Below are 53464 nucleotides of genomic sequence, written 5' to 3'. Positions count from 1 at the left end.
TACTCACCCGTTCGCCACTCGCCACCAGAGCAAGCTCCGTGCTGCCGTTCGACTTGCATGTGTAAGGCATGCCGCCAGCGTTCAATCTGAGCCAGGATCAAACTCTTCAGTTTAATCTCTGTTACTTTGCCATTTTATTGGCACCGTCTTGCGACGGGTCGCTCACTCAAAAAACTGACAGGCTACTTCCGAAGAAGTATCCTATTTCATTATTTCTTGTGAACATTTGATATTTTAAGTATTACAGCAATCCGAAGATCACTGCTGCACTACATCAAATGCCCACACTTATCGACTGTTAATTGTTAAAGAACTGTATTCGGTGCTACTTTCGCGCTATCGACAAAGCGTTGTGTTTGTCAGCTGCGAAGAAGGAAGAGTATGAAGCATTTCACTACATCCGTCAACTCCTTCTTTTTTCTCGCTCTACGCTGCATTTGCATGCGTTGTTCAGCGAGGGGGCGAATTATAGCCCTGCCCCGCGCGGCCCGCAAGCGCTATTTTCCCGCCCTCGCCGCCCAGCAAGCATAGTCTTCACTTCAAGCGCCTTTTTGTGCAGCCTGTCGCAATCGGCTGGCGTAGTTCGTGGTCTTTAGGCACAGTGGCAACATCAGACTCTGACGCTACTCAACAAGGGGTTAAACTTGCCCGCTGCGTCGATTAACTCTTGTACTTGAAAGTGCCCCCATGCTTCCGATTTCCAGCCTGCCCCAATTGTTGAAAACCATCCTCGCTTGGTTGCAACGGGCATTCGACGCGACGACGACCTGGGTTACTCAGTTGTCTTGGTGGAAATTCTTCCTGTTCGCTGCACTGGCTCTGATCGCCGGTTCCATTTTGCAAGATGAGCTGTTCTCGTCCAGCCCGGACGAAGAAGTGGTCATCAAGTCGCATAAACGCAGCAACAAGGGTTCAGGGGAAACCAATATCCTGATCGACGATACGGGCATCCATTTCAATCCCCGCAACGGCAAGAACCGGCGCAGCAGCACGGCCGATGCGGCCAGCGATCCAGCCGATGCCGCCGAGGCGGATGCAAAAGCCAGTGCCGTGCCGCCGGAACCGCCGCAACCACCAGCCGCCCCTGCCAAGCCCAACTATCCGGTGACCACCAATGCTTCGGGGGAAGAAGTCCATATTGAATTACCGCCACAAATCGGCGAAGAGTTGTCGAATGCCATCGAAGAAGCCGTCGATGATGCGGCGGAGCAAAAGGTGTCGCGCTATCACCAGCAAGCCTCGACCTGGTTCAAGAGCTTTGTCTCCCTGCTGGTACTGGCCCTGTTCGCCATGAAAGCCCTGGTCGGCGGCAAGAAACGCGCCGAAGCGGAAACCGTCACGGCCAACGAAGCGGCCGAGCGCGAATCCATGCAGCGCCAACTCAGCGAAGCGAAGATGCAGATGATGCAGGCGCAAGTCGAGCCGCACTTCCTGTTCAATACGCTTGCCTCCGTCGAACACCTGATCCAGGTCGACCCGCCGCGCGCGGCCAAGATGCAGCGCAGCCTGATCCAGTATCTGCGCGCCGTGCTGCCGCAAATGCGCGACAACGCCCTGATTACCAACCTGGGCCGTGAAGCGGACATGGTGCAAGCGTACTTGAACCTGCTCAAAATGCGCATGGAAGAACGCCTGACCGTCGACTTCCAGATTCCCGACGGCCTGCGCAGCGCAGCCTTCCCGCCCATGATGCTGCAATCGATGGTGGAAAATGCCATCAAGCACGGCCTGGAAGTCAAACCGGAAGGCGGCACCCTGCGCATCGTGGCCGAAGTGGCGCACAGCAAGCTGCGCGTGACGGTCACCGACGACGGCCTCGGCTTTGGCGTGGTACCCAGCGATGGCACGGGACTGGGTTTGCCCACCATCCGCGAACGCCTGAAGCTGCTGCATGGCGACCAGGGCAGCCTGACCATTACGCCAAATCAACCGTCCGGCGTGTGTGCGGTGATCGAAGTGCCATATCAATTGTCCAAATAAGACAGTTGATAAAAACGCTAAATCATTGAATAATCAATCTTCGCCTGTTCACACTTGAGACCTATGCCTACCGCTATTATTGCCGACGACGAAAGACTGATGCGCGACCAGCTGCGCCTGCGCCTGGGCCAGGCCTGGCCTGAACTGGAAATCATCGGCGAAGCCAAGAATGGCGACGAAGCGATCGAACTGGTGGAACAACTCAAGCCCGATTTTGCCTTCCTCGATATCCGCATGCCGGGCAAGACGGGCATGGAAGCGGCGCAAGTAATAGGCAGCAAGACGCATATCGTCTTCGTCACGGCCTATGATAGCCATGCCGTCGAAGCCTTCGAGCGGGGCGCCGTCGACTACGTGCTCAAACCGCCCGAGCATGAGCGCTTGCTGGTGACGGTAGAGCGCCTGAAAACGCACTTGAACAAGCCGGCCCTGGACGTCAACAGCAGCGTCACGGCCATGCTGTCGCAACTGGCGGAAAAAATCACGGCCAAGCCCGCTTACTTGCAATGGATACAGGCCAGCATCGGCCAGGACTTGCGCATGATCCCCGTGGAAGAGATTTTGTTCTTCCGTTCTGACGAAAAATACACGTGCGTGCAGACGGCCAAGTATGAAGCGCTGATCCGCAAGCCCGTACGCGACCTTGCCGAAGAGCTCGATCCTTCGCTGTTCTGGCAAATCCACCGCGCCACCCTGGTCAACGTGAATGCCATCGAAGGCGTGACGCGCGACATCCGCGGCCGCCACCTGGTACTCATCAAAGGCAAATCCGACAAGCTCGAAGTCAGCCGCAGCTTCCTGCATCTGTTCAAGCAAATGTAAATCGCTCGCCGCCGCCCGGCCCAGGCCGGTGCGGCGCCTTGATCTCTTCCTTTCCCCTTCCTGCGCCACATCAAGCCGCGCCGCGCCAGCAGGCATAGGCTAGATAAAGTCCAACCTCCCAGCACCGTCTTGCCTGCCTTCGTACACGTTCGCAAGGAGAACCCCATGCCCGACCGAGGCAGTCCCGCACTGCTGCGCATCTTGCCGCTGGGTATGGCGGCGGCGCTTTTGCTGTGCTTGTTTCCCCCACTGAAAGCCCGCCGGCAACAGCAGGCACGCGGCCAGGCCATCATCGACAGCGCCAGCGACGCCATCATCAGCATCGACAGCCGGCAAATCATCCTGCATGCGAACGCGGCGGCGGCCAGATTGTTCGACGACACGCCGGCCGGCATGCGCGGCATGCGCCTGGGCCACTACATCCTGCGCGACTTGCGTACCCTGGGTGGCCTGGGCAAGCACGATGGCGAGCCGCCGTTTGGCGACATCAGCCAGGAACTGCGCCTGACGGGCCGGCGCGCCACCGACTACACCTTGACGGGACGGCGCAGCGATGGAGTCATGTTTCCCCTCGAAGGATCGCTCTCGGCCATGCAGGAAGATGGCCATAGCGTATTTACCATCATCGTGCGCGACATTACGGCGCGTCAGCAGATGCATGAACAGCTGGCCCGCTCCTTTTCGCAACTGCGTGAATTGTCGAGCGCGCTGCAAACCATCCGCGAAGAAGAACGCAAGCATATCGCGCGCGAACTGCATGATGACCTGGGGCAATTGCTTGCCACCTTGCGCGTCGACCTGACCCTGGTGCGCCAGCACACGGACACCACCGCGCCCCTGCAAGCCTTGCTGCACAGCATGGACGGTTTGCTGGTGACGGCCATCACCTCGCTGCGGCGCATCGCCAGCAACCTGCGCCCGCGCGCGCTCGATGAAGGGGGATTGTATTTTGCACTGCAAAAACTGCGCCACGACTTCCTGCTGCGCCGCGCCATCCATTTCGATTTGCTGGCTGACGAGGCCGACCTCGTGCTCGACGATGCGCGCAGCACGGCCATCTACCGCATCGTGCAGGAAGCGCTGACGAATATCGCGCGCCATGCCGAGGCCAGCCACATCACCATCGCCCTGCACCGCATCGATTCCTCGCTGGCGATCACCATCCAGGATGACGGCCGCGGCATTGCCGAACACGACATGGAAAAAGCCACGGCACTGGGCTTGCTGGGCATGCGCGAACGGGTGTGGGGCTTGAACGGCAGCATCCATATCGGTGCCGATAGCGAGCTGGGCGGCACACGCATCGACATCTCGCTGCCCATGCAGGCAGAAGCGGCAGCCGCGGCGATGCAATAAAAAAGGCGCCCGCAGGCGCCTTTGCTTCGTCACATCGAACGATGCTTAGAATTTGTGTGCCAGACCAATCTGGTACGAGGTCAGCGACTTGACGCGCTCGCGGCCAGCGTAAGCGTACACGTCGGTGCGCTTCGACAGGTGATAGTCATAGCCGACGCCGAATTCCTTGATGGTGTCCTGATCCTTGAACTTGTTGTTGCTCTGTTCTTGCTTGCCATACGACACTTTGGCATCGCCGCCGCCCACCGTGTAGTTCAGGCCGACCAGGTAGGACTTGAATTCGCCAGTCGTGGCAACCTTGGTGTCGCCTTTCGAGTAGGCGGCCGTGATCTTGGCTGGGCCGAATTTATAGCCGCCACCGATGGACCACAGGTCAGCCTTGGCTGCCGTAGCCGATGCCTGCACGGCTTTCTCGTAGCCGGCGTGCAGGCTGATCGGACCATTGTCGTAGGTTGCCAGGCCGATCACGCCGGCGTCAGCGCTGTTGACTTCGCTCAGCACATATTGCAGGCTGCCCACGAAACCGTCAAAGCTTGGGCTGTTGTAGGTCACGGCATTGTTGACGCGCGACGTGCCGACGCCCGAACGCAGCAGGGTTTCATTGTTCTTGCCGACCACGCCGTAGGTGTTGAATGGGTCGACGCGGGCGATGGTGCCATCGACCAGGTTCTTGGTGCGGCCCAGGATGGCGGTACCGAAAGCGCCTTTCAAGCCCACGTAGGCTTGACGGTCGAACAGCACGCCTTTTTGCGCGCCGGTGTCGGCCAGGAATTCACTTTCCAGGTTGAAAATTGCGGACAGGCCGCCACCCAGATCTTCCGTACCCTTGAAACCGAGGCGCGATGCATTGTTTTCGCGTTGTACCGTCGGCTGGCCAGTGGTCTTGGCGATACCGAGGTCAACCAGACCATAGACGGTGACGTTCGATTGTGCTTGCGCCGTAGCTGCTGCGAAGGTGCCGACGATCAATGCTGCCAGAGTAATTTTTTTCACTTGAGAATCTCTACATTAGGTTGGACAAGATGAGCTGCTGCTGAGCTGCTGAACCGAATCATGCCCACGAAATACTTCAACAATATGACATCGACAAGATGTTGTTTTTTGGAACAACATCTTGTCAGATAAAAACAACAGACGAAAAAAAACCGCCCGCAGGCGGTTTGTCTTGCCGTGCCAGCCTTATTTCAGACGGCAGCTCAGCAGCCAGTAGTATTCCAGGCGCTTCATGCGGATTTCGCGGGCCGAATGGGCAAACTTCTTGCGCAGATGGCTATCCGACGGGAAATTCTTCAGCACTTCATAGCGCTCGCCCCCATCCGTCGTACGGAACTGGTGGGTATTGCCCTCCAGGTCGGTGCGCGCGATGACCGTGCTGCTGCCATCGACATAGGAATTGTCGATCAGCACCAGCAGGATGTCCTTGCCCAGCTTGCTGCGCAATTGCTTCAGGTATTTGTCCTGGTCTTCGCGCTTGACGTGCGACCACCAGAAGCCCGCGAACACGGCCGTGAACTTGCCCAGCATGTCATCGGGCAAGTTGAAAGCGTCGAGCTTGGCAAAGGTGACGTTGTCGGGCAAGCCGCGCTTTTGGGCCAGCGCCAGCATTTCATCGTTGATATCGGTGGCCAGCACGGACTCGGCCGACTCGGCGACCACTTCCGTCCAGTAGCCGGTACCGCAGGCCAGTTCCAGCACGGTGTGGCCTTCCAGCACGTCGGCGACCTTGTCGCGCAACACTTCCAGGTCTTCCTGGCGTTCGGGCTTGTCATAGACGCGCTCGTACTGCTGCGCGATGGTGGCGTAATATTTGGCAAGCTGATCGGTAATCATTGTTTCTTCTCTTCTTAAATAATCTTGGCCAGGCACCTCGCCCGGCCGACTTCCTGCATTGTTATAGTTCGTAGTGCTCTTTATCACCGCTCATCGCCTGCTCGATGAGCTTGCGGTTCAAGGTCGGCGTCAGCAACTCGATAAAGGTATAGATATAGCTGCGCAAATACGCGCCCTGCTTGACGGCCACGCGCGACACATTCATGCCGAACAGGTGCCCGACAGGGATGGCGCGCAAGCCTTTGTCGCGCTCGGCATCGAAGGCCATACCCGCTATGATACCAATCCCCATGCCCAACTCGACATAAGTCTTGATCACGTCGGCGTCTATGGCTTCCAGCAAGATGTCCGGCTTCAGGCCGCGCAGCACGAAAGCATGGTCGATCTTGTTGCGCCCGGCGAACGCGCTGTCATAGGTAATCAGGGGGAAGGCGGCGATTTCTTCCAGGGTCACGGACTTCGATTTGAGCAGCGGATGATCGAGGGGCACCACCACCACATGCTCCCATTGATAGCATGGCAAGGTAATTAAACCATCGATGGCGGCGATCGATTCCGTGGCGATGGCGAGATCCGCCTGGTCGCGCTGCACCATCTCGGCGATCTGGCGCGGATTTCCTTGCAGTAAAGACAATCTGACCTTGGGGAACTTCAGCATGAACGCTTGCACCACCTTGGGCAAGGTGTAGCGCGCCTGCGTATGCGTGGTGGCAATGGTGAAGCTGCCGCTGTCCTGCGCCGCGAATTCCTTGCCGATGCGCTTCATGCTGTCGATTTCCTGCATGATCAGCTCGACCGACTCCAGCACCAGACGGCCGGGCTCCGTCAGGCCGCGGATGCGCTTGCCGTGGCGCGTAAAAATATCCACGCCCAGCTCTTCCTCCAGCTCGATGATGGCTTTCGATACGCCCGGTTGCGACGTAAACAAGGCCTTGGCGGCGTCCGTCAGGTTATAGTTCTGCCGGACCGCTTCGCGCACGAAGCGCAGTTGATGGAGATTCATTGCTGGTTTGCCCTAGATTGCCGTGATTTGCCGAGTTTCCGCCCTACCCATGATTTTGCATGCATGCATATACGCATATCGCATATAAGCAAATGCGTACTTAGTAGTTTGGATTAAACACTAAGTTTATTACTATTGCGGGTACTTTGGGGGTGCAAGCATGACTTTGTCTTATATAGTCTCAGGATTTGCCGTAGGATTACTGGTAGGAATGACCGGCGTGGGCGGCGGTTCGCTGATGACGCCGCTGTTAACCCTGCTGTTTGGCGTACCGCCTTCCGTGGCGGTGGGCACCGACCTGGCGTTCGCCTCGATCACCAAGAGCGCCGGCACGCTGACGCACCGCCTGCGCGGCACCATCCGCTGGGATATCGTCAAGCGCCTGTGCATCGGCGCCCTGCCCGCCGCCGTCGTCGCGACCCTGGCGCTGAAATCGTTCGGCACCCTGTCGCCGCAAATCGGCCAGATCATCCGTTACTCGATCGCCGGCTCCGTGCTGCTGACCGTCGTGGCGCTCATTTTCAAGGGCCGCATGCTGGCTTGGATTAATGCCCACCCTGAGAAACAATTGCAAGGCAACAAGCTTGCCGCTGCGACCATCATCGCCGGCGCCGTGCTGGGCGTGCTGGTGACGGTGTCGTCAATCGGCGCCGGCGCCATCGGCGCAACCTTGCTGGTGATGCTGTATCCACGCATGAGCTCGGCTGAAGTGGCGGGCACCGACATCGCCTACGCCGTGCCCCTGACGGCCATCGCCGCACTGGGCCACTGGTGGCTCGGCTCCATCCACTGGGAATTGCTGGCTTCCTTGCTGGTCGGCTCCCTGCCCGGCATCACGCTCGGTTCCTGGGTCGCCCGCTCCGTGCCGGAAAAGTTTTTACGCGTGCTGCTGGCGATGACCTTGACCGGCGTGGCAGTAAAGCTAATCTATTAATGACCGACCATGTGACAAGAGCAGTATCAAGAACATCATCCCAGGCAGTCTTCCAGCACCCCGGCTTTTTTAGGAATTGATATGTACCATTACGATCAGTACGACCACCTCATCATCAAAGAACGCATCGCCCAGTACCGAGACCAGGTTGCGCGCCGTATCGCCAATGAACTGACGGAAGAGGAATTCATTCCGCTGCGCCTGCAAAACGGCCTGTATATGCAACGCCATGCCTACATGCTGCGCATCGCCGTGCCGTACGGCTTGCTGTCGGCGAAGCAGATGCGCATGTTCGCGCACATCGCGCGCAAGTACGACCGCGGCTATGGCCACTTCACGACGCGCCAGAACATCCAGTTCAACTGGATTGAGCTGGAACAAACGCCCGACATCCTGACGGACCTCGCTTCCGTGGAAATGCACGCGATCCAGACTTCCGGCAACTGTATCCGTAATACAACATCGGACCCGTTCGCCGGCGTCGCCGCCGATGAAATCATCGATCCGCGCCCGTACGCGGAAGTGTTGCGCCAGTGGAGCACCTTCCACCCCGAGTTCATCGCCCTGCCCCGCAAATTCAAGGTCGCCATCAATGGCGCCGAGGAAGACCGCGCCGCCATCGCCGTGCACGACATCGGTCTGACGGCCGTGCGCAACGAAGCCGGCGAAGTGGGCTTCAAGGTGATGGCGGGCGGCGGCATGGGCCGCACGCCGATCCTGGGCAGCGTCGTGCGCGACTTCCTGCCATGGCAGCACTTGCTCACGTATATCCAGGCGATCATGCGCGTGTACAACTTGCACGGCCGCCGCGACAACAAATACAAGGCGCGCATCAAGATCCTGTTGAAGGCCATCGGCGTGGAAGAATTCACGCGCCAGGTGGAAGCCGAATGGGTCGACTTGAAGGATGGCCCGGAAACCTTGACGGCCGAGGAAATGCAGCGCGTGGCGGACTTCTTCAATCCGCCCGCCTACCTTGCCCTGCCAGAACTCGATTACCAGGCCGAACACGCGGACAACAAGGCCTATGTAAATTGGCTGGCGCGCAACGTCAAGCCGCACCAACGCCCCGGCTACGTGGCCGTGGTACTGTCCCTGAAGAAAACCGGCGTGCCGCCGGGCGACGCGACGGCCGAGCAGATCGACTTCGTGGCCGATCTGGCCGACCGCTACAGCTTTGGCGAACTGCGCGTGACGCACGAGCAAAACCTGGTGCTGGCCGACGTGGAACAGTCGAAACTGTTCGCACTGTGGCAGGAAGCCAAGGCGCACGGCCTGGCCACGCCGAACATCGGTTTGCTGACGGACATGATCTGCTGCCCGGGCGGCGATTTCTGCTCGCTGGCCAACGCCAAGTCGCTGCCGATCGCGGCCGCCATCGCGGAACGCTTCGACAGCATCGACTTCCAGCACGACATCGGCGAGATCGAACTGAATATTTCCGGCTGCATCAATGCCTGCGGCCACCATCACGTGGGCAGCATCGGCATCCTCGGCGTCGACAAGGATGGCAGCGAATGGTATCAAGTGTCGATTGGCGGCGCGCAAGGCAACAACGCGGCCATCGGCAAGATCATCGGACCATCGTTCTCGTCCCTGCAGATGCCTGAAGTCATCGGCCGCCTGCTGCACGTCTACGTGCGCGACCGCCACGAAGGCGAGCGCTTCGTCGATACGGCCCAGCGCCTGGGCCTGGCGCCGTTCAAGGAACACGTATATGCAACGCCGATCACGGTCGGCAACCTGGTGGGAGAAGACGAATATGTTTGAAGTACGCGAAGAAATCATCAAGAACGCCGCCGTGGTGCCGAATACCTGGGGCTTGCTGCGCCTCGATGAGACGGACACGCCGGAAACGGTGGTGGTGCCTGCAGGCAAGGTCATCGTGCCGCTGCCCGTGTGGCAAGCCCAGCGCGAAACCCTGGCGGCCCGCCTGCCCGACATCGGCGTCTGGCTGGCCAGCGACGAGCGGCCGGAAGAGCTGGCGGCCGATGTGGCGCAACTGCCCGTCATCGGCGTGGACTTCCCGAAATTCACGGATGGCCGCGGCTATTCCATCGCCTTCAACCTGCGCGCCCGCCTGGGTTTCCAGGGTGAATTGCGCGCCATCGGCGACGTGCTGCGCGACCAGCTGTTTTCCATGCACAGGGTCGGCTTCGATGCGTATGCGACACGTCCGGACCGCAGCATCCATGACGCGCTGAAAGGATTATCCGTGTTTTCGGAAACCTACCAGGCGTCGTGGGACCAGAAATCGCCGCTGTTCCGCCGCCACCACCGCGAAGGCCAGAATCCTGACCTCGACAACGCGGCCGGCATCTGAGGACCCATCATGAGCGATCTGACTTCTTTGATTGACGCCACCGAGCAAACGCTGACACGCATCGCCGCGGATTTTTCGCCGGCCGTGTTCGCGTCCAGCCTGGCAGCCGAAGACATGGTGCTGACCGACATGATTCTCAAGGCAAAGCTGCCCATCGGCATCTTTTCCCTGGAAACGGGCCGGCTGCACCAGGATACCCTGGCCGTGCTCGACAAGGTGAAAACCCGCTACGACCACGACATCACGCTGTACCGCCCGCGGCCGGAAGCGGTGGCCGCCTACGTGGAACAGAATGGCCTGAATGCCTTTTACAACAGCGTCGAGATGCGCCGCGAATGCTGCCGCATCCGCAAGGTCGAGCCGCTGGGCCGCGCCCTGGCGGGCAACAAGGCCTGGGTCACGGGCCAGCGCCGCGCCCAGTCCACCACGCGCGCCGAATTGCACGTGCAGGAAGACGACGCGGCGCACGCGATGACGAAATTCAACCCGCTGGCCGACTGGTCCGAGCAGGATGTGTGGGACTATATCCGTGCCAACGACGTGCCCTACAACGCGCTGCACGACCAGGGCTACCCGTCCATCGGCTGCGAACCGTGCACGCGGGCCGTGCAGCCGGGCGAAGACGTGCGCGCCGGACGCTGGTGGTGGGAAAATCCGGATTCCAAGGAATGCGGCCTGCACATGGTGGACGGCAAGTTGATCCGCATCAAATCCGTGGCAGCCTGAACAGACACAACAGACTCAGCAGAACAAGAAAGCATCCATATGAGCAATATTTTGAACCAGCGTCACCTCGACAGCCTTGAATCGGAAGCCATCCACATCATGCGCGAAGTGGCGGCCGAATCGGCCAATCCCGCCCTGTTGTTTTCCGGCGGCAAGGATTCCGTCGTCCTGCTGCGCCTGGCCGAGAAGGCCTTCCGCCCGGGCAAGTTCCCGTTTCCCCTCGTGCATATCGACACGGGCCACAACTTCCCTGAAGTCATCACTTTCCGCGACAAGAAGGTGGCGCAGCTGGGCGAGCGCCTGATCGTCGGCTCCGTGGAAGACTCGATCAAGCGCGGCACCGTGCGCCTGCGCAATCCGGCCACGGATTCGCGCAACGCGGCGCAAGCCGTGACCTTGCTGGAAACCATCGCCGAACACGGTTTTGACGCCTGCATCGGCGGCGCGCGCCGCGATGAAGAGAAGGCCCGCGCCAAGGAACGCATCTTTTCCTTCCGCGACGAATTCGGCGCCTGGGACCCGAAAGCCCAGCGCCCCGAGCTGTGGGACCTGTATAACACGCGCGTGCATCCCGGTGAAAACATGCGCGTCTTCCCCATCTCGAACTGGACGGAACTGGACGTGTGGCAATACATCGCCCGCGAGCAACTGGAATTGCCGCCGATTTACTTCGCGCACGAGCGCCAGGTGATCCCGCGCAACGGTTTGTTGGTGCCGCTGACGGATCTGACGCCGCCGCGCGACGGCGAAACGGTGGAAACGCAAGTCGTGCGCTTCCGCACCGTGGGCGATATCTCGTGCACCTGCCCCGTGTCGTCCGACGCGGCGACGGTGGACGCCATCATCGCCGAGACGGCAATCACGCAAATCACGGAGCGGGGCGCCACCCGCATGGATGACCAGACTTCCGAAGCCTCGATGGAAAAACGCAAGAAAGCAGGGTATTTCTAATGAACGCAGCAATCCAGAACACCAACCTCACCGACAGCCTGGAGCGCGGCATGTTGCGCTTCATCACGGCCGGTTCCGTCGATGACGGCAAGAGCACCCTGATCGGCCGTTTGCTGTTCGACAGCAAGGGCATCTTCGCCGACCAGCTCGACGCCATGTCGCGCTCCAAGCACAAGCGCACGGTGGGCGACACGGTCGACCTGTCGCTGCTGACGGACGGCCTGGAAGCGGAACGCGAGCAAGGCATCACCATCGACGTGGCCTACCGTTACTTTGCCACGCCGAAACGCAAATTCATCATCGCCGACACGCCGGGCCACGAGCAGTACACGCGCAACATGGTCACGGGCGCTTCCACGGCCGACGCCGTCATCATCCTGATCGACGTGTCGAAAGTCAAACTCGGTGACGACGGCAGCGTGGAATTGCTGATCCAGACCAAGCGCCATTCGACGATTGCCCATCTGCTGCAGATCGAGCACGTGGTCGTGGCCGTCAACAAGATGGACCTGGTCAACTACGATGAAACGGTCTATAACCGCATCGTCGCGGCCTACCGCACATTCGCCCAGTCGCTGGGGCTGAAGGACATCACGCCGATTCCGCTGTCGGCCTTGACGGGCGACAACGTCGTCGAACGCGGCGACAAGCTGGGCTGGTACACGGGCCCGACCCTGATCGAGCTGCTCGAATCCTTGTCCGTCTACGACGAGTCGCACGACACGCCGTTCCGCTTCCCGGTGCAGCTGGTGGCGCGCCACAACGGCCACGAAGCGAACGACTTCCGCGGCTACATGGGCCGCATCGAGGCGGGCAAGGTCAGCATCGGCGACACCCTGGTGGTGCAGCCGTCGGGCCAGACGGCGACAGTGAAAGATATCGTCACCCTGGACGGCTCGCTGCCGACGGCCGTGGTGGGCCAGTCCGTGACCCTGCTGCTGAACGAATACCTCGATATCTCGCGCGGCGACCTGCTGGCCAGCAGCGAGCGCCCTGCCACCCTGCTGAAACAGGTGGTGGCCGACGTGTGCTGGCTGTCGGAAGACGCGCTGGACCTGCGCCGCAAGTACTGGATCAAGCACGGCACCAAGCAGACGGCGGCCAAGGTGACGGCGATCGAATCGATCCTCGACATCAATACTCAGCAGCGCCATCCGGCCGAAGGCTTGAAGCTCAACGACATCGCCCGCATCAGTCTGAACGTGCAGCAGGCGCTGGCGGCCGATGCGTATGCCGATATCCGCGCCACCGGGGCATTCATCCTGATCGATGAAGTCACCCACCAGACCGTCGCGGCCGGCATGGTCCGACTCTAACCCGCTTCGTCCAGGAAAGGCAGCCATATGCACAGCTCCCCATCACTCCCCGGCAAGGTCTACCTGATCGGCGCCGGCCCCGGCGCGCAAGACCTGATGACCTTGCGCGGCGCCCGCCTGCTGGCGCAGGCCGACGTCGTGCTGCACGACGCGCTGGTGACAAGCGAGATGCTGGAGCTGTGCCCGCAGGCGCACAAGATCCTGGTCGGCAAGCGCTGCGGCCAGTTATCGACGGCGCAGGCGTTTATCAACAAGCAGCTGGTCGACAATGCCCGCAAGCACGCCGTCGTGGTGCGCCTGAAAGGGGGCGACCCCATGCTGTTCGGCCGTGCCGACGAGGAATTGCGGGCGCTGGAAGAGGCGGGCATCGCCGTCGAAGTGGTGCCCGGCATTACCACGGCGCTGGCGGCGGCGGCCGCCACACAGCAGCCGCTGACCAAGCGGGGCGTGTCGCGCAGCGTGGCCTTTTTCACGTCCAGCACGGCGCCGGGCGAACCGGAGCAGACGCGCATTCCCGACTGCGACACCCTGGTGCAATACATGGGCGGACGCGAAGCCATCGCCACGGCGCAGCGCCTGCTGGCTCTGGGCCGCCGGGCCGATACCCCCGTGGTGGTGATTGAAAACTGCAGCCGCCCGGACCAGCGCATCGTGCGCCTGACGCTGAGCGCCCTGGCGCATGGCCTGGGCGACACCCACGGCCCCGTGCTGGTGATGCTGGGCGACGCCATGGCCGCGCGCGCGCACCAGCCCATCGCAGAAACGGCGGCCATGCTGGCGCGCCATGCTTGAATAAACACAGCGTATTTTACCGACTTTAAAGTCAGTAACCGACGTCTTCAGAAGAAACATGATACGATGCTCACGCATCTTTTCTCGAGAAGTTGTTGCGTGATAGCAATAAAATCACGCTTCGCCCCGCCATAGCGCTTGCCGCGCGGTCTTCCGGCTGACGGAAACCGCCATGCAATCTCCCCGAAAAAAGCTGCGCCCGCAGGCTGCAATACCGCGCCGCGCAACTTTAGCCTTACGACCACACATGAATTTCACTTCCATGCGCGAAGCCCTGACTTCGCTCAGCCGCAGCAATGCCGGCGTCGCCAGCGCTGTGCTGCTAAGCATGCTCACCTCCATCGCCCTGTGGACGGTGTTTCCGAATATCGACGATGAAAACCATTTGCTGGAATGGCTGCAGGCGCTGTTCCTGGCCCTGGCCTGCACGGTGCACGGCGTGCGGGCATGGCAAGAGCCTGACCGCCAGTCCTTGCGCTTCCTCATGCATGCCGGCTTGTCGGCCCTGCTGTTCGGCTTTCTGCTGCGCGAACTCGATATCGACCAATTCGGCACGGCGCCCGCCTGGGCGCAGCTGGAAAAAGCCCTGCGCGTGGTGGAATTGCTGATCCTGATACGCGTGCTGATCTTTTTCGCGCCGCGCGCGCGCAAGGTGTTTGCCCATGCGGGCCTGATTTTCAGCATGCGCATCACCATCCTGACGGCCATCGGCGGCTTGCTGATGGTGGCCGGCTGGCCGTTCGACAAGAAGGTCTTCCATGGCATGCCGGACGCCTACGCGCTGCTGGGTGAGGAAGTCTTCGAACTGGGCGCCTATTTGCTGCTGTTCCTCGCTTCGCTGTCCGACAGCACGGCCGCCGCCCGCATCAGCCTGGCGCCCAAGGGCAAGCGCTAAGCCATTTCAAATGAAGACGGCAGCGGCAGCAGCCGCTGCAAGGTAGCGGCCACGCGCAGCAGGCGCGGGTCGTCGTCCTCGGCCTCGTCGCAGGTATCGTTGATGCAGAAAAACGGCAAGCGGCCAAAACGCGCCGCCAGCTCCTCAAGCTGCCGCGGCGCCTGGGCATCGCCGCTGGCGATATGCAGCGGGTCGAGCATGCGCGAGCGCGCAATCCCCTGATGCACCATCCAGCGCGGCACCAGGTCGGGCAGCAAGGCCGGCACCTGCCACGAGCGGAACACCGTCGCGCGCACGCTGGCAAACATGGCCGGCGCCAGCGCTTCCAATTCATGCAGCGCGCTTTTCAGCATGGGCCGCGGCGCATGCGCATACAGGCGCGGTTCATGCCGGTAAGCGGGATACTGCGCCGACAGCCATTGCCGCGACAACGTGGCGCAGTTGACGGGCGCCGCCACGTCGGCGCGCAAGCCCTGCACCGCATCGTGCAGCGCACTTTCCGTGAAAACGCTCAAACGCCGGTCCCCGTCCCCGCCAAACCAGAATGCAGGCTCGAACGGCGCGCCGAAAAATACGTCGTCGTTCAAATACAGGAAGCGTTCGGACAGGCCCGGAATATGGTGCAGGTACGATTCGATATGGCCGGAATCGAACACGGGCAGGGACGCACCGGGCATCAGGCTCGCGTGATCGATCACCGTCAGGCGCGGCGAGGCGCGCAGCCAGGCGGGCACTTGCCGGTCCGTCAGCAGGTAGACGTGGCCGTGGCCGGGGAAGAAGCGCTCGAGCGCGCGCAGGTTGTAGCGCAGTTCGCCGTTGTCCCGGTAGCGCCCCGCCACGTTGCCGTGCAAGGCCAGCTGGCCGGGATGCGCCTGCGCCCAGGCGGCATATGCGTGCCGCCGGCGCGCGCGCCATGCGGGATCGGCGCCGTCTACCCACAGATAGACGATGTCGATGGTGCTCAAGGCAGAGGGCTGGAACCTGGCGCCGCCACGCAGTAATCGGCGATGGCGGCGAGCACGCTGGCGTTCTCGCCCACCGCCTCGACCACCTTCAGGCGCAGTGCCGGATGCTGCTGGCGCAGTTCTTCCAGCAGCAGCGGCAAGTCGCGCAGCACATGCCCGCCCTGCCCCAGGAACACGGGCACCACGGTGACGTCGAGGATGGCGCCGGCGGGCAGCTCGGCCAGCAGGCTCGCCACCAGCTCGGGCAGGCGCGGCGTCATCAGTTCCAGGAAGGCCAGGTGCACGCTGGTGCCGGGCATGCGCGCCTGGGTCAGGTCGCGCAGGCGCTCGAATGGGGCGACCCACGATGCGGCGCGCGCGCCATGGGCAAACAAGATCAGCGCCTGTTTCACGTTCGTCTCCATCAGTGCCGCTCCACCCACCACAGGGCGCCCAGCGCCAGCAGCAGATACAGGGCGCTCGGCGCCACCGCCGTCAGGAAGGCCGGCCAGGTGCTGAGCAAGCCAAGATGCGAGAACAGCGTGTTGACCAGCATGAAGCTCACGCCGATCATGATGCCGATGAAAATCTTCAGACTGATGCCGCCGCTGCGCGTATGCATGTAGGCGAACGGCAGCGCCAGCGCCATGAGCACGAAAATGGCCAGCGGATCGATCAGTTTTTTCCAGAAAGCGATACGGAAACGCTCCGTTTCCTGCTTGTTCTCGGCCAGGTGGCGCGTGTACACGGCCAGTTCACTGGCCGACATGCGCTCGGGATCGGACGCCGACACCGTCAGGATCTTCGGCGTCACTTCCGACGTCATGTCCTTGCTGGCGCTTTGCACCGTACGCACCAGGCTCGTTTCCTGCGCATAGTAGTTTTCCAGCTTCGGCTCGAAGCCGGGCGAGGTCGCCGCGCTGTTCGAGAACGAGGTTTCCGTCACGTCGGTCAGGCGCCAGATATTATTGCCCTGATACGTCGCGCCCTTGGCGACGGTGAGGGTGCGCAAGCGCATATCGGTGTCGAATTCATACAGCTTGACGTTTTTCAGCTGGCCGTCGGGACGCGCTTCGCCCACGTTGAAGAAGCGCGAACCGGTGACGGTGCCCGTCAGGCCGTCGCTCTTGACCATGTCCTTGGTCCACAGGCCCGAGCGAAACTCGCTCGACACGGCCGCGCCGCGCGAAGTCAGCTTCAGGCGTTCGGCCAGCGGCTCCGTGCGCGGCGTGATCAACTCGCCGAAGATGAAGGTGATGACGACGAAGACGATACCGATGCGGAACAGGAAACCGGCGGCCATCGCCGTCGACATGCTCGATGCGCGCATGATGGTGAATTCGGAACTGGCCGCAAACTGCGCCATCGTGTAGATGGTGCCGATCAGCGCCGCGATCGGCATCACCTCGTACACGTGGCCCGGCACCAGCACCAGCACATACAGGAAGGCGTACTGGATGGTGTAGCCGTTGCGGCCCACCTTGGGCAGCTCGCCCGTCAGGTCGATGAAGGCTTGCAGTGCCAGGAAGGCCAGCAGCACGAACAGCACCGCCTGGAATATCGAGACCGCAAAATAGCGCTGTAAGATCTTCATTTCGATGCCGCTTTACTTGGTTTGCCGGCGCGGCGCGCGCGCTTGAAAGCCGCCAGCAGGACCAGCGGATGGTAGCGGTGGTTCACATTCAGGCGCCAGGCAAACAGCGCCACCACGGCCAGCGCCGCCAGCAGGTGCAGCGGCCACCAGGCCAGGCCGAAGGTCAGGCGGCCCTGCTTGACGCTCGCTTCGATGACCTTGATCAGGTTACTGTAGGTGAAGAAAATCAGCAGGGCGATGATCAGGTTGGCCGAACTGCCGGCGCGCGGATTGACAAAGCCCAGCGGAATGGCCAGCAGGATCAGCATCAGGCCGATCAGCGGCGCGCTGACGCGCCACAGCAACTCGGCCATGGTGTAGGGATTCGGATCGGCGACCAGCGCCATGGTGCTCATGGCGCGCACGCCCAGTTCCGCGCCCAGTTCCTGCTGCTTGCTCTCGATGCGCATGATGTACTGCTCGAATTCCATGGTCTGGAAGTCCGCCTGTGTCGGCACGCCCTGGTAGCGGCGGCCGCTCTTGAGCACCAGGAAGCGTTCGCCCTTGGCGTCGGTATTGATCACGCCTTCTCTGGCGACGACGACGACGGCGCTGCCTTTTTCATCGACGGTATTGACGAAGACGTTCTGCACCACGTTCTTCTCGCCGCTGACGCCCTCGACGAAAAAGATGCGGTTGCTGCCGGCCGATTCGCGGAACTGGCCTGGCGTGACTTTCTGCAGGTCTTCGCGCTTTTCAAAGCGCGCCACATATTCATCGCTTTTCTTTTGCGCCCATGGCGTGGCGTACAAACTCAGGATACCGGTAGCCAGCACCAGCGGCAGGCCGAAACTGAGCACGGGCCAGATCCAGCGCGACAGGCTCAGGCCCGAGGCGAACCACACCACCATCTCCGACTCCTTGTAGCTGCGCGTGACGACCATCAGCACCGAAATGAAACCGGTGAGGATGATGATGGTGGGCAGCTGCATCAGGGCGGAAAAGACCATCAGGGACATGACGTCGGACGATGCAATCTTGCCGCCCGCCGCCTTGCCGAGAATACCGATCAGCATCCAGGTGAGCAGGATGCTGAACAAAACAGTGAAGGTGGCCCCGGCGGCACTAGCCAATTCACGTCGAAGGGCGCGTTGAAAGATCATTCGGAGTTTATAATTCGGATCAGTTAGTTGAGTAACACGTTACTAGTAAATGAAAACGGAGAACCAAATGGACTTTAGCATAAAAGCATTCGATACCAAGAGCACCCTCGGCACGGCCAAAAGCGGATGCATCGCGGTTGCGGTATTCGAAAACAAAAAACTGTCGCCAGCGGCAAAATCGCTGGACAGCAAGGGTGCGATTTCGGCTGCGCTGAAGTCCGGCGACATCAGCGGCAAGCCTGGCAGCACCTTGCTGCTGCGCGCAGTCGATGGCGTCGCCGCCGAACGTGTTCTGCTGGTAGGCATGGGCAGCGATGACACTGTCAGCGAAAAAAGCTTCACGACCGGCGTACAAGCCGCACTGAAGGCCTTCGGCTCGCTGGGCGCTGCGGACGCCATTATCGCATTACCGCTGGCGGAAGTGAAAGAGCGCGACGTAAATTGGGCAATCCGTTGCGTGGTGCAAGCCGCCCACGACAGCGAATACCGCTGCGACTCGCAAAAAAGCAAAAAAGATCCGGCGCCGGCAGGCGTGCGCAAGATCGTCCTGGCCGCGCCAGCAACGGCGGCCACGCGCGGCGCGCTGGCGCAAGCCATCGCCATCGCCAATGGCTCCGACCTGACGCGCAACCTGGGCGACCTGCCGGCGAACATCGCCAATCCGACCTACCTGGCCAGCACGGCCAAGCAGCTGGCCAAGGATTACAAGTTCGAAGTCGAAGTACTGGACCGCAAACAGCTCGAAGCGCTGAAAATGGGCAGCTTCCTGTCCGTCACCAACGGCAGCGAACAGCCGCCGAAATTCATCGTCCTGAAGCACATGGGCGGTAAGGCCAAGGATGCGCCAGTGGTCCTGGTCGGCAAGGGCATCACCTTCGACACGGGCGGCATTTCGATCAAGGCCGGCCCCGGCATGGATGAAATGAAGTACGACATGTGCGGCGCCGCCTCGGTACTGGGCACCTTCCGCGCCATCGGCGAAATGAACCTGAAGCTGAACGTCATCGGCATCATCGCCGCGTGCGAAAACATGCCATCGGGCCGCGCCACCAAGCCGGGCGACATCGTCACCTCCATGAACGGCCTGACCATCGAAGTGCTGAATACGGACGCCGAAGGCCGTCTGGTGCTGTGCGACGCGCTGACCTACGCCGAACGCTTCAAGCCGGCAGCCGTGGTCGACATCGCCACGCTGACGGGCGCTTGCGTCGTCGCTCTGGGCCACCACAACAGCGGCCTGTTTACACGCAGCGATGCGGCGCATGACCAGCTGGCCAATGAATTGCTGGCAGCGGGCAAGCAGTCGAGCGACACGGCATGGCGCATGCCGATCGAAGAGGCGTACAACGAACAGCTGAAGTCGAACTTCGCCGACCTGGCCAACATCGGCACGCCAGGCGGCGGTTCGGTGACGGCAGCGGCATTCCTGGAAAACTTCACCAAGAAGTACACCTGGGCGCATCTGGACATCGCCGGCACGGCATGGAAATCGGGCGGATCGAAGGGCGCGACCGGCCGTCCAGTGCCACTGCTGACGACCTTCCTGATCAACCGCGTCTAAGAGAACGCCAGACCAAACCTGCTGCGCGGGGCTATTGGCGGCCGGCGATGCTCGCTGTACATAAAGTACAGCTGCGCTTCTCGGCCACCACTAGCTCCCGCTCGCTACGGTTTTGTCAGGCGTCGTTACGCAAGAAGACAGCCGCCACGGTCACTGACCCTGGCGGTTTTTTCATGCGTGGGATATTAATCAGTAGACGACGGGATTGGGCAAAGGCGACGGTGCCACCTTCGGCTGCACCACCGTTTCGGGCACGGCGGGTGCGGGCGGTGGCGCGGAAATCGGCGCGGGCGGCGGCGCCAGGCGGGCCGGGTCCTGCATGACGATGGTCAGGATCGACGGGTAGTCGAAGCCGGCGCCCGTGTTGCGGTCGACGAAATAGCCGACGCCCAGGGTCAGGATGACATTGCCCCAGACGCTGCCATTGAGCTTGGGGTCGATGTGGTCGTCCGTCGCGACGGCGGGCGAACCGTGCTTGCGGCAATCGACCTTCAACGGCTCCTGGCTCTTGCGGATGGTGATGCGTCCGGGCGTGGTGACGAACCACTTGCCCACGTCGTTGCTGAGGATGCAGCCGGCGCCCGTCAGCTCGCGGTTGTCCTGGATGGTTTGCACCAGCACCATCTGCTCCGTATTGCCCGTCAGGGTGGCGCAGCCGCCCAGGCCGAACAGCAGCAGCGTCCTGACGGCAAGGGGAGCAGACAGCGGCAGGCGCATGGGAAGCTCGCTTAACGGACGGGGATAGGCTGGTCGCCGGGCACGGCGACGGCGGTGACGCTGTTTTTCGGGCTGCCCTCGATCAGGCGGCCGGAATACACGAGGTAGACGAGCGCATTGCGCTTGCTGTCGACCATGCGCACGACGCGCACGTGCTTGAAGAAGATCGAGGCACGCTCGGTAAACACTTCTTCCTGGCGCGGCAGCTTGCCCTTGAATTGCAGCGGCCCCACCTGGCGGCAAGCCACGGCCGCATCGGCCTTGTCCTCGGCCAGGCCGACGGCGCCCTTGATGCCGCCCGTCTTGGCGCGCGACAGATAGCAGCTGACGCCAGCGACGCGGGGATCGTCATACGCTTCGACGACGATCTTATGGTCAGGACCGATCAGCTTGAAGACCGTGTCGACCGAACCGATGGTTTCGGCCTGCGCCGCGGCACAGGCAAAGGCCAGCACCAAGGCGGCAGGCAGCAATTTACGCATGAAAGAATCCCGGGCACGCACGCAGGCGGCCATCAGTTGATGGGAGCGAAACGCTGGACCATGACGCCTTCGACTTCGATCAGTTGAAAGAACACGTCCTTCGGCCGGGTCCAGATGGAACCATCCGCGGCGCGATACACGATCATTGGCGTCAGATCCGCTTCCAGCGTGGCTTCGCACACCAGCTCATAAATGCCGCCCTTGTAGTGCCGATAACGCATCGCCGTCCCCTCAAGCCGTTGAATCTTCGCTCTTGTCGTCGGCCAGTGCCTTCTGCTTCATCTTCAGGCCCTGGATCACTTTCAGTATGCCTTCCATGCCGGCCGCGCCATCGGCGCCGCTGAAGGCATCGAGCACCTCATTGAGCACCTTGTTGCGCACGGTCGCTTCATCGGAGGACATTTCCAGCGCGCGCTGGGCTTTCGCCGCCTTTTCGGCCGCGCTCACACGCGGCTTGGTCGCCGTCTTGCCATGCGTCAGAGCTGCCTGCCAGATAACCCAGCGGCGCTGGGTCTCGAAAATCAGGTACTCATCCGGTTTGTCTTCTCTTCGCCGCACAATGTGGCCGTCACGCTGCGCCCACGCTTCAAATGCAGTTCGCATTTTCTTCCTTTGCAAATGCTACGCGCAAGTCTCACTATTAAAACTGCAACATTTCAAAATAGTACCATCTATTGATGTCGCAAAACAGTCTCATAGATATAGTACTGCAATTTATATAACAAGTTTGGCGGCGCCAAGGGCGGAATTAACGTTCCGTCCCCGGCACAGTGGTCATGTAATCGGAATAGCAATTACAACGAATTACAACTGCTTCCTGTTCGGTTCTTAACTTGGCTGTAACAAAGCCGTATGACACAGTTGTTACATTGTGCCATTTTAGTAGTTTTTATCGCGTTTTAGCCAGAAACTTTACACCTTTGTCGCGTCAAGCGGCGAGACGCAGCCTGCCACGCCAGCCACTTATGCCAAATCAAGCAGAGTGGTTGATCAATGATACACAAAAACATAATATTCATGCGTCACGATTGGTTAAATGAAAATACTTTATTGCTACCGCTTTTGCGCTGTCAGGCGATACAGCCCGTGCCCGGCAGGCGGGGCAGGACGCCATCGGCACGCATGCGGTAAGATTCGCGCCTATCGCCACCCAATCGTCACCTACTCAAGCAAGGATTTTTCCCATGAAACTCGCCACCTGGAACGTCAACTCGCTCAAAGTGCGCCTGCCGCAAGTGCTGCAGTGGCTGACCGACAACCCGGTCGACATACTGTGCCTGCAAGAGACCAAGCTCACGGATGACAAGTTCCCTGTCGCCGACATCGAGGCGGCCGGCTACCAGGTGGTCTTCAGCGGCCAGAAGACCTACAACGGCGTGGCCATCCTGTCGAAGCTGCCGATCACCGACGTGGTGAAGAACAACCCGCGCTATGACGATGCGCAGCAGCGCATCCTGGCCGCCACCATCGCCGGCGTGCGCGTCGTCTGCGCCTATGTGCCGAACGGCCAGAGCGTCGACTCGGACAAATACGAATACAAGCTGGGCTGGCTGTCCGCCCTGCACGACTGGCTGGCCGAAGAAGCGCAGCAGCACCCGCAACTGGCCGTCGTCGGCGACTACAATATCGCCCCCGACGACCGCGACGTGCACGACCCCGTCGCCTGGGCAGGCCAGGTGCTGGTCTCGGACAAGGAACGCGCCGCCCTGCAACGCCTGTTCGACATCGGCCTGACGGATGCCTTCCGCCTGTTCGAGCAGGCGGAAAAATCGTTCAGCTGGTGGGATTACCGCCAGCTGGGCTTCCGCCTGAACAAGGGTCTGCGCATCGATCACATCCTCCTCTCGCCCGCCCTGGCAGGCCGCTGCACGGCCTGCGTGATCGACCGCGTGCCGCGCAAGTGGGAACAGCCGTCCGATCATGCGCCCGTCGTGGCGACGATTGATTAACTAGACGGCTATCCGCTCCAGCAGCGACTGCGCATTCGCTGCTGGCACGGGCGCGGAAAACAGATAGCCCTGCGCATAGCGGCAGCCGTGCGCCTGCAGCAGGGCGAACTGTTCCTCCGTTTCCACGCCCTCGGCCACGGCCGACAATTGCAGGCTGTCGGCCAGCGCGATGATGGCCGCCACGATGGCGCGGTCTTCCGCGCTGTGCTCGAGGTCCTTGATGAAGGCGCGGTCGATCTTGACCTTCTTCACGGGGAAGCGCTTCAGGTAGGCCAGGCTGGAATAGCCGGTGCCGAAATCGTCGATCGACAGGCGCAAGCCCATGCCATTGATCTGGCGCAAAATCTCCAAGGTATGCTCGCCGTGCTGCATCAGCGCCGTCTCGGTGATCTCGAATTCCAGCAGCGCCGGATCGATGCCCGTTTCCCGCACGACGGCGCCGATGGCCGCCACCAGGCCCTTGTGCATGAACTGCCGCGGCGACAGATTCACCGCCAGGGGCACCGGCTGCAAGCCCTGCCGCTGCCAGGCCATGCTTTGCTCGCACGCCTGGCGCATGACCCACTCGCCCACCGGCACGATCAGGCCGTTTTCCTCCATGATGGGAATGAAGCGGTCCGGCAGCACCAGGCCGTGGCCCGGACGGCGCCAGCGCAGCAGCACTTCCATGCCGTGCAGGCGGCGCGTGGCGATATCGATGACGGGCTGGTAAAACAGTTCGAACTGCTGCAGCGCCAGCGCCGTGCGCAAGCTGCTTTCCAGGTCGAAGTGCAGGGCCGCCGCCTGGTTCATCGTCTGCGTGAAGAACTGGTAGTTGTTGCGGCCGTTGCCCTTGGCGTGGTACATGGCGGCATCGGCATGGCGCATCAGGGCGTCGACATCGCCGCCATCGTCCGGATACAGGCAGATGCCGATCGACGGCGTCACGTGCAGCACGTGGCCATCGAGCGGAAAGGCGGGCGTCAGCGCCTCGATGATCTTCTCGGCCACGCGCGCCGCTTCATCGGCGCCACGGATGCCCGGCACCAGCACGACGAATTCATCGCCGCCCAGGCGCGCCACCGTGTCGCTGGCGCGCACGGCGCCGCACAGCCGGGCGGCCACTTCCTTGAGCAGCAGGTCGCCCGTCATGTGGCCCAGCGAATCGTTGATGGTCTTGAAACGATCGAGGTCGATGAACATCACGGCCAACTTGCGTTCCGAGCGCTGCGAAGCCAGCATGGCCCGCTCCAGCCGGTCCGACAGCAGCGCGCGGTTCGGCAAGCCCGTCAGGTTGTCGTGGTAGGCCATGTGGTGCACCCGCGCCTCGGCCTGGCGCCGCTCGACGATCTCGCCCTGCAGCAGCAGGTTGGCGCCGGCCAGTTCGGCCGTGCGTTCCTGCACCCGCAATTCCAGCTCGTCGCGCGCGCGGCGCACCGCCTCGGCCGCCTCGCGGCGCGCCGTCACGTCGTCGACCAGCCACACGGAACGGCCATGCGCATGCGCCAGGTCGAACGGCCGGCCGGACAGGCGCGCCCAGAAGCGGCTGCCATCCTTGCGCACCAGCTGGTACTCCGACATGTGCACCCTGCCCGCCTCGAAATCGCGCGCCGTCTCGCCGCGCGCCGCCTTCCACGCGGCCACGTCCGGGTACAGGGATTGCACCGACAGGCCGTTGATCTCGCCGGGTCCATAGCCGAACAGCTCTTCCATCTTGCTGTTGGCGCGCAAATTGTGGCCGCCCTCCACCACCGAGATGCCCAGCACGGCGCTGTCGAGGATGGCCTGGTTTTCCAGCAGCGCGTTGCGCAGGGATTCTTCGGCGCGCTTCGCTTCCGTGCGGTCCTCGATGATCCAGATGGTGCCGGCGGCGGGATCGTCCGGATTGACGACATAGGCGATCAGCTGCGCCCACAAGGTGCTGCCGTCGCGGCGCATCATCTCCACTTCCGTCTGGAAGGGCTTGGCCACCGACAGGAAGGGAAAGGCCGCCGCGCCCAGCAGGTCGTAGGACTGCTGCGACACGTACAGCGCGCGCCCGGGCAGGCCCAGCGCCTCGTCGCCGCTGTAGCCGAACATCGCCGCAAAGCCCAGGTTGTAGCGCGTGATCTGGCGGTTCTTGGTGTACAGGATGCTCACCGAGGCGTTCGTCATGATGGCCGCCACCTCCATCTGCGCCTGGCGGCTGGCCGTGATGTCTTCGAGGATCCAGATGGCGCCCTGCTCGCTGTGCGTCTGGTCGACGGCCTTGGCGCGGATGCGGCACCAGAACAGGCTGCCGTCGCGGCGGCGGAACAGCGACTCGTCCTGCTCGTACGGCAAGCCCTGCCCCAGCAGCGGCGTCGCTTGCACGCCAAACGCCTCGTAGGCGGCGGGCGAGGGAAACAGTTCGGCGGCGGGCAGCCCCTTCATCTCCTCCTGCGCGTAGCCGAACATTTCGGCGAAGCGGGGATTGCAGCGCAGGATCAGGCGCGAACGCGAAAACAGGATGCCGACGGAGGCGTTGTCGAGGATGGCCTGCTGCTCCAGCATCAGCTGGCGCGTGGCCTCCTCGGCCGCCTTCTGCGCGCTGCGGTCGTCGAACAGCCAGATCGTGTCGCGCAGCGCGCGGTCGGTCTGGCTCTCGGGATTCAGGACATAGCCATACGCCAGCGCCCAGAACGTCGAGCCGTCGCGGCGGCGCATCTCCATCTCGCCCTGGAACGGCAGGCCGCGCCTCAGCAGGGGCGCGGCCTGCCGCACCACGTTCTCGTAGGCCGCGCGCGACGGATACAGGTCGGCGACGGCCAGGCCCACGCCGCTGTCGCCATCGAAGCCGAAGCATTCCGCGAAGCGCCGGTTGTAGCGCAGCACGCCCTTGTCGCGCTGAAAACCGATGGCCAGCGGCGCGTTGTCCATTACGGCCTGCATTTCCAGCATGGCGCGGCGCAGCTGGTCTTCATCGCGCCGATGGTCGCTGATATCCTCGATGATCCACACCGTGCCGTCATGCGTATTGAGGGGATCGACGGCGCGCCCGTGCAGGCGGCTCCAGAACAAGGTGCCGTCCTGGCGCCGCAATTCCAGCTCCGTGCGGTATGGCTTGCCCTTCGAGAGCAGCGGCGCCGCTTCCAGCCCCAGCGCGCGGCAATGCTCGGCGGAGCGGTACAGCACCGCGCCCGGCATGCCCGTCAGCTGGTGGCGCGCATAGCCGAGCATCTCGGCGGCGCGGATATTGCACTCCTCGATGAAGCCGCCCTTGGAAAACACGATGCCGACGGCAGCGCTTTCCAGGATCGCCTGCTGTTCCAGCAAGGTCTTGCGCAAGGCTTGCTGGTCGCGCTGCTGCACGCGGATGTCGGCAAACACGAGGGTCGCGCCCGGCAAGCCATCGTCCACCAGCAGGGGCCTGGACCAGACCTGCACGGCGATGGCGCCCGCCTCCCCTTGCAGGCTGCTGTCCCAGTGCCGCTCGCGCCCGGCCGCACCGAGCGCGCCGCGCAGCATGCTCGTGCTCGACGCGCGGTAGGCGTCCGTAAAACAGTCGGCCAGCAGGCGGCCCGTCACATCCCTGCCCAGCAAGGCGTTCAAGGCGCCATTCGCCGCCACCACCATGCCGCAGGCATCGCAGGCGCACGCGGGCAAGGCGATCAGCTGCAAGGCATCGGCGATGAAATCGGGACTGGTCGGTACGCGCTTCATGGACACCATGGATGGTTAAAGACAAAGTGAACATGTGCCTGGGGAAACACATTCTTCCAAGCATCATGGTGCTGCTAGATCATAAACCAGTTTCCCGCCGTTTTTTCATATTCCTTATTGGCAATATCTGAAACGCCACAGAGCATGTGCAACACGCCCGTTGCAACGGCGTTGCATGGCAAAAAATTGAAACAAATCGTTTAGAATAAAGCATGCGCCGCCCTCCCCAACCTCCGCTCGACCACCGCGACAAACCCGTCATCTGGACCGTTTCCGTCTCGCGGCTGTTCGACCTGTTCCGCGACATCACGCTCGAATACGACGACCTGGCGACGATCGAACCGATCAACCTGGGCTTCGACGACGCCGTGCGCCACATCCGCGAACGCATGGCCACGGAGCGCTGCGACGCCGTCATCGCGGCCGGTTCCAACGGCGCCTACCTGAAAGGCCGGCTGTCGGTGCCCGTCATCATCGCCAAGGCCAGCGGCTACGACGTGATGCAGGCGCTGGCGCGCGCGCGGCGCATTTCGCCGCACATCGGCGTCGTCACCTACCAGGACCCGATGCCGGAACTGGCCGAATTTGCCGCCACTTTCGGCTTCCGGATCGCGCAGCGCACCTACGCCACCGAGGAAGACGCGCGCGCGCAGATCAATGAACTGAAGGCCGAGGGCGTCAAGGCCGTCGTTGGCGCGGGCCTCGTCACCGACCTGGCCGAGGAAGCGGGACTGGCCGCCGTCTTCGTGTATTCGGCCACGGCCATCCGGCGCGCCTTCGACGATGCGCTGGAACTGGCGCGCCTGACCCAGATCGAATCAAACCGGGGGCGGCGCGCGGTGGTGGCCGACACCCTGCGCGCGCGCCATGGCCTGCACGATTTGCGCGGCGAATCGGAGGCGATGGAAGCGCTGCGCCAGTCGGTGGTGCTGTATGCGCGCTCGCCGGCGACGGTGCTGATCCAGGGCGAGACGGGCAGCGGCAAGGAACTGGTGGCGCAGGCGATCCACCGCGAAAGCCCGCGCAACCTGGGCGCGAACCGGCCCTTCATCGCCATCAATTGCGGTGCCATCGCCGAATCTTTGCTGGAATCGGAACTGTTCGGCCACGAGGACGGGGCCTTCACGGGCGCGCGCCGGGGCGGCCATGCGGGCCTGTTCGAGGCGGCCAACCACGGCACCCTGTTCCTCGACGAAATCGGCGAAATGCCGCTGGCCCTGCAAACGCGGCTGCTGCGCGTGCTGGAAGAGCGTGAAGTGGTGCGCGTGGGCGGCACGCGGCCCATCGCCATCAATGTGCGCATCATCAGCGCCACGCATTGCGACCTGGAGCAACGCATCCGCGAAGGACGCTTCCGCGCCGACCTGTTCTACCGCCTGGCCGTGCTGCGCCTGCATTTACCCGCCTTGCGCGAACGCGCCGGCGACATTCCCGGCCTGGCCGAATGGTCGCTGAAAAACGCGCTGGCCGCGCTGGGCGCCCGTCCGCACCCCAACCTGCACGCGGAAATCCAGGCTTGCGCGCCGCTGCTGCGCCGCTACGGCTGGCCCGGCAACGTGCGCGAACTGCGCAACCTGGCCGAGCGCCTGGCCCTATTCCTGGCAGCCGAACCGCTGCAGGCGCTCACTCCCGCCTTCGTGCTCGGCGTGGCGCCGGAACTGGGCAACGCAGGCGGCACGGCGGCACCGGCGCCGGCGACCGCCGCGCCGCGCCTGGATGACGAAAGCGCCAGCGCCGTGCTGGCGCGCTTCGGCGGGCGCCGCGACGCCGCCGCCCATTACCTCGGCATCAGCCGCACCACCTTGTGGCGCCGCCTGCGCGCCGGCTGATTTTTTCACCCAGACGAACAACATCATGAAAGACTGGCCTCACCTGCACGATTTATGGCAGCGCTGCACGGGACACGCCGGCGCGACAGGCAAGCAGGGGCTGGCCCGCGACCAGCGGGACATCCAGGCCCTGTACGCGCGCGGCATTTCCATGGAAGACGCGCTGCACTTCCTGTATCAGCAACGCCCTACCGTGGAAGCCTTCCAGGCGTGGCTGGCTGGCCGCACGCGCGTCCGTCCCGCGCACGCCAACAGTCCCCATCAGGACGTGCTGTCCGCCGCCGAGCTGCGCGATTTCGACGAGCACGGCTATCTGGTGCTGCGCGGCGCCGTGCCGCGCGCGCAGTGCCTCGCCGCACAAACGGCCATCTGGGACTACCTGGGCGCCTCCCCCGACGAGCCGGCATCGTGGTACCGGCCGCACCCGGGAAAACGGGGCCTGATGCTGCAGTTTTCCGACCATCCGACCCTCGAGGAAAACCGCCACGGCGCGCACATACGCCACGCCTACCAGCAGCTATATAGCGCCGGCGCCGGTGCCGGCACCGGCATCTACGCCAGCATCGACAAGGTGAGCTTCAATCCGCCGGAAACGCCGCAGCACCGCTTCCTTGGCAGCGCCCTGCACTGGGACGTCAGCCTGCAACAGCCGATTCCGTTCAAGCTGCAAGGCATGCTGTACCTGAGCGACTGTCCGGCGCAGCACGGCGCCTTTCACTGCGTGCCCGGCTTCCAGCGGCACGTGGCCGACTGGCTGCGGCAAGTGCCGCCCGGGCGCCAGCCGCGCGAATGGGCCGTCGAAGACCTGCGGCCCGTGCCCGTCGAAGGCATGGCCGGCGATTTCATCATCTGGCACCAGGCCCTGCCCCATTGCGCCACGCCCAACCGCGGCCCGGCGCCGCGCATGGTGCAATACCTGACCTACCATCCCGAACACTGCCAGGACCAGGATGCGTGGATCTGAGCCACGCATCCCGCCCTGCCGCCGCTCATCCCGCGCCGCTGGCATGGTCGTCAAGGAGGAGTACCCCATGAAACGCACACTGCAAACATTGATCTTGCTCAGTACCCTGCTGGCGGCTGGCGCCAGCCTGGCCGCCACGCCCACAGTATTCACGGTCGACGTCACGGGCCAGGGCCGCCCGCTGATCCTGATTCCCGGCCTGGCCTCGTCGGGCGACGTCTGGCAAGGCACGGTGGCGCGCCTGTGCGGGCCGCACACCGCGCGTCAATGCCACGTGCTGACCCTGGCCGGCTTTGCCGGCGTGGCGCCCATCGAAGGCGACTTGCTGGCGCAGGCGGAGCAGCAGCTGGCCGCCTACATCGTGGCGGAAAAACTGGGCCAGCCAGCCATCCTCTGGCATAGCCTGGGCGGCTTTCTGGCCCTGAAAATGGCCATCGACCACCCGGCCCGGACGGGCAAGCTGCTGATCGTCGACTCGCTGCCGGCACTGGGCGCGGCGCAAATGCCAGACGCCACGCCGCAGCAGCTGCAAGCCATGGCAACGCAGATGCAAGCAGCCATGCGCGCACAGGATGACGCCACCTACGCCGCCAGCCAGCGCCGCACCATCGCCGGCATGGCGACGGCGCCGGCCGACGTGGAACGCATCATCGGCTGGGGCGCGCTCGCCCTGTTCAACAGCGTGTATGGCGGCTCCTCGCAGCTGCGCATCTCGTGACGATTGCCTGCTGGGGATCGCTGGGCGGGCTGCTGCTGTCGCACCTGTGGCACGGCGTCCTGCGCCGGCGCGGCCGGGCGGCGAACGGTTTGCGCTGGAAACGCATCGTGCCGGCGCTGGCCCTGCTGGCCCTCATCCAGACGGCCAGCGTGACGGCCGCCTTCCACGTCATGTATCCGCCCGATGTCTTGCGCGGCCTGGCCTGGCTGCCCGGCGCGCTGCTGTTCTGGTTCGGGGTCTTCCTGACCTGGACGGTGTTTTACTTCACCGCGCTGTCGCAAGGTCTTCATCAAGGATGGGGAACGCTGCTGGTTTGTCGCGTTTGACGATATCCGCCTGCTGGAATCGGAAGGCACACATACGCGTGCATTTCGGCGCGCAGCAGCCGCTGATGCTGCGCACCAACCGGCGCCAGATCGTCAACCTGGCGCAGGTGGCGCAAGTGGCGCCGAACGCCGCCGACGGCCTCGACCTGCGCCTGCTGGACGGCAGCGTGATCGAGGTGCCGCGCCGCCGCGCGCAGCAGTTCAAGGCCGTCTGCGGCCTGTATCCGGACTACTTGAGCGCGGGGATCGGCTGCGCCTGGAACGCGGGGCGCGGCTGCTCCTTGAGCTTTTTCGCCAGCATGTCGAGCGCCACTTCCAACTGGCGGTCGGCGCCATTGAAGGTGGCGTGCGGCGGATTTTCCACCTCGACGTCCGGCACCACACCCACGCCTTCGATCAGCCACTGGCCGTCGATGCCGAACTGGCCGTTTTCCGCCACGCGCGCCATGCCATTGTCGGCCAGGCGCGTATTGTCGCTCAGCCAGACGCCGGCGCCGGCCGTACGCTTGCCCACCAGCGGCGCCAGTTTCAATGCCTTGATGCCGGCGGCGAAGGTCTCGCCGTCGGAATACGTGAGTTCATCGACCAGCACCACCAAATGGCCGCGGAAGGTGTTCTGCATGTTCGACGACGGCTGCACGCCCGGCGGCGCCCAGTAGGCCCAGGCCTTGCGCAGCAGTTTTTCGATGATCCAGCTGTCGATATTGCCGCCGTTATTGCGCCGCACGTCGATGATCAGGCCTTCGCGGTTGATGTTGGCGTAAAAATCACGCGCGAACGAGGCGATGTCATTGGCCCCCATGGCGCGCAGGTGCAAGTAGCCGATGCGTCCCTGCGAGACGGTGGCCACCTGCTCGGCGCGGCTCAATTCCCAGTCGCCATAGCGCAGCGCCGTCTGTTTAGCCATGTTGACGGGCGTGACGATGACGGCGCGCGGCGCGCCCTTGCCATTACCCCGCTTGACCTGCAACAAGACCTGCTTGTCGGCCTGGTTCAGCAGCAGGTCGCTGATGTCGCGCACGCCCAAGACGTCCTTGCCGTTGACGGCCGTGATCACGTCGCCTTCGCGCACGTCGACTTCGGGCCGCGACAGCGGTGCGCGCGCCGATGGCAGTTCCGCCTCGCTGCGGTAGACATGCTCGACCCGGTAGCCCTCGTTTGTCCGCGCCAGCACGGCGCCCAAGCCCGCCGGCGCGCCTTCCTGCTCCGTGCGGCGCAATTCGCCGGGACGTATCTGCGAATGCAGGGCGCCCACTTCGGCCACCATCATGCCCAGCACGTCATTGAGCTCGGCGCGGTCCGTGACGCGCTCGACCAGCGGCGCATATTTGTCGCGCGCCGCCTTCCAGTCCACGCCGCGCATCTTCGCGTCGTACAGGAAGTCGCGGTGCAAGCGCCACGCGTCGTTGAACATCTGCTTCCATTCCAGGCGCGGGTTCGACACAAACGTCCAGTCGTCGACTTTTACCTTCGCCTTCGACAGGTCGGACGGCAGCTTGGCGCCCGCCTCGATCACCAGCATCTCGCCCGGGCCCGTAGCTGCCGCCGTGCGGTAGTACAAATGCTTTTTATCCTGCGCCAGATCGAATTCGCGCACGTTGGCCACCAGCAGTTCCGGCTTGGAGCCGGTATTGCCAATCGCCAAAGTCTTCAAGCTGGACTTGTTCTCGCCGCTTTCCCGTTCGAGGAAATACAGGCGCTTGTCATCCATGGCCAGCGCGCTGTAATTGCCCGCCGCCAGCGGTACTTCATACAGGCGCCCGGCCAGTCCCTTGAAGACGACGTCCGGCAGGGCGGCCGACGCTTTTTTCACGGCCGTCTTGCCGCCCGCCTTTTCCAATGCCTTTTCCGCCGCCGATTCGGCCGCCTTTTCATCATCCGTCTCGGCCGGTTTTACACCCGGACGGCTCAGCTCATCGTCGGGCTGGAAGGGGAAACGGTTGCCCGGCTGCAGCGCCAGCGCATACACGCCGATGCGCTTGTCGAACACGGGGCCCATGTTGCGGTCGCCCCACGGTGAACCGTTGGCCAGCTGGAAATTGCGCGCCGACATGAAATACAGCCAGCGCCCGTCCGGCGAAAACACGGGCGAAGCGGAGGTATAGCGGTCGCTGGTGACGAACTGCAACTGCTTCGATGCGAGGTTATACAGGCCGATCTGCTCGCGCTGCTCGTTGCTGGCCACGCGTACGATGGCCAGGTGACGGCTGTCGGGCGACCATTGCACTTCGTCGTGCTTGTCCACGCCCGCCTTGCCCGCATCATCGATCAACTGGTTGCCCCTGGTGGCCAGGTCCAGCAGCCAGAAACGGCCCTTCTTGTCCGTGTGCGCCAGCCAGCGCCCGTCCGGCGACGGGTACAGCTTCCAGCGGTGATTGTCTCCCTGCGTCGTCAGCTGCTCGCCCTTGCCCGAGCCATCGGCGGCGTACTTCCAGATTTCGTTCTCTCCGCTCGTGTCGACGATGGCGAACACGGATTTCTCGTCGCTGGAAAAGACGGCGTCGCGCGCCCGCGCCCCTTCGGGAATGGCGATGTCGACGCGGCGCTGACTGCCCGTGCCGGCGATGCTGACGCGCCCGCGAGCGGTGAGGATGATGCGCTCATCCTTGCCGGACAGCTGGACATTGCTCAGGGTATCGAGCGGCGAGCGGATCTGGCGCGCGCGCTGCTGGTCGAAATCGGACACGAGGCTGATCGGCAATGGCGATGAGTCCATCCCTGCGGCCAGGTCCAGTATCCGCAGGTCTGCGCCCAATTGATACACAATCTTGCCGTCGCCCAGCTGCGCGTTGCGCACGTCCCACTGCGTGTGGCCGGTCAAGGCGCGGCGGTCGGAGCCGTCGGGCAGCATGCTCCACAGATTGTCGCTGCCGCCCGCGTCGCTGATGTAATAGACGCGGCCCTGCCACCACATGGGGCGCTTGTTGTTGCCCGCCAACACGGCAGGCTCCGTATGCATGGGCACAGCCTCGCCCTTGCCGTCGAGCTCATAGCGCCACAGCGTGGCATGCGCGCCGCCCCGGTAGTTGCGTACATTGTCGTTGGTCATGGCCAGGCCGAAACGCGTGAAGAAAAGCGTCTTGCCGGCATCGTCGAGCACGGCGTCGTTGGCGTCGGCCACGGGAAACACGCGCCGCGTCTGTTTCACGGGATCGATGGCGGCGACGATGCGGCGCGAGGCGGGACCGTCCGTATTTTGCGTGCTGACCAGCACTTCGCCCTGCGCCGTCCAGCCCAGCACCAGCACGCCGCCATTGTCAAAGGAAATACGGCGCGGCAAGCCGCCGGCCAGCGGCATCACATACGCTTCCTGCGCCCCTTCATAGGCGGCGGAAAACGCCAGCCACTGGCCGTCGCGCGAAATCGCCGCGTTCGTTTCATAGCCGGGATGCGTGGTCAAACGCTGCGCCGCGCCGCCGCGTAGATTGCTTTTCCACAAGTCGCCTTCGGCCGTGAAGACGACTGTATCGCCGCGCACGGCGGGAAAACGGAAATAACTGCCGGCGGACGCGGCAGCGGAGGCGTTGCCCAGCAAGCCGGCGGAAAACAAGAGGAAGGCAAGAGTACGGGAAATTTTCATGTGAGCATCCAGATAGCGGTCAGGTGGCATGGACATCATGTCGATACCGGACAGCAATTCTGGCATAACTACGGCCAAAGAAAACCTTCTTAAAACCTTCTTTATTGCCCATAAAAACGTAAAAAAACCCGCATCACTTGCGTGCGCGGGTTTTTTGTTGACAGCAGGAAGTTTATTCCACTTCCACCGTTTCCGGTGCCGCCGTCGGCGCCGCGTCTGGCGGTTCCGGGAATTCCAGCAAGACCTGCTCCTTGTCGTCGAGGTCGACGGTGACCCGTCCGCCCGTGACCAGGCGGCCGAACAGCAGTTCGTCGGCCAGCGCCTTGCGGATCATGTCCTGGATCAAACGCGCCATCGGCCGCGCGCCCATCAGCGGATCGAAGCCCTTCTTGCCGAGGAAAGCACGCAGCTTCTCGGTAAACACGGCTTCGACCTTTTTCTCGTGCAACTGCTCTTCCAGCTGCATGAGGAACTTGTCGACCACGCGCAGGATGATTTCCTGGTCCAGCGCGCGGAAGCTGATGGTCGCGTCGATGCGGTTGCGGAATTCCGGCGTGAACATACGCTTGATGTCGGCCATCTCGTCGCCGGCCTGCTTCGAATTGGTGAAGCCGATCGACGTCTTTTGCAGGCTTTCCGCGCCCGCATTGGTCGTCATGATGATGATCACGTTGCGGAAATCGGCTTTGCGGCCATTGTTGTCCGTCAAGGTGCCATGGTCCATGACTTGCAGCAGGATATTGAAAATGTCCGGATGGGCTTTTTCAATTTCATCGAGCAGCAAGACCGCATGCGGCTTCTTGGTGATCGCTTCCGTCAGCAAGCCGCCCTGGTCGAAACCGACGTAGCCCGGCGGCGCGCCGATCAGGCGGCTGACGGCGTGGCGCTCCATGTATTCGGACATGTCGAAACGGATCAGCTCGATACCGAGGATGAAGGCCAATTGCTTGGCCACTTCGGTCTTGCCGACGCCGGTCGGACCGGAGAACAGGAAGGAGCCGATCGGCTTGTCCGTCTTGCCCAGGCCGGCACGGGCCATCTTGATGGCCGAGGCCAGCGCGTCGATGGCTGGATCTTGCCCGAACACGACATTGCGCAAGTCGCGGTCGATCGTCTGCAGCTTGCTGCGGTCGTCCTGGTTGACCGTTTGCGGCGGAATGCGCGCGATCTTGGCGATGATGTCCTCGATCTCGGCCTTGCCGATGGTTTTCTTTTGCTTCGACTTCGGCAGGATGCGCTGCGCCGCGCCCGCTTCATCGATGACGTCAATCGCCTTGTCCGGCAGATGGCGGTCGTTGATGAAGCGCGCCGCCAGTTCGGCCGCCGTCGACAGGGCCGAGGCCGAGTATTTGACGCCATGGTGCTCTTCGAAGCGCGATTTGAGGCCGCGCAGGATTTGCACGGTTTGCTCGACGGTCGGCTCGTTGACGTCCACTTTCTGGAAGCGGCGGGAGAGCGCATGGTCTTTCTCGAACACGCCGCGGAATTCCGTGTACGTGGTCGCGCCGATGCACTTCAATTGACCGTTGGCCAGCGCCGGTTTCAGCAGGTTGGATGCGTCCAGCGTGCCGCCCGACGCCGAGCCCGCACCGATGATGGTGTGGATCTCGTCGATGAACAGGATGCCGTTCGGATTATCCTTCAACTGTTTCAGCACGGCTTTCAGGCGCTGCTCGAAGTCGCCGCGGTACTTGGTACCGGCCAGCAAGGCGCCCATGTCCAGCGAATACACGACGGCATTCTGCAGGATTTCCGGCACATCGCTTTGCGTGATGCGGTAAGCCAGGCCTTCAGCGATGGCCGTCTTGCCCACGCCCGCCTCGCCCACCAGCAGCGGATTGTTCTTGCGGCGGCGGCACAGGATCTGGATCACGCGGTCGACTTCTTCCTCGCGGCCGATCAGCGGGTCGATCTTGCCTTCGGCGGCGGCCTTGTTCAGGTTTTGCGTGAACTGATCGAGCGGACTTTCCTTCGGCTGGCCGTCGACGGGCGCTTCTTCCACGCCTTCGGAGGCTTTCGCGCTTTCCGTCGACTGGTCCTTGCGCACGCCGTGCGAAATGAAATTGACCACGTCCAGGCGCGTCACGCCCTGCTGGTGCAGGTAGTAGACCGCATGCGAATCCTTTTCGCCGAAGATGGCCACCAGCACATTGGCGCCCGTGACTTCCTTCTTGCCGTTCGAGGCGGACTGGACGTGCATGATGGCGCGCTGGATCACGCGCTGGAAACCAAGCGTCGGCTGGGTGTCGACTTCGCCCGTGCCAGGCACGGTCGGCGTGTTATCGCCGATGAAATTGGTGAGGGTCTTGCGCAGGTCCTCTATATTGACCGCGCAGGCACGCAATACCTCGGCAGCGGAGGGATTGTCCAGCAGTGCCAGCAGTAAATGCTCAACCGTGATGAATTCGTGCCGTGCCTGCCGAGCTTCGACAAACGCCATGTGCAAACTTACTTCTAATTCCTGCGCAATCATACTTCCTCCATCACGCACTGCAGGGGGTGCCCCGCCTTGCGCGCATGCGTTAAAACGAACTCCACTTTGGTACACGCTATATCTTTAGAGAACACGCCGCACACTCCTTTGCCGTAGCGATGAACACTGAGCATGATTTGCGTCGCCGTTTCACGGTCCTTGTTGAAATACTCCTGAATGATGGCCACCACAAATTCCATCGGGGTGTAGTCGTCATTGAGCAAGGCCACCTGGTAGAGCGGTGGCGGCTTCAGCACTTGCCGCTCCAGCAGGGTTTCTGTGTCGTGCTTGGTTGCCATACGCTTATTCTAATGCTTTCACAGTGGTTGTCATGCGCAATATCTACGCCTTTCCAATTGTTTTCAATCTTACGCGTTTTCTTAATATTGCGCAGATGGCGACCTTGCTGTCAAAATCAAGAGTTGCTTTTTTGGTTCTCGTGAAGAATTTGGCAATATCGATGGAAAAGCGCTTGACTTCATTATTTATTCCGCCAACAATGCTGTATCGACTGTTGCAGTAATGTACAGCTTGATAAGAAGTGAGACGTCGAGGAGGGGGCAAGAAGCTTCTTGCTTTTATGGCTCGTGTGATTTGTTTTAATTTTGAAAGTTCTTTTTATGGCAACAGGTACAGTTAAGTGGTTCAATGATTCCAAAGGTTTTGGCTTCATCACTCCAGATGATGGCGGCGAAGATTTGTTTGCTCATTTCTCCGCGATCAACATGAACGGTTTCAAGACCCTCAAAGAAGGTCAAAAAGTTCAATTCGAAGTCACGCAAGGCCCTAAAGGCAAGCAAGCTTCCAACATCCAGGCAGCCTAAGCATCGCCGGCCCTCAGATGTGAAAAACCCCGTTTCCTTGAAGCGGGGTTTTTTTTCGTCCGCAGGGTGCGCTGCACCCTGCCCGCGCCCCTCTTGTTACATGTGCTCGATCATCACCTCGCCGAAACCGGAGCACGACACTTGTGTCGCGCCTTCCATCAGGCGGGCGAAATCGTAGGTGACGCGCTTCGAGGCGATCGACTTTTGCATCGAAGAAATGACCAGGTCGGCCGCTTCCAGCCAGCCCATGTGGCGCAGCATCATTTCCGCCGACAGGATCAGGGAACCGGGATTCACGTAATCCTTGCCCGCGTACTTCGGCGCCGTGCCGTGCGTCGCCTCGAACATGGCGACGGAATCGGACAGGTTGGCGCCCGGCGCGATGCCGATGCCGCCCACTTGCGCCGCCAGCGCGTCGGAAATGTAATCGCCGTTCAGATTCAGGGTGGCGATGACGCTGTATTCGGCCGGACGCAGCAAGATCTGTTGCAGGAACGCGTCAGCGATCGAGTCCTTGACGATGATGTCGCGGCCCGTCTTCGGATTCTTGAACTTGCACCATGGACCGCCATCGATCAGCTCGGCACCGAATTCCTTTTGCGCCAGCGCATACGCCCAGTCGCGGAAGCCGCCTTCCGTGTACTTCATGATGTTGCCTTTGTGCACGATCGTCACGGAGGGCTTGTCATTGTCGATCGCGTACTGGATGGCCTTGCGCACCAGGCGCTGCGTGCCTTCGATGGACACGGGCTTGATGCCCAGGCCCGACGTGGCCGGGAAGCGGATTTTCGTCACGCCCATTTCATTGACCAGGAAATCCATCAATTTCTTCGCTTCGGGCGAGCCTTGCTGGTATTCGATGCCGGCGTAGATATCTTCCGAGTTTTCGCGGAAAATCACCATGTCCGTCTTTTCCGGCTCTTTCACGGGCGACGGCACGCCCGTGAAGTAGCGCACGGGACGCAGGCAGACATACAGATCGAGCTGCTGGCGCAGGGCCACGTTCAGCGAGCGGATGCCGCCGCCGACGGGCGTGGTCAGCGGGCCCTTGATGGAAACCACGTAATCCTTCAGCACCTGCAAGGTTTCTTCCGGCAGCCACACATCGGGGCCGTACACATTCGTCGATTTCTCGCCCGCGTAGATTTCCATCCAGCTGATCTTGCGCGCGCCGCCGTAGGCCTTGGCCACGGCCGCGTCGATCACCTTGATCATGACCGGGCTGATATCGATGCCCGTGCCATCGCCTTCAATGAAGGGAACGATGGGATTATCTGGTACATTCAGCGAAAAATCGGCGTTGACGGTGATTTTTTGGCCGTCAGCAGGTACAGTGATATGTTGATACATCGTGATCTCCGAAGTGGGACACGCCGCAGGCGGATAACACTGGCCGGCGACGCGCTCTGCGGTTGCAGAGTTTACAAAAACAAGTCCGAACAGGGCGGCAACAACGCACTTTAGCAGGAAAGAACAGCCGGGCCATCCGCGGCGCCAAAGAACCTCGCTGCCATACGGCCCATGTCTTCTATAAGACATAAGACTTATATTTCACATTATGCACCACTATCTTACAGGGCGCCACGCTTTTGCGGCGCCAACCAGCAGCCACCCTCGCCTACATCAATTCCTCTACCAGCATGCCACTCATCCTCTTCAATAAACCATTCCAGGTCCTGTGCCAGTTTTCGCCGCAGGACGGCCGCGCCACCCTGGCCGACCACCTCACCATTCCCGGCATCTACCCGGCCGGCCGGCTCGACGCCGACAGCGAAGGCTTGTTACTGCTGACGGACGACGGCCGCCTGCAGCACGAGATCAGCCACCCGGACCGCAAGGAAGCGAAAACCTATCTGGTGCAGGTCGACGGCGTGCCCGATGCGGCCAGCCTGGCGCGCCTGCAGGCGCCGCTGGACCTGGGCGACTTCATCACCAAGCCATGCAAGGCCGTGCGCATCGCCGAGCCGGACTGGCTGTGGCCCCGCAATCCGCCCATCCGCGCGCGCGCCGACAAGCCCACTTCATGGCTGGCGATCACCTTAAAAGAAGGAAAGAACCGGCAAGTGCGGCGCATGACGGCCGCCGTCGGCCTGCCCACCCTGCGCCTGGTGCGCAGCGCCATCGGCCCGTTCTCGCTGGCCAGCCATCCGCTGTTGCCCGGCGAATGGTGCGAGGTGCCGGCCGAGAACATTGGCAAGGCGTGAACAGGCCAAGAAAAACGGTTTCCGTACCGAAATTTTTCCAATAAGCATTATTTATTTTTAGATAATGCATTAAAATCATCCGACCTTAACATGACGGAAAAGGAAAGATGATGACAAAAGTAATATTCACCCTGGCCGCTTCCCTGCTTGCCGGCGCCGCACTGGCCCAGTCGGGCGCCCAGGTGCACGCTTCCGCCGCGACCGATGCCGTCAAGCCGCCACCCGCATCGGCAGCCAGCCACGCATCGGCCGCCACCGATGCCAGCAAGCCCGTGCCGCCGGCGTCGGCCTCCGTCAACGCATCGGCCGCGACGGACGCGGCCCGCTCCGGCGCATCCGCCAAGGCCTCGGCCGCAACCGACGCGCCGCGCCTGATTCCCCAGGCGCGCAAGACGAAGCAGCCGGCCGCTGAAGCGGGCAAACCAGTGAAATAAACGCCGTTCCCGGGGTGACGGCAGCGACCATGTTGCTGTAACCCCACGTTTTCGATGCGGCCAAGCAACACGCTTGACCAGGCGGCCGCCAGCATGGCTTAATCGCCGCTTCGCAGCCACCCATCCCGCCCCATGAAAAATCCCCTTCGCCGCCTCAGCCTGTCCATCGCCCTGCTGTCTTGCGCCGGCATGGCCCAGGCGCAAACAAAGAGCTTGCAGCTGTCGGCCGGCATGCATCTGATCCAGGCGGAAGTGGCGGCGACAGAAGAGCAACGCGAACAGGGGTTGATGTACCGTGAAAAGATGCCGGCGAATGCGGGCATGCTGTTTGTCTTTGGCAACCCATCGACGCAATGCATGTGGATGAAGAACACGCCGCTGCCCCTGTCGGTGGCCTTTATCGATGCCGGCGGCAAGATCGTCAACATCGAAGACATGCAGCCGCACACGCTCGACAGCCATTGCTCCACGAAGACCGTGCCCGTGCGCTATGCGCTGGAAATGCACCTGGGCTGGTTCAAGCAAAAGAACATCAAGCCGGGCATGAGCATCGGCAACCTGCCGGCGGCACGCTAGGTCGCGCCCCGTCCGATAGCGGACGGGAGCACAAAAAACCCGCAAGAAAACGGTGAAAAACGCGAAAAAACCCGCCAGAACGAATCTGCGGGTTTTTGCTTTTCAACCAGTGCCAGTGTACCGGCACAGGCAAGGCCGCCGTGGCGGCTTGCCTGCTGGCGAATATTAAGCGGACAGTGCTTTCAAAGCGGCTGCCAGACGGCTCTTATGGCGAGCTGCCTTGTTTTTGTGGATGATCTTCTTGTCAGCGATACGGTCGATGGTCGACACGGATGCCTGGAAGATTGCAGCAGCAGCTGCCTTGTCGCCGCCCTGGATCGCTTTGCGAGCAGCTTTGATAGCCGTGCGCAAGGTCGAACGTTGGGACGAATTGTGTGCGTTTTGCTTAACTGCTTGACGAGCGCGTTTGCGCGCTTGTGCGGTATTTGCCATGGAATTTCCTAAAACAGGGTCAAAGTGCGTTTGCAAACATTAGTGTTTGCCAACCGGTGCGTTCTGTGCGTCTGCCGAACCATGTGTGCCAAACCAGTGCCTGTCAAACATTAGTGTCTGCGTAACAGAATTCTGTACAGCCTTCGATTATAGCGATATTTTCAAGCGGGGGCAAATCAAAAAACCGGGTATCGCGTCAAAAACACGTGGAAATGGGCCTGGCAAGGGCGAATCGGCGGCAATTGTTACCATATTTTAACCGTTTGCCAGTACCGCGCCCGGCTATAATCTGGCCCCATGAACTTGCTTAAAACCCTCGCCGCCATTTCCAGCATGACCATGCTGTCCCGTGTAACCGGATTATTGCGCGAAAGCCTGTTCGCGCGCGCCTTTGGCGCCGGCGCCTACACGGATGCCTTCATTGTTGCCTTCCGCATTCCCAACCTGTTGCGCCGCTTGTTTGCCGAGGGCGCGTTCTCGCAAGCCTTCGTGCCGATCTTGTCAGAATACAAGAACCAGCATGGACAGGAAGCGAGCAAGCAATTGGCCGACCATGTCGCCACCACGCTCGTCTGGGCCACCCTGCTGGTGTCCGCCATCGGCATCGCCGGCGCGCCGTGGTTCGTGTATGCGATCGCCACGGGCCTGTCCAAGGACCCGGGCGCCTTCGACGCGGCCGTGTGGATGACGCGGCTGATGTTCCCTTATATTACCTGCATGTCCTTCGTGGCCCTAGCCGGCGGCATCTTGAATACCTGGCGCGAATTCAAGATACCCGCGTTTACGCCGGTGCTGCTGAACCTGTCCTTCATCGCCGCCTCGCTGTTCCTCGCGCCCTATTTAAAACAGCCGATCTACGCCATGGCCATTGCCGTGTTCGCCGGCGGCTTGCTGCAGGTGGCCATCCAGATTCCCGCGCTGATCAAGATCGGCATGCTGCCGCGCCTGTCGATCAACCCCGCCATCGGCCTGTCCGACGGCGGCGTGCGCCGCGTGCTGAAAAAGATGGGGCCGGCCGTGTTCGCCGTCTCGGCAGCGCAGATCAGCCTGATGATCAACACGAGCATCGCCTCGCGTCTGGCCGAAGGCAGCATTTCCTGGCTGTCGTATGCGGACCGCCTGATGGAGTTCCCCACCGCCATGCTGGGCGTGGCCCTGGGCACCATCTTGCTGCCCAGCCTGTCGAAAGCGAACGTGGATGGCGACAAGACGGAATACTCGGCCCTGCTGGACTGGGGCTTGCGCCTGACCTTTTTGCTGGCCCTGCCCGCCGCAGTCGGCATGGCGACCCTGGCCACGCCGCTGATCGCCACCCTCTTCCATTATGGCAAATTTACGGCGGAATCCGTGACCATGTCGACGCAGCCGCTGGTGGCCTACAGCCTGGGTTTGATCGGCATCATCCTGGTGAAAACCCTTGCGCCCGCCTTCTATGCACGCCAGGACATCCGCACGCCCGTGAAAATCGCCATCGGCGTGCTGATCGCCACGCAGCTGATGAATCTGCTATTCGTGCCCTACATCGCCGTGGCCGGTCTGGCCCTGTCGATCGGACTGGGCGCCTGCCTGAACGCCAGCTTCCTGTACTGGGGCTTGCGCAAGCGCGGCATCTACCAGCCGAAACCGGGCTGGGCCAAGTTTTTCCTGCGCCTGCTGCCGGCGCTCTGCGTCATGGGCGGCGTGGCAGTCCTGGGCGCCACGCGCATCGACTGGATCGCCATGCAAGCCCATCCGCTGCTGCGGGCCGGCACGCTGGCCCTGGTAGTGGCCCTGTGCGGCGTGGCGTACTTTGCCACCTTGTTCCTCGTTGGCTTCCGCTTCCGCGACTTCAAGCGCCACGCGTGACAAGCTGCGCAGGACGTTGTTGCCTGCGTCACGCCGTACTAGCGTACTGTCTTCGACTTGGCGCCTGGTCCTGCACAGCTTGTCCAGATTGCGCAGGATGTTGTTGCCGGCGTCTCGCCTTGCGCAAATGATCCAGACCAAAAAAAACCCGCCGAAGCGGGTTTTTTTCATTGCAGTGTAAGCTTAAGCAGCTTTTTTGGCGCGGCGGCGTGCCACGGCGCCAACCAGCGCCAGGCCGCCGAGCAGCATGCCATAGGTTTCTGGTTCCGGTACTGGCAGGGCCGAAACCGTGCCTACGTACTGAACATTTTTCACCAGGGTCAGGCCCGTGACTTGCACCGTGTAAGTGCCTGCGGCCAATTGACCTGCCCAGCTCAGATTCTGGATACCGCTAGCTGTGCTCTTGGCCAGGTCGCCATAGCCGACCAGGGTAGCGGCGAAATCCTTGATCGCACCGTTAGCAACAGAGAACGTTTGCAGTGCACCGAACGAGGTCGACGATGGGGCCAGCAACTGGAAGGTCCACGAGTCATTGATCTCCGAATTGATCGCGAACTTGGTCGTGAAAGCCGACAGGGTGTCCGAACCGGTTGGGTCCAGGATGCCCAGGTCGTAGGTTGCCGCCGACGCGCTGAACGATGCTGCTGCCATGATGCCTGCAGCGATAAATTTCAATTTCATAGCTTATCCCTTAAAAAGTAATTTATGGCTGCAATGCGCAGGCCACCAATAGTTTTAGTACCGGAAGTACTGAACAGGATGGTAGCATAATTGCATCAAATTACTTATAAATATTTTATCGAAGTTTCGTTTGAGATAACTATTTTCATAATGAACTATTTGCCACTATCCATGAATTTCTGGAGAAAAATAGTTGCCAGTGCATACATCTATTTTTCCCCATGTTTTACGGTGAAAGTGCCTGCTCGGCCGTGTTTTCATCGACATTTTGCGCGTCAGGCTGCTCAACTGGCTCTGGCGGTGCCTGTTCTTGCGGTGGGGTAACAGGGCGGGAAAACAACGGTGCTGCCGGCAAAGCGGGAGCGATGCCAGGCGCCTCGGCCGCCGGCATGCCCGACACCGCCGCAGCCGGGGTGGTTTGCCCTCGGGCCTCGAGCATAAAGTGCCACTCCGAAAAATGGGCCTTGCCTTCGAAGCCGGCAAACCTGGCCTCGAAATTGCCGACCTTTAATGGCGCTGCCTTCGACAGGCTGTGCACGCCAATGATGCCGTTGCTGCCGGGTTGGTACAGCAAGCCCCACTCGGCACGCCCCGTGATGGGGTCGACGAACAACTTGCGCAGATGCCGGCGCAATTGCGGCGTACGGGGATCGCGCAGCAAGGCGGCCAAGGTCGGCGGCTGTTGCGGCTGGCCCGGCGGCGTGGCGGCCGCATAGCTGTAGAGGGCATCCGCAAACTGCGCGCCGATGTCGAGCAATTCCTGCTCGGCCGCCTGGCGCTGCAGCAAGGAACCCATCTTCAGGCCAGCCGCCCCTGCCAGGCCCAGAATGGCCACCAGGATGATCAGCCCCAGGTAGGTAAAACCGCGCTGGCGGCGCGCAGAACGGTACATGGCCGCTACCAGTCGGCGAACGGCGTGCCGCTGCGGTCCTTGCCGGGTGCGCCGCTTTTCACGTCATACACCTGGCCCGGCGTGTCGTCGGGCGGCGGCACGATCAGCCAGCTGCTGTCGCTGTCCGTGATGGGATCGATGGGCATGGCGCGCAGGTATTTCTTTTCCACCAGTTGCTCCAGCGAATCGGGGTAGCGCCCCGTATCGCCGTGGAACTGGTCGATGGTCGTGCGCAGGTTGCGCAAGTTGTCGGCCAATACGGTTTCCTTCGCCTTGTCGAGGCTGGGAAAGTAGCGCGGCACGGCCAGGGTCAGCAGCAGCGCCACGATACCGAGCACGACCAGCAATTCGATCAGGGTAAAGCCGCGCGCGCGGCGCGGGGCGTTTTCAGCGGGCATGGTTCACCATAGACGGTAAGGCACGTCGTTCAAGCCGGTCTTGCCGGAGGTGGAATACACATCGTACACATCGTCGCCCTCGCGCGGCTCGGTCGCTTCGCTGGCGTAGCTGCGCTTGCCCCAGGTTTGCGCATCGCTCAAGCCCGCGTCCCCATTGAACGGGTCGCGCGGCACGCGGCGCAGGAAAAACAGCTTGCTGCGCTTCGGATTGCGCTGGTCCGGCACGCCCTCGACCAGCAGTTCCAGGCTTTTCGGGTAGCCGCTGGCGTCGGTCGCGCGCAGGATGCGGCCCTCGTCGCCGGCCCGCTTATAGGCGTCGAGCCCCTGGCGGATCTCGCGCAGCGCGCGCCGCAATTCCTGCTCCTGGCGCCGCTGCACCGTCACTTGCGTGACGGGGATCACCAGGGTGGCCAGCACGCCCAGGATGGCCAGGGTCACCAGCAGTTCGATCAGGGTGAAGCCGCCCTGCGCGCGCGCCACGCTCATTTGGCGGGCGGCGGCACCACGGGCACCGGCTGGCTCGACGACAGGGGCAAGGGCGCCGCCTGCAGCGGCACGGGCTGGCCGGACGATATCGGCAAGGGCGATGCGGCCGGCTCGGGCGACGGCGCCACTTCCGGCGCGGGCACCGTCTGCGGCTGCGCCGGCAGCTGTCCGGGCGTCATCAGCGGCTGCGGCGGCGCCGGCTGCATGCCGACGGCGGACGGGCCGGAACGCACGATGACCGTACCCGGCATCTGCGTGGGCACCTTGGCCGCCATGTCGGGACGGCGGCGGAAGCTGCCTTCCGTGCCGGCCGAGAATTCCGATTCCTTCGCTTCCGGACGCTGCACCGTGCGCACCAGGTGCGGCGTGATCGACAGCACGATTTCCGTCTTCTGGCTGTCGTCCTTGCTGCTGCCGAACAAACGCCCCAGCACGGGGATGTCGCCCAGGCCCGGCACCTTGTTGCCCGAGCTGCGCTCCTCATTGTTGATCAGGCCCGCCAGCACCTGGTTTTCGCCATCCTTCAATTGCAGCATGGTCGAGGCCTGGCGCGTGCCGATCTGGTACAGGGTCGAGCCGCTGCGGGTGGTGGTGGCCGCGCCCAGGTTGCTCACTTCGAGCGAAATGCGGATGCCCACTTCATTGTTCAAATAGATGGTCGGCTCGGCATTCACCGTCAAGCCCACGTCCAGGTAGCTGATCGACTCGGAAGCGAAGCCGCCCGTGCCCGGCGAAATGGTGGTGGTCACCACGGGCACCCTGTCGCCGATGACGAACTTCGCCTTTTCCCGGTTGCGCACGCGGATGCGCGGATTGGCCAGGATATTCGCGTCGCCATCCGTCTTCTTGGCATTCGCCGTCACGGACAGGTCGCTCACGCCGATGGTGCGCTGGTTCAGGTTATTCAAATCGTTGATGGTCAGCCCCGCGCCCCCCGAAGTGGAAAGTGGCGTCAGGGTCAGGCTCGTCGGCCAGGCCACGCCCAGTTCCAGCAGGCGGCTGCGCTTGACTTCGAGGATTTCCAGCTCCAGCACCACTTCCGCTTCGGGCACGTCCTGCAGCGCGATCAGGCGCTCGGCCAGGCGGATCGCCTCGGGCGTGTCGCGCACGATGACGAGGTTGAGCTTTTCATCGGCCACCACGTCGCGCGTCTTCAAGATGGTCTTGAGCGTGTTGGCCACCTGCTTGGCGTCCGCATTCGCCAGGAAGAAGGTTTTCACCAGCACTTCCTGGTATTCCTTCAATTTCGCCGCCACGTTCGGGTAGATCAAGATCGTGTTCGCATCCATCACCTGCTGCTCCAGCTGGTTCGTCACCAGCAGGAAGTAGACGGCCGATTCCACCGTGCTGTTTTTCAGGAAGATCGAGGTCTTCGCATCCGCCTTGACGTCCTTGTCGAAGACAAAATTGAGCCCCGAGCGGCGCGCGATCAGCTCGAACACCTGTTTTAACGGCGCGTCGCGGAACTCGATCGTGATCGGCTGCTTGTACGATTTGGCCAGACCCGATTCGACGATGGGCGGCGCCGTTTTTTCATCGACCTCGCGCAGCAGCGCGCGCGCGCCGGCGTGGCTCGGCTGCTCGGTGAGGATGGCGTTCAGGCGCTGGCGCGCCGGATCGTATTGTTTTGCCTCAAACGCCGTGCGCGCCTCAGACAGCAATTTCCCCTGGCGCTGCTCGCGTTCGAGCGCGCGCAAGCCGCTGTTGGCGCGCTCGTTCTGCGCATCGATTTCCAGCACGCTCAGGAAAGAGGCGCGCGCCAGCTCGCCCTGGCCCGCCTGCGCCTGGCGCTCGGCCTGTTGCAAGCGGCTGCTGGTCGCCCGTTCGCGCGCCTGCAGCCAGGCGCTGCGGTACTGCGCGTTGCCGGGGTCCTGCTGCAGCGCTTCCTGCAGCTTTTGCAGGCCGGCCGGGATTTGATCTTGCGCAATCAGCTCACGCCCGTCGCGGTAGGCTTGCTGCCCGGCGCAGCCGGACAGCAGCACCAGCAGCGCCAGCAACGGCGCCGATGAAAAGGAACGAGGCATCACTCGAGTACTCCAATGTTGAGCTGCTGAACCTGGTTCAACGGCAAATAGGTGAGCGTCATGACGGGCGGCGCGATCGTCACGACCTTGTAGGCGCCATCGATGACGGTATTGGCGCGCACGATATACGTCTTGTCGGCGCGCGACAAAAACACTTCCCAGGCGCCATCGGCGGCCGCCTTGCCCAGGTAGACGAAGGGCAGCGGCGGCGCCATCGGCGGCGGTGGCGGCGGCGGGGCGACGGCCACCACCTTCGGCGGCGGCGGATTCCAGTTCTGGCTCTGGAAGACAGCGCCGGCGCCGCCGAAGGTGTCGCCATCCTCGCCCGCCACTTCGCTGCGCGGCAGCAGGGCCAGGATGGCCGGTTGCGCGGCTGGCGGCCTGGCGGCCGCATGGCGCGCGGGCGCAGGCGCGACGGCCCGCTCCACGGCTTCCGCCACGCTGGACACGGGCTGACGCTCGCCGAACAGCAGCAAGGCGCCCGCGCCCAGCAAGCCGGCCAGCATCAGCCAATGGCGCGGGGTCATGGTGTTTCTCCCGCAACGCCAGGCGTATCGGTCAGATAAAAGGTCAGGCGCAGGCGCGCTTCGAGTTGCGTATCGGCGATCTGCTCGCGGCGAAAACTCAGTTCGTCGAGCGAGGCGAAGGGGACGGCGCGCAGCGCCTGCAGCGCGAACTGCGATACGGCCGCGTAACTGCCCTTCAGCGGCAAGGTCACCTGCCAGGTGGCGACCCTGCTGGCCTTGTCGTAGCCGCTCTTGTATTCGCCTTGCGCCAGCAACAAGCCGTTTTTCGCGGCCAGGTCGAACAGCTGCTTGACCTGCTGCTCCGCGTGGCGCTGCTGTCCCAGGGCGGCATAAAAGCGCGCCAGGTTCTCGCTGGCCGTCGCCGGCGGCGCCAAGACCGCCACGGCCAGCGATGGCTGCGGCAAGGGCCGCGCTTCCAGCCGCGCCGCCACGGCGCGCTGCTGCCAGGCCCACGCCCAGGCGGCGATCCCCAGCGCGAGCAGAAGCACGGCCAGGCAGGCGGGCACGCCCAGGCGGCGCAGCAGCAATTGCGCGCGCAGGCGCAAGATGTTGATGTCGATGGCCGTCATGGCGTACCCCAGCGCGCTTCGAGCTGGAAGCGCAAGGGCTTGTTCGGATCGAGCGCGTTGATTTCATGGCGCAGCAGCTGCACGCGGGAGCCGAACAGCTCCTGCTGCTTCAATTGCGCGATGTAGGCCACCATGGCGTCGCTGCCGGTCGTTTCCGCCGTGATCTTCAGCACGCGCTTGCGCGCGTCCGGCTCCAGCGCCAGCAGCGCGATGGCGGGCGGCGTGGCGCTGGCCAGCGCATCCTGCAGGTCGCGCCACGGCAGGTTCAATTGCAGGATGGCCGCATTCACGGCCGCCGCCTGCGCGGGCGCGATCGGCACTTGCGGCGCAGGCGCAGGCCCCTGCATGGCGGCCGTCACGCGCTGCTGCGCCAGCAGCCAGCGTGCCTCGCTTGCCTGCTGGTGCTGCAGCGCGGCGCTGCCGGCCCACGCTGCCGTGGCGATCAAAGCCAGGCCCAGCGCCGCCGTGCCCCATGCCCAGGCGGGCACGCGGTGCAGGCTGCGGCGCCAGCCGGGCGGCGCGAAATCGATATCGAGGCGCGTCATGCTACGCCTCCGCTGCGCGCCAGCCGGGCGGCCGGCGACAAGGCGCCATCCCCGTCCGGCGTGGAAAAAACCTGGCAGCGTAGCGCTTTCGCCGGCGCCAGCCATGCGGGCGGCGGCGCGCCGCACAGCTGCAGCAGCGCCGGCGCGGGCACGCCTTGCAGCAGCGCTTCGCGCGCCAGCGTCTGCGCCAGCCAGTCGCCGCCCGCGTCCTGCGGCACGGCCAGCGCGCGCACGGCAAGCAGGCTGCCATCGTGCCGCACGCCCAGGGTCAAGGCGTTTTCCTGCAACTGGCCAAACCAGGCGCCCGGTTTCAGCGCGCCGTGCCAGCGGTTCCAGTGGCGCGCAAATTGCGGTGTAATAATGATCAGGGCCAGCTTGTGCGCGGCCGCCACGCGCGTCAGCTGCGCCAGCAGCGCACGCGGCACGGCGCAGAAAAACGGCGCGCGCGCATCCCAGGCAAGGCTGCTGTGCCACAAGCCGGGCACATCGCCATACAGCGACTGGAAGCGCAGCGCGGCGGCGGCCTCGATGTCTGCCAGGCGCGCGGCGCCCTGCGGCAGGTCCACCCGCCACAGGCGCGCCAGCCCATCGTCAAGCACCACGGACAGGGGCCAGCCCGCGTATTGACCCGCCGGCAGCAATCGCTCCAGCAACTGCACCAGCGCCTGGCCCAGGGCGGCAAAGTCGCCATGCAGCGACTCGTCCGGCGCATACGCGGCTTCGCCCAGCGGCGTCCAGGCGGGCGCGCGCCAGCGGCTGCTGCGCCACAGGCTCACCTTGCCCGCCGCCACGCCCAGGCGCAGCGCTTGTCCAAGTCCTCTACGCATGCAGGGTGACCCTCTTGATTTCCGTGATGGTGGTGGCGCCCCGCCTGACCAGCTCCAGCGCCGCCAGGCGCAGGCTGCGCGTGCCGTTCGCATACGCGGCCGCCTTGATCTGGCGGATCGGCTTCTTGTCGACGATCAGTTCGCGGATTTCATCGGTCAGCACGAGGATTTCGGCGATCGAGCGGCGCCCCTTGTAGCCGGTGCCGCGGCAGTCGCCGCAGCCCTTGCCCTGCTTGAATTCATAGCCCGCCACGTCGGCGCGCGCCAGGCCCACGCTGGCCAGCTCCGCGTCGTCGGGCGTGTACTCCACCGCGCAATGGGGGCAGTTGGTGCGGATCAGCCGCTGCGCCCAGATGCCGTTCAGGGCCGAGACGAAGGCATACGGGTCGATGCCCATGTGCGTAAAACGGCCGAACACGTCGAACACATTATTCGCATGCACGGTCGTGAGCACCAAATGGCCCGTGAGGGCCGATTGCACGGCGATTTCCGCCGTCTCGCGGTCGCGGATCTCGCCCACCATGATTTTATCGGGGTCGTGGCGCAGGATAGAGCGCAGGCCCTTGGCAAAGGTCAGTCCCTTCTTTTCATTCACGGGTATCTGCAAGATGCCTGGCAGCTGGTACTCGACGGGGTCTTCGATGGTGATGATCTTTTCGCGCCCGTTGTGGATTTCCGTCAGCGCCGCATACAGGGTCGTCGTCTTGCCCGAGCCCGTGGGGCCGGTGACGAGCAGCATGCCGTAGGCTTCCTGCGCCAGCGCGCGCAGGGCTTCGAGCGACGGCGCGTCAAAGCCCAGCGCTTCCAGGGTCAGGGCGCCGTACGCCTCAATCATGGCGCGCTTGTCGAGGATACGGATGACGGCGTCCTCGCCGTGGATGCTGGGCATGATGGAGACGCGCAAATCGATTTCGCGCCCGCCCGATTCGACGCGGAAGCTGCCGTCCTGCGGCACGCGGCGCTCGGCGATATCGAGTTCGGCCAGCACTTTCAGGCGCGAGATGATGTGCTCGGCCACCTCGATGCCGTTGACGGCCGTGGCGTGATCGAGCACGCCGTCGACGCGGTACTTGACGGCCAGGCCGCCGGCCGTGCTTTCCAGGTGGATGTCGGAAGCGCCCGCCTTCAGCGCGTCATATAAAGTCGAGTTGACCAGCTTGACGGCGGGGCTGGCCGCTTCCGAGACGCTGGCGAACGACAGCACGGCCGCCGTCTTGCCGTCGCGCCGCGCGTCGTTCGCCGCGCCGGGCAGCAGGTTGTCGACGGCGCGCGCCGATTCTTCCTGCTTCGACAGGTAGGCGCCGATGTCGGCCTGCAGCGCCAGGCGCACGTTCAACACGCCCTGCCCGGCGCGCGCGCTCAGCCAGGTTTGCAGGTCGAGATCGAAGGGGTCGGCGATCACGCCCACCAGCTGGCCGTCGGCACCGCGCAGCAGCACACTGTGGCGCGCCAGCGCCTGCGACAGGGGCAGCACATCGAAGGCGGGAGACAACGCCAGCATGTCGGCCGTTTCCAGCACGTCCAGGCCGAACGGGCGCGCCAGTGCGCGCACCACGGCGCGCGCCTCGATGCCGCTCAGTTCCTGCAATTCCTCGACCAGGCTGCGCTTCGATTGCCGGCTCAGGATGCGCGCGCGCTGCAGCAGCGCAGGGTCGATGGCCGCGATGGCCACGGTGGATTCGGCTGCGGAGGGCATCATGAGATATCGCCGGCAAGGTCAAAGATGGGCATGTACAGCAGGATCACGATGGCGCCCACCACCAGGCCGATGGCGGCCATCAGCAAGGGTTCGAAGGTGCGCGTAAACCGGTCGATCCAGCGGCTGATTTCGCCGTCGTAAAAGGCCGCCGACTGCGTCAGCATGGGGCCCATGTCACCCGTGCGCTCACCCACGCGCAGCATGCGCAGCGAAATCGGCGTCGTCAGTTGATGCTGCTCGAAGGCGGACGACAGGGGCTGGCCCGCCTCGATGGCCGCGCGCGCGCCCTGCAAGGATGCCTGCATGCCCGGCGAGACCATAGCTTGCACGGTGGCAATCGCCTGCACGATGGTGATGCCCCCTTCGGACAACATGCCCAGGGTCAGGTACAGGCGCGACAGTTCATAGATGCGCACGCGCTCGCCGATGCCGGGCAGTTTCGCCAGCAGGCGCGCCACGCCGCCATGGCGCAGCACGCGCCGCACGGCCGACCATGCGACGCCGCCCGTGATCAGCAGCCCGAGCAACAACAGCACGCCATGCTGCGTGACGAACTGCCCCCAGCTGAGCATGACTTGCGACATCCACGGCAGGTTGCGCCCGGCGCCCTGGTACACCTCGGCGAAACGGGGTACCACGTAGCTGATCAGGAAAGCGCTGACGCCGCCGCCCACGGCCAGCAAAATGGCGGGATAGATGGCGGCGCTGACGATTTTACTACGCACCGTATCGATGCGCTGCTGGTAGTCGATGTAGCGCGACAGCGCGCGCGGCAAGTCGCTCGTGCCTTCCGCCGCCTTGACGATGCCGATATACAAGGGGGGGAACAGCTCGGCCTGCTCTGCCAGCACGGCGGAAAAGCGCTTACCTTCGCGCAAGCCTTCCAGCAGACGCGTGAGCACGCTGCGCGTGGCCGGCGACGCTTCCTTTTCCAGCAAGGCTTCCAGCGCTTCGACAATGCCCAGGCCCGCCTGCAGCAGCGCCAGCAATTCCTGGCTGAACAGCAGCAGGGGCAAGGCCCGCGCGCGCTGGCGCCCGGCGGCGCTGAACGGCGTGGCGCGCAGCGGGCGGATGGCGCTGACGAACAGGCCGCGCGCCTCGGCCTGGCGGCGCGCGTCCGCCTCGTCGCGGCCATCGATCACGCACGTCGTCAAGGTAGCAACGGCCTGGTCCGTGGAAAGCGCGCGTACTTCAAACTGCATGATGGCTTGTCCGTAGGAAAAAGAATGGCGCTGGCGCTATTGCGAGCTGATGTCGGCGTTTTCGCCGCTGCCGCCGGGCTGGCCATCCTTGCCCATCGAGACGATGTCGTACTCGCCCTTGCTGCCGGGCGCGCGGTATTGATAGGCATGGCCCCACGGATCGAGCGGCACGGCCTTTTTCAGGTAGGGACCATTCCAGCGCGTGCCGGCGGTGGGCGGCGCGGCCAGCAGCGCGGCCAGGCCCTCTTCCGTGGTCGGGTAGCGCCCCACGTCGAGGCGATAGGTGTCGAGCGATTTTTCAAACGCCTCGATCTGCGCCTTGGCCACCGTCACTTCGGATTTGCCCAACTGGGCGAAATATTTGGGGCCGACATACGCCGCCAGCAAGCCGATGATGACGATGACGACCAACAGTTCGAGCAAGGTAAAGCC

Annotated in this window: 51 protein-coding genes and 1 rRNA gene; 22 read left to right on the top strand and 30 right to left on the bottom strand. The window is 63.0% G+C overall.

The window, feature by feature from the left end; translation table 11 throughout:
- A 16S ribosomal RNA gene (locus AC0V2Y_RS15325) occupies positions 1–113 on the bottom strand; the annotation flags it as partial.
- A gap of 574 nt (positions 114–687) precedes the next feature.
- Between AC0V2Y_RS15325 and AC0V2Y_RS15320 the strand changes: the two genes are divergently transcribed.
- The 3 genes from AC0V2Y_RS15320 to AC0V2Y_RS15310 all read left to right on the top strand — a co-directional run bounded on the left by AC0V2Y_RS15320 (position 688) and on the right by AC0V2Y_RS15310 (position 4158).
- Positions 688–1980, top strand: a complete 1293-nt coding sequence (locus tag AC0V2Y_RS15320) for a sensor histidine kinase (RefSeq protein WP_475415215.1) — start codon at positions 688–690, stop codon at positions 1978–1980.
- A 63-nt stretch (positions 1981–2043) separates the two neighbouring features.
- Positions 2044–2802: a LytR/AlgR family response regulator transcription factor gene (locus AC0V2Y_RS15315; RefSeq protein ID WP_475415214.1), complete on the top strand. Its 759-nt coding sequence runs from the start codon at positions 2044–2046 to the stop codon at positions 2800–2802.
- Positions 2803–2967: 165 nt separating this feature from the next.
- Positions 2968–4158, top strand: a complete 1191-nt coding sequence (locus AC0V2Y_RS15310; RefSeq protein WP_475415213.1) for a PAS domain-containing sensor histidine kinase — start codon at positions 2968–2970, stop codon at positions 4156–4158.
- Between the two features lie 45 nt (positions 4159–4203).
- Here AC0V2Y_RS15310 and AC0V2Y_RS15305 read toward each other — a convergent pair whose 3' ends face one another.
- The 3 genes from AC0V2Y_RS15305 to AC0V2Y_RS15295 all read right to left on the bottom strand — a co-directional run bounded on the left by AC0V2Y_RS15305 (position 4204) and on the right by AC0V2Y_RS15295 (position 6991).
- A complete protein-coding gene (locus AC0V2Y_RS15305; RefSeq protein WP_475415212.1) occupies positions 4204–5151 on the bottom strand; it encodes a porin in 948 nt (315 codons plus the stop codon).
- 186 nt (positions 5152–5337) lie between these two features.
- The gene (locus AC0V2Y_RS15300; protein ID WP_436499149.1) at positions 5338–5988 is read right to left on the bottom strand and encodes a class I SAM-dependent methyltransferase; all 651 of its coding nucleotides are present in this window, start codon (positions 5986–5988) and stop codon (positions 5338–5340) included.
- A gap of 61 nt (positions 5989–6049) precedes the next feature.
- Complete coding sequence (locus tag AC0V2Y_RS15295) at positions 6050–6991, bottom strand: CysB family HTH-type transcriptional regulator (protein ID WP_086138738.1); 942 nt, start codon at positions 6989–6991, stop codon at positions 6050–6052.
- Between the two features lie 160 nt (positions 6992–7151).
- On the opposite strand from AC0V2Y_RS15295, the gene AC0V2Y_RS15290 reads away from it, so the two are divergent.
- From AC0V2Y_RS15290 to AC0V2Y_RS15255, 8 genes are all read left to right on the top strand, one after another.
- The gene (locus AC0V2Y_RS15290) at positions 7152–7925 is read left to right on the top strand and encodes a sulfite exporter TauE/SafE family protein (RefSeq protein WP_475415211.1); all 774 of its coding nucleotides are present in this window, start codon (positions 7152–7154) and stop codon (positions 7923–7925) included.
- An 81-nt stretch (positions 7926–8006) separates the two neighbouring features.
- Positions 8007–9695, top strand: a complete 1689-nt coding sequence (locus AC0V2Y_RS15285) for a nitrite/sulfite reductase (protein WP_475415210.1) — start codon at positions 8007–8009, stop codon at positions 9693–9695.
- Entirely contained in the window at positions 9688–10248 is a 561-nt protein-coding gene (locus AC0V2Y_RS15280; RefSeq protein WP_475415209.1) for a DUF934 domain-containing protein, read from the top strand. The genes AC0V2Y_RS15285 and AC0V2Y_RS15280 overlap by 8 nt, the downstream gene beginning before the upstream one ends.
- A gap of 9 nt (positions 10249–10257) precedes the next feature.
- On the top strand, positions 10258–10974 hold the full coding sequence (locus AC0V2Y_RS15275; protein ID WP_475415208.1) for a phosphoadenylyl-sulfate reductase: 717 nt from the start codon (positions 10258–10260) through the stop codon (positions 10972–10974).
- A gap of 33 nt (positions 10975–11007) precedes the next feature.
- Positions 11008–11925, top strand: coding sequence for a sulfate adenylyltransferase subunit CysD (gene cysD, locus AC0V2Y_RS15270; RefSeq protein WP_475415217.1), 918 nt, complete (start codon positions 11008–11010; stop codon positions 11923–11925).
- Positions 11925–13241: a sulfate adenylyltransferase subunit 1 gene (locus AC0V2Y_RS15265; protein WP_475415207.1), complete on the top strand. Its 1317-nt coding sequence runs from the start codon at positions 11925–11927 to the stop codon at positions 13239–13241. Before cysD ends, AC0V2Y_RS15265 begins: the two co-directional genes overlap by 1 nt.
- A 27-nt stretch (positions 13242–13268) precedes the next feature.
- Positions 13269–14033, top strand: a complete 765-nt coding sequence (cobA, locus tag AC0V2Y_RS15260; protein WP_475415206.1) for a uroporphyrinogen-III C-methyltransferase — start codon at positions 13269–13271, stop codon at positions 14031–14033.
- A gap of 247 nt (positions 14034–14280) precedes the next feature.
- On the top strand, positions 14281–14928 hold the full coding sequence (locus tag AC0V2Y_RS15255; RefSeq protein ID WP_475415205.1) for a hypothetical protein: 648 nt from the start codon (positions 14281–14283) through the stop codon (positions 14926–14928).
- Here AC0V2Y_RS15255 and AC0V2Y_RS15250 read toward each other — a convergent pair.
- Genes AC0V2Y_RS15250 through lptF form a run of 4 tightly spaced genes read right to left on the bottom strand, consistent with a single transcriptional unit; the run spans position 14925 to position 18608 of the window.
- A complete protein-coding gene (locus tag AC0V2Y_RS15250) occupies positions 14925–15893 on the bottom strand; it encodes a Stealth CR1 domain-containing protein (RefSeq protein ID WP_475415204.1) in 969 nt (322 codons plus the stop codon). The two genes, AC0V2Y_RS15255 and AC0V2Y_RS15250, sit on opposite strands and share 4 nt — an antisense overlap.
- Positions 15890–16297, bottom strand: coding sequence for a sirohydrochlorin chelatase (locus AC0V2Y_RS15245; protein WP_475415203.1), 408 nt, complete (start codon positions 16295–16297; stop codon positions 15890–15892). Before AC0V2Y_RS15245 ends, AC0V2Y_RS15250 begins: the two co-directional genes overlap by 4 nt.
- Positions 16297–17466: an LPS export ABC transporter permease LptG gene (gene lptG / locus AC0V2Y_RS15240; protein WP_475415202.1), complete on the bottom strand. Its 1170-nt coding sequence runs from the start codon at positions 17464–17466 to the stop codon at positions 16297–16299. Before lptG ends, AC0V2Y_RS15245 begins: the two co-directional genes overlap by 1 nt.
- Positions 17463–18608, bottom strand: a complete 1146-nt coding sequence (lptF, locus tag AC0V2Y_RS15235; RefSeq protein ID WP_475415201.1) for an LPS export ABC transporter permease LptF — start codon at positions 18606–18608, stop codon at positions 17463–17465. Before lptF ends, lptG begins: the two co-directional genes overlap by 4 nt.
- A 67-nt stretch (positions 18609–18675) precedes the next feature.
- Here lptF and AC0V2Y_RS15230 point away from each other — a divergent pair, with 67 nt between their 5' ends.
- The gene (locus AC0V2Y_RS15230; protein WP_475415200.1) at positions 18676–20169 is read left to right on the top strand and encodes a leucyl aminopeptidase; all 1494 of its coding nucleotides are present in this window, start codon (positions 18676–18678) and stop codon (positions 20167–20169) included.
- Between the two features lie 189 nt (positions 20170–20358).
- On the opposite strand, the gene AC0V2Y_RS15225 is transcribed toward AC0V2Y_RS15230, so the two are convergent.
- Genes AC0V2Y_RS15225 through AC0V2Y_RS15210 form a run of 4 tightly spaced genes read right to left on the bottom strand, consistent with a single transcriptional unit; the run spans position 20359 to position 21971 of the window.
- A complete protein-coding gene (locus AC0V2Y_RS15225; protein ID WP_475415199.1) occupies positions 20359–20886 on the bottom strand; it encodes a hypothetical protein in 528 nt (175 codons plus the stop codon).
- 11 nt (positions 20887–20897) lie between these two features.
- Positions 20898–21368, bottom strand: coding sequence for a CreA family protein (locus tag AC0V2Y_RS15220; RefSeq protein WP_475415198.1), 471 nt, complete (start codon positions 21366–21368; stop codon positions 20898–20900).
- Between the two features lie 32 nt (positions 21369–21400).
- Entirely contained in the window at positions 21401–21589 is a 189-nt protein-coding gene (locus AC0V2Y_RS15215; protein ID WP_034782199.1) for a DUF1653 domain-containing protein, read from the bottom strand.
- A 10-nt stretch (positions 21590–21599) separates the two neighbouring features.
- Positions 21600–21971 carry a phiTE_015 family protein gene (locus AC0V2Y_RS15210; RefSeq protein ID WP_092798511.1) on the bottom strand — a complete coding sequence of 124 codons (372 nt, stop codon included), beginning with the start codon at positions 21969–21971 and terminating at the stop codon, positions 21600–21602.
- A gap of 581 nt (positions 21972–22552) precedes the next feature.
- Here AC0V2Y_RS15210 and xth point away from each other — a divergent pair.
- Positions 22553–23317, top strand: coding sequence for an exodeoxyribonuclease III (xth, locus tag AC0V2Y_RS15205; protein WP_475415197.1), 765 nt, complete (start codon positions 22553–22555; stop codon positions 23315–23317).
- Here xth and AC0V2Y_RS15200 read toward each other — a convergent pair whose 3' ends face one another.
- Positions 23318–26977 carry a sensor domain-containing protein gene (locus AC0V2Y_RS15200; protein WP_475415196.1) on the bottom strand — a complete coding sequence of 1220 codons (3660 nt, stop codon included), beginning with the start codon at positions 26975–26977 and terminating at the stop codon, positions 23318–23320. It abuts the gene before it with no gap.
- Positions 26978–27189: 212 nt separating this feature from the next.
- Between AC0V2Y_RS15200 and prpR the strand changes: the two genes are divergently transcribed.
- From prpR to AC0V2Y_RS15180, 4 genes are all read left to right on the top strand, one after another.
- Positions 27190–28806, top strand: a complete 1617-nt coding sequence (prpR, locus tag AC0V2Y_RS15195) for a propionate catabolism operon regulatory protein PrpR (RefSeq protein ID WP_475415195.1) — start codon at positions 27190–27192, stop codon at positions 28804–28806.
- A gap of 25 nt (positions 28807–28831) precedes the next feature.
- Positions 28832–29770 (top strand): phytanoyl-CoA dioxygenase family protein, encoded by a 939-nt coding sequence (locus tag AC0V2Y_RS15190; RefSeq protein ID WP_475415194.1) that lies wholly within the window; start codon positions 28832–28834, stop codon positions 29768–29770.
- Between the two features lie 67 nt (positions 29771–29837).
- Positions 29838–30488 (top strand): alpha/beta fold hydrolase, encoded by a 651-nt coding sequence (locus AC0V2Y_RS15185; RefSeq protein WP_475415193.1) that lies wholly within the window; start codon positions 29838–29840, stop codon positions 30486–30488.
- Positions 30485–30814 carry a hypothetical protein gene (locus AC0V2Y_RS15180; protein ID WP_475415192.1) on the top strand — a complete coding sequence of 110 codons (330 nt, stop codon included), beginning with the start codon at positions 30485–30487 and terminating at the stop codon, positions 30812–30814. The genes AC0V2Y_RS15185 and AC0V2Y_RS15180 overlap by 4 nt, the downstream gene beginning before the upstream one ends.
- Positions 30815–31043: 229 nt before the next feature.
- Here AC0V2Y_RS15180 and AC0V2Y_RS15175 read toward each other — a convergent pair whose 3' ends face one another.
- From AC0V2Y_RS15175 to clpS, 3 genes are all read right to left on the bottom strand, one after another.
- Positions 31044–34394: a S41 family peptidase gene (locus AC0V2Y_RS15175; protein WP_475415191.1), complete on the bottom strand. Its 3351-nt coding sequence runs from the start codon at positions 34392–34394 to the stop codon at positions 31044–31046.
- A 172-nt stretch (positions 34395–34566) separates the two neighbouring features.
- Entirely contained in the window at positions 34567–36867 is a 2301-nt protein-coding gene (gene clpA / locus AC0V2Y_RS15170) for an ATP-dependent Clp protease ATP-binding subunit ClpA (RefSeq protein WP_475415190.1), read from the bottom strand.
- Positions 36864–37166 (bottom strand): ATP-dependent Clp protease adapter ClpS, encoded by a 303-nt coding sequence (gene clpS / locus AC0V2Y_RS15165; protein ID WP_034751577.1) that lies wholly within the window; start codon positions 37164–37166, stop codon positions 36864–36866. Before clpS ends, clpA begins: the two co-directional genes overlap by 4 nt.
- A gap of 321 nt (positions 37167–37487) precedes the next feature.
- Here clpS and cspE point away from each other — a divergent pair, with 321 nt between their 5' ends.
- Positions 37488–37691, top strand: coding sequence for a transcription antiterminator/RNA stability regulator CspE (gene cspE / locus AC0V2Y_RS15160; protein ID WP_010395943.1), 204 nt, complete (start codon positions 37488–37490; stop codon positions 37689–37691).
- A gap of 96 nt (positions 37692–37787) precedes the next feature.
- On the opposite strand, the gene icd is transcribed toward cspE, so the two are convergent.
- A complete protein-coding gene (gene icd / locus AC0V2Y_RS15155; RefSeq protein WP_070253571.1) occupies positions 37788–39041 on the bottom strand; it encodes an NADP-dependent isocitrate dehydrogenase in 1254 nt (417 codons plus the stop codon).
- Between the two features lie 290 nt (positions 39042–39331).
- Between icd and AC0V2Y_RS15150 the strand changes: the two genes are divergently transcribed.
- The 3 genes from AC0V2Y_RS15150 (at position 39332) to AC0V2Y_RS15140 (ending at position 40905) form a co-directional block, all read left to right on the top strand.
- Complete coding sequence (locus AC0V2Y_RS15150) at positions 39332–39895, top strand: pseudouridine synthase (protein ID WP_096234386.1); 564 nt, start codon at positions 39332–39334, stop codon at positions 39893–39895.
- A 110-nt stretch (positions 39896–40005) separates the two neighbouring features.
- Complete coding sequence (locus tag AC0V2Y_RS15145; protein ID WP_475415189.1) at positions 40006–40329, top strand: hypothetical protein; 324 nt, start codon at positions 40006–40008, stop codon at positions 40327–40329.
- A gap of 132 nt (positions 40330–40461) precedes the next feature.
- Positions 40462–40905 (top strand): DUF192 domain-containing protein, encoded by a 444-nt coding sequence (locus tag AC0V2Y_RS15140; RefSeq protein WP_475415188.1) that lies wholly within the window; start codon positions 40462–40464, stop codon positions 40903–40905.
- A gap of 165 nt (positions 40906–41070) precedes the next feature.
- On the opposite strand, the gene rpsT is transcribed toward AC0V2Y_RS15140, so the two are convergent.
- Positions 41071–41337, bottom strand: coding sequence for a 30S ribosomal protein S20 (rpsT, locus tag AC0V2Y_RS15135; RefSeq protein WP_010395935.1), 267 nt, complete (start codon positions 41335–41337; stop codon positions 41071–41073).
- Positions 41338–41634: 297 nt separating this feature from the next.
- Here rpsT and murJ point away from each other — a divergent pair, with 297 nt between their 5' ends.
- Entirely contained in the window at positions 41635–43182 is a 1548-nt protein-coding gene (gene murJ, locus AC0V2Y_RS15130; RefSeq protein WP_475415187.1) for a murein biosynthesis integral membrane protein MurJ, read from the top strand.
- 183 nt (positions 43183–43365) lie between these two features.
- Here the strand turns inward: murJ and AC0V2Y_RS15125 are convergent, their stop codons facing one another.
- From AC0V2Y_RS15125 to gspG, 12 genes are all read right to left on the bottom strand, one after another.
- On the bottom strand, positions 43366–43863 hold the full coding sequence (locus AC0V2Y_RS15125) for an FxDxF family PEP-CTERM protein (protein WP_475415186.1): 498 nt from the start codon (positions 43861–43863) through the stop codon (positions 43366–43368).
- A gap of 226 nt (positions 43864–44089) precedes the next feature.
- Positions 44090–44755 (bottom strand): type II secretion system protein, encoded by a 666-nt coding sequence (locus AC0V2Y_RS15120; protein ID WP_475415185.1) that lies wholly within the window; start codon positions 44753–44755, stop codon positions 44090–44092.
- Between the two features lie 5 nt (positions 44756–44760).
- Positions 44761–45153 (bottom strand): type II secretion system protein, encoded by a 393-nt coding sequence (locus tag AC0V2Y_RS15115; RefSeq protein ID WP_326457288.1) that lies wholly within the window; start codon positions 45151–45153, stop codon positions 44761–44763.
- Positions 45154–45156: 3 nt separating this feature from the next.
- Positions 45157–45639 carry a type II secretion system protein gene (locus tag AC0V2Y_RS15110; protein ID WP_475415184.1) on the bottom strand — a complete coding sequence of 161 codons (483 nt, stop codon included), beginning with the start codon at positions 45637–45639 and terminating at the stop codon, positions 45157–45159.
- Positions 45636–47663: a secretin N-terminal domain-containing protein gene (locus AC0V2Y_RS15105; RefSeq protein WP_475415216.1), complete on the bottom strand. Its 2028-nt coding sequence runs from the start codon at positions 47661–47663 to the stop codon at positions 45636–45638. Before AC0V2Y_RS15105 ends, AC0V2Y_RS15110 begins: the two co-directional genes overlap by 4 nt.
- Positions 47663–48190, bottom strand: a complete 528-nt coding sequence (locus AC0V2Y_RS15100) for a hypothetical protein (protein ID WP_475415183.1) — start codon at positions 48188–48190, stop codon at positions 47663–47665. The genes AC0V2Y_RS15105 and AC0V2Y_RS15100 overlap by 1 nt, the downstream gene beginning before the upstream one ends.
- Complete coding sequence (locus tag AC0V2Y_RS15095; RefSeq protein ID WP_475415182.1) at positions 48187–48759, bottom strand: hypothetical protein; 573 nt, start codon at positions 48757–48759, stop codon at positions 48187–48189. The genes AC0V2Y_RS15100 and AC0V2Y_RS15095 overlap by 4 nt, the downstream gene beginning before the upstream one ends.
- On the bottom strand, positions 48756–49304 hold the full coding sequence (locus AC0V2Y_RS15090; protein WP_475415181.1) for a ubiquitin family protein: 549 nt from the start codon (positions 49302–49304) through the stop codon (positions 48756–48758). The genes AC0V2Y_RS15095 and AC0V2Y_RS15090 overlap by 4 nt, the downstream gene beginning before the upstream one ends.
- Positions 49301–50131: a hypothetical protein gene (locus AC0V2Y_RS15085; RefSeq protein ID WP_475415180.1), complete on the bottom strand. Its 831-nt coding sequence runs from the start codon at positions 50129–50131 to the stop codon at positions 49301–49303. Before AC0V2Y_RS15085 ends, AC0V2Y_RS15090 begins: the two co-directional genes overlap by 4 nt.
- Positions 50124–51830: a GspE/PulE family protein gene (locus AC0V2Y_RS15080; RefSeq protein ID WP_475415179.1), complete on the bottom strand. Its 1707-nt coding sequence runs from the start codon at positions 51828–51830 to the stop codon at positions 50124–50126. The genes AC0V2Y_RS15085 and AC0V2Y_RS15080 overlap by 8 nt, the downstream gene beginning before the upstream one ends.
- On the bottom strand, positions 51827–53032 hold the full coding sequence (locus AC0V2Y_RS15075) for a type II secretion system F family protein (protein ID WP_475415178.1): 1206 nt from the start codon (positions 53030–53032) through the stop codon (positions 51827–51829). Before AC0V2Y_RS15075 ends, AC0V2Y_RS15080 begins: the two co-directional genes overlap by 4 nt.
- A gap of 36 nt (positions 53033–53068) precedes the next feature.
- On the bottom strand, positions 53069–53464 hold a 396-nt coding region (gspG, locus tag AC0V2Y_RS15070), incomplete at its 5' end, for a type II secretion system major pseudopilin GspG (RefSeq protein ID WP_475418347.1).

This window comes from Janthinobacterium sp. BHSEK (assembly GCF_056174685.1).
The sequence above is the reverse complement of the archived record's forward strand: the minus strand, read 5'-3'. Positions and strand labels throughout refer to the sequence as shown.

What these genes read in the sequence shown, in the direction of transcription:
- AC0V2Y_RS15320 (WP_475415215.1), top strand. Translation starts at nt 688, where the DNA reads ATGCTTCCGATTTCCAGCCTGCCCCAATTGTTGAAAACCATCCTCGCT.
- AC0V2Y_RS15315 (WP_475415214.1), top strand. Translation starts at nt 2,044, where the DNA reads ATGCCTACCGCTATTATTGCCGACGACGAAAGACTGATGCGCGACCAG.
- AC0V2Y_RS15310 (WP_475415213.1), top strand. Translation starts at nt 2,968, where the DNA reads ATGCCCGACCGAGGCAGTCCCGCACTGCTGCGCATCTTGCCGCTGGGT.
- AC0V2Y_RS15300 (WP_436499149.1), bottom strand. Translation starts at nt 5,988, where the DNA reads ATGATTACCGATCAGCTTGCCAAATATTACGCCACCATCGCGCAGCAG.
- AC0V2Y_RS15295 (WP_086138738.1), bottom strand. Translation starts at nt 6,991, where the DNA reads ATGAATCTCCATCAACTGCGCTTCGTGCGCGAAGCGGTCCGGCAGAAC.
- AC0V2Y_RS15290 (WP_475415211.1), top strand. Translation starts at nt 7,152, where the DNA reads ATGACTTTGTCTTATATAGTCTCAGGATTTGCCGTAGGATTACTGGTA.
- AC0V2Y_RS15285 (WP_475415210.1), top strand. Translation starts at nt 8,007, where the DNA reads ATGTACCATTACGATCAGTACGACCACCTCATCATCAAAGAACGCATC.
- AC0V2Y_RS15280 (WP_475415209.1), top strand. Translation starts at nt 9,688, where the DNA reads ATGTTTGAAGTACGCGAAGAAATCATCAAGAACGCCGCCGTGGTGCCG.
- AC0V2Y_RS15275 (WP_475415208.1), top strand. Translation starts at nt 10,258, where the DNA reads ATGAGCGATCTGACTTCTTTGATTGACGCCACCGAGCAAACGCTGACA.
- AC0V2Y_RS15265 (WP_475415207.1), top strand. Translation starts at nt 11,925, where the DNA reads ATGAACGCAGCAATCCAGAACACCAACCTCACCGACAGCCTGGAGCGC.
- cobA (WP_475415206.1), top strand. Translation starts at nt 13,269, where the DNA reads ATGCACAGCTCCCCATCACTCCCCGGCAAGGTCTACCTGATCGGCGCC.
- AC0V2Y_RS15255 (WP_475415205.1), top strand. Translation starts at nt 14,281, where the DNA reads ATGAATTTCACTTCCATGCGCGAAGCCCTGACTTCGCTCAGCCGCAGC.
- AC0V2Y_RS15245 (WP_475415203.1), bottom strand. Translation starts at nt 16,297, where the DNA reads ATGGAGACGAACGTGAAACAGGCGCTGATCTTGTTTGCCCATGGCGCG.
- lptG (WP_475415202.1), bottom strand. Translation starts at nt 17,466, where the DNA reads ATGAAGATCTTACAGCGCTATTTTGCGGTCTCGATATTCCAGGCGGTG.
- lptF (WP_475415201.1), bottom strand. Translation starts at nt 18,608, where the DNA reads ATGATCTTTCAACGCGCCCTTCGACGTGAATTGGCTAGTGCCGCCGGG.
- AC0V2Y_RS15230 (WP_475415200.1), top strand. Translation starts at nt 18,676, where the DNA reads ATGGACTTTAGCATAAAAGCATTCGATACCAAGAGCACCCTCGGCACG.
- AC0V2Y_RS15225 (WP_475415199.1), bottom strand. Translation starts at nt 20,886, where the DNA reads ATGCGCCTGCCGCTGTCTGCTCCCCTTGCCGTCAGGACGCTGCTGCTG.
- AC0V2Y_RS15220 (WP_475415198.1), bottom strand. Translation starts at nt 21,368, where the DNA reads ATGCGTAAATTGCTGCCTGCCGCCTTGGTGCTGGCCTTTGCCTGTGCC.
- AC0V2Y_RS15215 (WP_034782199.1), bottom strand. Translation starts at nt 21,589, where the DNA reads ATGCGTTATCGGCACTACAAGGGCGGCATTTATGAGCTGGTGTGCGAA.
- AC0V2Y_RS15210 (WP_092798511.1), bottom strand. Translation starts at nt 21,971, where the DNA reads ATGCGAACTGCATTTGAAGCGTGGGCGCAGCGTGACGGCCACATTGTG.
- xth (WP_475415197.1), top strand. Translation starts at nt 22,553, where the DNA reads ATGAAACTCGCCACCTGGAACGTCAACTCGCTCAAAGTGCGCCTGCCG.
- AC0V2Y_RS15200 (WP_475415196.1), bottom strand. Translation starts at nt 26,977, where the DNA reads ATGAAGCGCGTACCGACCAGTCCCGATTTCATCGCCGATGCCTTGCAG.
- prpR (WP_475415195.1), top strand. Translation starts at nt 27,190, where the DNA reads ATGCGCCGCCCTCCCCAACCTCCGCTCGACCACCGCGACAAACCCGTC.
- AC0V2Y_RS15190 (WP_475415194.1), top strand. Translation starts at nt 28,832, where the DNA reads ATGAAAGACTGGCCTCACCTGCACGATTTATGGCAGCGCTGCACGGGA.
- AC0V2Y_RS15185 (WP_475415193.1), top strand. Translation starts at nt 29,838, where the DNA reads ATGAAACGCACACTGCAAACATTGATCTTGCTCAGTACCCTGCTGGCG.
- AC0V2Y_RS15175 (WP_475415191.1), bottom strand. Translation starts at nt 34,394, where the DNA reads ATGAAAATTTCCCGTACTCTTGCCTTCCTCTTGTTTTCCGCCGGCTTG.
- clpA (WP_475415190.1), bottom strand. Translation starts at nt 36,867, where the DNA reads ATGATTGCGCAGGAATTAGAAGTAAGTTTGCACATGGCGTTTGTCGAA.
- clpS (WP_034751577.1), bottom strand. Translation starts at nt 37,166, where the DNA reads ATGGCAACCAAGCACGACACAGAAACCCTGCTGGAGCGGCAAGTGCTG.
- cspE (WP_010395943.1), top strand. Translation starts at nt 37,488, where the DNA reads ATGGCAACAGGTACAGTTAAGTGGTTCAATGATTCCAAAGGTTTTGGC.
- icd (WP_070253571.1), bottom strand. Translation starts at nt 39,041, where the DNA reads ATGTATCAACATATCACTGTACCTGCTGACGGCCAAAAAATCACCGTC.
- AC0V2Y_RS15150 (WP_096234386.1), top strand. Translation starts at nt 39,332, where the DNA reads ATGCCACTCATCCTCTTCAATAAACCATTCCAGGTCCTGTGCCAGTTT.
- AC0V2Y_RS15145 (WP_475415189.1), top strand. Translation starts at nt 40,006, where the DNA reads ATGACAAAAGTAATATTCACCCTGGCCGCTTCCCTGCTTGCCGGCGCC.
- AC0V2Y_RS15140 (WP_475415188.1), top strand. Translation starts at nt 40,462, where the DNA reads ATGAAAAATCCCCTTCGCCGCCTCAGCCTGTCCATCGCCCTGCTGTCT.
- rpsT (WP_010395935.1), bottom strand. Translation starts at nt 41,337, where the DNA reads ATGGCAAATACCGCACAAGCGCGCAAACGCGCTCGTCAAGCAGTTAAG.
- murJ (WP_475415187.1), top strand. Translation starts at nt 41,635, where the DNA reads ATGAACTTGCTTAAAACCCTCGCCGCCATTTCCAGCATGACCATGCTG.
- AC0V2Y_RS15125 (WP_475415186.1), bottom strand. Translation starts at nt 43,863, where the DNA reads ATGAAATTGAAATTTATCGCTGCAGGCATCATGGCAGCAGCATCGTTC.
- AC0V2Y_RS15120 (WP_475415185.1), bottom strand. Translation starts at nt 44,755, where the DNA reads ATGTACCGTTCTGCGCGCCGCCAGCGCGGTTTTACCTACCTGGGGCTG.
- AC0V2Y_RS15115 (WP_326457288.1), bottom strand. Translation starts at nt 45,153, where the DNA reads ATGCCCGCTGAAAACGCCCCGCGCCGCGCGCGCGGCTTTACCCTGATC.
- AC0V2Y_RS15110 (WP_475415184.1), bottom strand. Translation starts at nt 45,639, where the DNA reads ATGAGCGTGGCGCGCGCGCAGGGCGGCTTCACCCTGATCGAACTGCTG.
- AC0V2Y_RS15105 (WP_475415216.1), bottom strand. Translation starts at nt 47,663, where the DNA reads ATGCCTCGTTCCTTTTCATCGGCGCCGTTGCTGGCGCTGCTGGTGCTG.
- AC0V2Y_RS15100 (WP_475415183.1), bottom strand. Translation starts at nt 48,190, where the DNA reads ATGACCCCGCGCCATTGGCTGATGCTGGCCGGCTTGCTGGGCGCGGGC.
- AC0V2Y_RS15095 (WP_475415182.1), bottom strand. Translation starts at nt 48,759, where the DNA reads ATGACGGCCATCGACATCAACATCTTGCGCCTGCGCGCGCAATTGCTG.
- AC0V2Y_RS15090 (WP_475415181.1), bottom strand. Translation starts at nt 49,304, where the DNA reads ATGACGCGCCTCGATATCGATTTCGCGCCGCCCGGCTGGCGCCGCAGC.
- AC0V2Y_RS15085 (WP_475415180.1), bottom strand. Translation starts at nt 50,131, where the DNA reads ATGCGTAGAGGACTTGGACAAGCGCTGCGCCTGGGCGTGGCGGCGGGC.
- AC0V2Y_RS15080 (WP_475415179.1), bottom strand. Translation starts at nt 51,830, where the DNA reads ATGATGCCCTCCGCAGCCGAATCCACCGTGGCCATCGCGGCCATCGAC.
- AC0V2Y_RS15075 (WP_475415178.1), bottom strand. Translation starts at nt 53,032, where the DNA reads ATGCAGTTTGAAGTACGCGCGCTTTCCACGGACCAGGCCGTTGCTACC.